This is a genomic window from Mesorhizobium sp. M1423 (genome assembly GCF_040317575.1).
In the GTDB taxonomy this organism is placed as follows: Bacteria; Pseudomonadota; Alphaproteobacteria; order Rhizobiales; family Rhizobiaceae; genus Mesorhizobium.
Map to the genome: position 1 here is coordinate 167,322 of NZ_JAMYKU010000002.1, position 57,671 is coordinate 224,992.

Annotated in this window: 41 protein-coding genes (2 of these 41 cut by a window edge); 17 read left to right on the plus strand and 24 right to left on the minus strand. The window is 63.4% G+C overall.

Going from position 1 to position 57,671, the window contains the following annotated elements; translation table 11 throughout:
- The 4 genes from NKG95_RS03690 to aptA form a co-directional block, all read right to left on the minus strand.
- Positions 1–276: the 5' portion of a hypothetical protein gene (locus NKG95_RS03690; protein ID WP_352814703.1), read on the minus strand. It extends 63 nt beyond the left edge of the window; 276 of the gene's 339 nt are visible here — the first part of the coding sequence; the start codon lies at positions 274–276; its stop codon lies off the left edge, out of view.
- 29 nt (positions 277–305) lie between these two features.
- Positions 306–1,757, minus strand: a complete 1,452-nt coding sequence (gene hydA, locus NKG95_RS03695) for a dihydropyrimidinase (RefSeq protein WP_353039986.1) — start codon at positions 1,755–1,757, stop codon at positions 306–308.
- Between the two features lie 64 nt (positions 1,758–1,821).
- Positions 1,822–3,072 (minus strand): Zn-dependent hydrolase, encoded by a 1,251-nt coding sequence (locus NKG95_RS03700; protein ID WP_352482945.1) that lies wholly within the window; start codon positions 3,070–3,072, stop codon positions 1,822–1,824.
- 68 nt (positions 3,073–3,140) lie between these two features.
- Positions 3,141–4,469, minus strand: a complete 1,329-nt coding sequence (gene aptA / locus NKG95_RS03705) for an omega-aminotransferase AptA (RefSeq protein ID WP_352465212.1) — start codon at positions 4,467–4,469, stop codon at positions 3,141–3,143.
- A 243-nt stretch (positions 4,470–4,712) separates the two neighbouring features.
- On the opposite strand from aptA, the gene NKG95_RS03710 reads away from it, so the two are divergent.
- Positions 4,713–5,354: a TetR family transcriptional regulator C-terminal domain-containing protein gene (locus tag NKG95_RS03710; protein WP_353039987.1), complete on the plus strand. Its 642-nt coding sequence runs from the start codon at positions 4,713–4,715 to the stop codon at positions 5,352–5,354.
- A 10-nt stretch (positions 5,355–5,364) separates the two neighbouring features.
- On the opposite strand, the gene NKG95_RS03715 is transcribed toward NKG95_RS03710, so the two are convergent.
- Complete coding sequence (locus NKG95_RS03715; RefSeq protein WP_023720857.1) at positions 5,365–6,237, minus strand: helix-turn-helix transcriptional regulator; 873 nt, start codon at positions 6,235–6,237, stop codon at positions 5,365–5,367.
- A gap of 105 nt (positions 6,238–6,342) precedes the next feature.
- Between NKG95_RS03715 and NKG95_RS03720 the strand changes: the two genes are divergently transcribed.
- Together NKG95_RS03720 and NKG95_RS03725 are read left to right on the plus strand one after the other, a co-directional pair.
- Positions 6,343–7,194 carry an SDR family NAD(P)-dependent oxidoreductase gene (locus NKG95_RS03720; protein ID WP_353039988.1) on the plus strand — a complete coding sequence of 284 codons (852 nt, stop codon included), beginning with the start codon at positions 6,343–6,345 and terminating at the stop codon, positions 7,192–7,194.
- Complete coding sequence (locus NKG95_RS03725; RefSeq protein ID WP_353039989.1) at positions 7,191–7,913, plus strand: SDR family oxidoreductase; 723 nt, start codon at positions 7,191–7,193, stop codon at positions 7,911–7,913. The genes NKG95_RS03720 and NKG95_RS03725 overlap by 4 nt, the downstream gene beginning before the upstream one ends.
- Before the next feature lie 11 nt (positions 7,914–7,924).
- On the opposite strand, the gene NKG95_RS03730 is transcribed toward NKG95_RS03725, so the two are convergent.
- The 5 genes from NKG95_RS03730 to NKG95_RS03750 all read right to left on the minus strand — a co-directional run bounded on the left by NKG95_RS03730 (position 7,925) and on the right by NKG95_RS03750 (position 12,148).
- Complete coding sequence (locus NKG95_RS03730) at positions 7,925–8,314, minus strand: DoxX family protein (RefSeq protein ID WP_353039990.1); 390 nt, start codon at positions 8,312–8,314, stop codon at positions 7,925–7,927.
- A 59-nt stretch (positions 8,315–8,373) separates the two neighbouring features.
- Complete coding sequence (locus NKG95_RS03735; protein WP_352547038.1) at positions 8,374–8,832, minus strand: carboxymuconolactone decarboxylase family protein; 459 nt, start codon at positions 8,830–8,832, stop codon at positions 8,374–8,376.
- Positions 8,833–8,845: 13 nt separating this feature from the next.
- Complete coding sequence (locus tag NKG95_RS03740; protein WP_023720862.1) at positions 8,846–9,364, minus strand: RrF2 family transcriptional regulator; 519 nt, start codon at positions 9,362–9,364, stop codon at positions 8,846–8,848.
- 103 nt (positions 9,365–9,467) lie between these two features.
- On the minus strand, positions 9,468–10,781 hold the full coding sequence (gene preA, locus NKG95_RS03745; protein ID WP_353039991.1) for an NAD-dependent dihydropyrimidine dehydrogenase subunit PreA: 1,314 nt from the start codon (positions 10,779–10,781) through the stop codon (positions 9,468–9,470).
- 2 nt (positions 10,782–10,783) lie between these two features.
- Complete coding sequence (locus tag NKG95_RS03750; RefSeq protein ID WP_353018407.1) at positions 10,784–12,148, minus strand: NAD(P)-dependent oxidoreductase; 1,365 nt, start codon at positions 12,146–12,148, stop codon at positions 10,784–10,786.
- A gap of 412 nt (positions 12,149–12,560) precedes the next feature.
- Here NKG95_RS03750 and NKG95_RS03755 point away from each other — a divergent pair, with 412 nt between their 5' ends.
- Positions 12,561–13,337, plus strand: coding sequence for a VOC family protein (locus NKG95_RS03755; RefSeq protein ID WP_023720865.1), 777 nt, complete (start codon positions 12,561–12,563; stop codon positions 13,335–13,337).
- Between the two features lie 117 nt (positions 13,338–13,454).
- On the opposite strand, the gene NKG95_RS03760 is transcribed toward NKG95_RS03755, so the two are convergent.
- Positions 13,455–13,961 (minus strand): hypothetical protein, encoded by a 507-nt coding sequence (locus tag NKG95_RS03760; RefSeq protein ID WP_031194518.1) that lies wholly within the window; start codon positions 13,959–13,961, stop codon positions 13,455–13,457.
- A gap of 181 nt (positions 13,962–14,142) precedes the next feature.
- On the opposite strand from NKG95_RS03760, the gene NKG95_RS03765 reads away from it, so the two are divergent.
- Positions 14,143–14,535 carry a DoxX family protein gene (locus tag NKG95_RS03765; RefSeq protein WP_023720867.1) on the plus strand — a complete coding sequence of 131 codons (393 nt, stop codon included), beginning with the start codon at positions 14,143–14,145 and terminating at the stop codon, positions 14,533–14,535.
- Positions 14,536–14,539: 4 nt separating this feature from the next.
- Here NKG95_RS03765 and NKG95_RS03770 read toward each other — a convergent pair whose 3' ends face one another.
- Both NKG95_RS03770 and NKG95_RS03775 read right to left on the minus strand, forming a co-directional pair.
- Positions 14,540–16,984 carry a GcvT family protein gene (locus NKG95_RS03770; RefSeq protein WP_353039992.1) on the minus strand — a complete coding sequence of 815 codons (2,445 nt, stop codon included), beginning with the start codon at positions 16,982–16,984 and terminating at the stop codon, positions 14,540–14,542.
- Positions 16,985–17,062: 78 nt separating this feature from the next.
- Positions 17,063–18,601, minus strand: coding sequence for a trimethylamine methyltransferase family protein (locus NKG95_RS03775; protein WP_353003401.1), 1,539 nt, complete (start codon positions 18,599–18,601; stop codon positions 17,063–17,065).
- 218 nt (positions 18,602–18,819) lie between these two features.
- Here NKG95_RS03775 and NKG95_RS03780 point away from each other — a divergent pair, with 218 nt between their 5' ends.
- Positions 18,820–19,410 carry a transglycosylase SLT domain-containing protein gene (locus NKG95_RS03780; protein WP_353039993.1) on the plus strand — a complete coding sequence of 197 codons (591 nt, stop codon included), beginning with the start codon at positions 18,820–18,822 and terminating at the stop codon, positions 19,408–19,410.
- A 15-nt stretch (positions 19,411–19,425) separates the two neighbouring features.
- On the opposite strand, the gene NKG95_RS03785 is transcribed toward NKG95_RS03780, so the two are convergent.
- The 6 genes from NKG95_RS03785 to NKG95_RS03810 form a co-directional block, all read right to left on the minus strand.
- The gene (locus NKG95_RS03785) at positions 19,426–21,837 is read right to left on the minus strand and encodes a dipeptide ABC transporter ATP-binding protein (RefSeq protein ID WP_023720871.1); all 2,412 of its coding nucleotides are present in this window, start codon (positions 21,835–21,837) and stop codon (positions 19,426–19,428) included.
- Positions 21,838–21,916: 79 nt separating this feature from the next.
- The gene (locus NKG95_RS03790; RefSeq protein WP_352482929.1) at positions 21,917–23,074 is read right to left on the minus strand and encodes an ABC transporter permease; all 1,158 of its coding nucleotides are present in this window, start codon (positions 23,072–23,074) and stop codon (positions 21,917–21,919) included.
- A gap of 12 nt (positions 23,075–23,086) precedes the next feature.
- The gene (locus NKG95_RS03795) at positions 23,087–24,121 is read right to left on the minus strand and encodes an ABC transporter permease (protein ID WP_023720873.1); all 1,035 of its coding nucleotides are present in this window, start codon (positions 24,119–24,121) and stop codon (positions 23,087–23,089) included.
- A gap of 221 nt (positions 24,122–24,342) precedes the next feature.
- Complete coding sequence (locus tag NKG95_RS03800; protein WP_023720874.1) at positions 24,343–25,995, minus strand: ABC transporter substrate-binding protein; 1,653 nt, start codon at positions 25,993–25,995, stop codon at positions 24,343–24,345.
- 260 nt (positions 25,996–26,255) lie between these two features.
- Positions 26,256–32,306, minus strand: a complete 6,051-nt coding sequence (locus NKG95_RS03805; RefSeq protein WP_353039994.1) for a translocation/assembly module TamB domain-containing protein — start codon at positions 32,304–32,306, stop codon at positions 26,256–26,258.
- Positions 32,306–34,234 (minus strand): autotransporter assembly complex protein TamA, encoded by a 1,929-nt coding sequence (locus NKG95_RS03810; protein WP_352844497.1) that lies wholly within the window; start codon positions 34,232–34,234, stop codon positions 32,306–32,308. The genes NKG95_RS03805 and NKG95_RS03810 overlap by 1 nt, the downstream gene beginning before the upstream one ends.
- 273 nt (positions 34,235–34,507) lie before the next feature.
- On the opposite strand from NKG95_RS03810, the gene NKG95_RS03815 reads away from it, so the two are divergent.
- The 7 genes from NKG95_RS03815 (at position 34,508) to NKG95_RS03845 (ending at position 47,098) form a co-directional block, all read left to right on the plus strand.
- Complete coding sequence (locus NKG95_RS03815; protein WP_353039995.1) at positions 34,508–39,988, plus strand: alpha-2-macroglobulin family protein; 5,481 nt, start codon at positions 34,508–34,510, stop codon at positions 39,986–39,988.
- A gap of 163 nt (positions 39,989–40,151) precedes the next feature.
- Positions 40,152–42,248, plus strand: a complete 2,097-nt coding sequence (pbpC, locus tag NKG95_RS03820) for a penicillin-binding protein 1C (protein ID WP_353039996.1) — start codon at positions 40,152–40,154, stop codon at positions 42,246–42,248.
- A 54-nt stretch (positions 42,249–42,302) separates the two neighbouring features.
- Positions 42,303–42,989 (plus strand): M15 family metallopeptidase, encoded by a 687-nt coding sequence (locus tag NKG95_RS03825; RefSeq protein ID WP_352788506.1) that lies wholly within the window; start codon positions 42,303–42,305, stop codon positions 42,987–42,989.
- 219 nt (positions 42,990–43,208) lie between these two features.
- Positions 43,209–44,237 carry a sulfate ABC transporter substrate-binding protein gene (locus tag NKG95_RS03830; RefSeq protein WP_023720879.1) on the plus strand — a complete coding sequence of 343 codons (1,029 nt, stop codon included), beginning with the start codon at positions 43,209–43,211 and terminating at the stop codon, positions 44,235–44,237.
- 18 nt (positions 44,238–44,255) lie between these two features.
- Positions 44,256–45,107 carry a sulfate ABC transporter permease subunit CysT gene (gene cysT, locus NKG95_RS03835; protein ID WP_023720880.1) on the plus strand — a complete coding sequence of 284 codons (852 nt, stop codon included), beginning with the start codon at positions 44,256–44,258 and terminating at the stop codon, positions 45,105–45,107.
- Entirely contained in the window at positions 45,100–45,984 is an 885-nt protein-coding gene (cysW, locus tag NKG95_RS03840) for a sulfate ABC transporter permease subunit CysW (protein ID WP_023720881.1), read from the plus strand. Before cysT ends, cysW begins: the two co-directional genes overlap by 8 nt.
- A gap of 73 nt (positions 45,985–46,057) precedes the next feature.
- Positions 46,058–47,098, plus strand: a complete 1,041-nt coding sequence (locus NKG95_RS03845; RefSeq protein ID WP_352482922.1) for a sulfate/molybdate ABC transporter ATP-binding protein — start codon at positions 46,058–46,060, stop codon at positions 47,096–47,098.
- Positions 47,099–47,112: 14 nt separating this feature from the next.
- Here the strand turns inward: NKG95_RS03845 and NKG95_RS03850 are convergent, their stop codons facing one another.
- Positions 47,113–47,511 (minus strand): type II toxin-antitoxin system VapC family toxin, encoded by a 399-nt coding sequence (locus tag NKG95_RS03850; RefSeq protein ID WP_502896288.1) that lies wholly within the window; start codon positions 47,509–47,511, stop codon positions 47,113–47,115.
- Complete coding sequence (locus tag NKG95_RS03855) at positions 47,511–47,783, minus strand: AbrB/MazE/SpoVT family DNA-binding domain-containing protein (protein WP_023721148.1); 273 nt, start codon at positions 47,781–47,783, stop codon at positions 47,511–47,513. Before NKG95_RS03855 ends, NKG95_RS03850 begins: the two co-directional genes overlap by 1 nt.
- Before the next feature lie 280 nt (positions 47,784–48,063).
- On the opposite strand from NKG95_RS03855, the gene NKG95_RS03860 reads away from it, so the two are divergent.
- Both NKG95_RS03860 and NKG95_RS03865 read left to right on the plus strand, forming a co-directional pair.
- Positions 48,064–49,050 carry a sulfate ABC transporter substrate-binding protein gene (locus NKG95_RS03860; RefSeq protein WP_353039997.1) on the plus strand — a complete coding sequence of 329 codons (987 nt, stop codon included), beginning with the start codon at positions 48,064–48,066 and terminating at the stop codon, positions 49,048–49,050.
- A 250-nt stretch (positions 49,051–49,300) separates the two neighbouring features.
- Entirely contained in the window at positions 49,301–49,750 is a 450-nt protein-coding gene (locus NKG95_RS03865) for an RrF2 family transcriptional regulator (protein WP_006202816.1), read from the plus strand.
- Between the two features lie 7 nt (positions 49,751–49,757).
- Here the strand turns inward: NKG95_RS03865 and NKG95_RS03870 are convergent, their stop codons facing one another.
- Positions 49,758–50,237: an Lrp/AsnC family transcriptional regulator gene (locus NKG95_RS03870; RefSeq protein WP_353040076.1), complete on the minus strand. Its 480-nt coding sequence runs from the start codon at positions 50,235–50,237 to the stop codon at positions 49,758–49,760.
- 90 nt (positions 50,238–50,327) lie between these two features.
- Here NKG95_RS03870 and NKG95_RS03875 point away from each other — a divergent pair, with 90 nt between their 5' ends.
- Positions 50,328–51,236, plus strand: a complete 909-nt coding sequence (locus NKG95_RS03875) for an EamA family transporter (protein WP_352844504.1) — start codon at positions 50,328–50,330, stop codon at positions 51,234–51,236.
- Here NKG95_RS03875 and NKG95_RS03880 read toward each other — a convergent pair whose 3' ends face one another.
- Positions 51,237–52,130 (minus strand): dienelactone hydrolase family protein, encoded by an 894-nt coding sequence (locus tag NKG95_RS03880; RefSeq protein WP_353039998.1) that lies wholly within the window; start codon positions 52,128–52,130, stop codon positions 51,237–51,239. It lies immediately after the preceding gene.
- Positions 52,131–52,347: 217 nt separating this feature from the next.
- On the minus strand, positions 52,348–54,660 hold the full coding sequence (locus NKG95_RS03885) for a glucose/quinate/shikimate family membrane-bound PQQ-dependent dehydrogenase (protein WP_352495137.1): 2,313 nt from the start codon (positions 54,658–54,660) through the stop codon (positions 52,348–52,350).
- A 252-nt stretch (positions 54,661–54,912) separates the two neighbouring features.
- On the opposite strand from NKG95_RS03885, the gene NKG95_RS03890 reads away from it, so the two are divergent.
- Positions 54,913–57,671: the 5' portion of an ATP-dependent helicase gene (locus NKG95_RS03890; protein WP_353039999.1), read on the plus strand. It continues 49 nt past the right edge of the window; only the first 2,759 of its 2,808 coding nucleotides appear in the window; the start codon lies at positions 54,913–54,915; its stop codon lies off the right edge, out of view.

Sequence of the window (57,671 nt, forward strand, 5' to 3'; positions counted from 1 at the left end):
CCCTCCTTTGTTGATGACCTTGACGACATCTGTGGTCGTCCCCTCCTCGCCCTCGGCGAAACAGGTGGAGCTCAACAACTGGGTGCCAGGCGTCGTCGTCAATGGCTGTGCGAACTCGCAGCCGCTGCCATAGGTTTCGACGCCCTCGGCGGTCAGCACGACATAATCGTCGCGGTCCTGATAACCGAGCCGTACACCAGCGCAACCGACCTCATTGCCAAAGGAGCCGGCAAGGACGTCCGCCGCCGGCCCGGCGGCAAGGATCACCGCGGCCATTGAGATGATCGCTCCGTGGCTCGCCAAGCTCAAACGCCCGTCGCCGGGATGCCTGTACGCTCCACCTTGCGCGGCGCGGAAATTTCCTTCCAGGTCGACAGTGCCCGGTTGACCGCCGCGTTCGGCTCGCGAGCGACGAACTCGCCATGGCCGGGCTTTGCCTTAACCTCGTTTTCCTCGATCGACAGTTCGCCGCGCGAGAAGACGTAGCGTGGCAGGCCGGTCACCTCGAAACCTTCGAAGACGTTGTAGTCGATGACCGACTGCTGCTTCTTGGCCGTGATTTTCTTCTTGCGCTTCGGGTCCCAGACAAGGATGTCGGCGTCCGCGCCTTCGACGATGGCGCCCTTCTTCGGGTACATGTTGAGGATCTTGGCGATGTTGGTCGAGGTCACCGCGACGAACTCGTTCATCGTCAGCCGGCCGGTGTTGACGCCGGTCGTCCACAGCACCGGCAAACGATCCTCGAGCCCGCCCGTGCCATTCGGGATCTTCGTGAAGTCGCCGACGCCGTTGCGCTTCTGCTTGGTGGTGAAGGCACAATGGTCGGTCGCCACCACTTGCAGTGACCCAGCCTGCAGGCCGGCCCACAGCGAATCCTGATGCCATTTGTTGCGGAAGGGCGGGCTCATAACGCGCCGCGCCGCATGGTCCCAGTCCTTGTTGAAATATTCGCTCTCGTCCAGCGTCAGGTGCTGGACCAGCGGCTCGCCGAATACCCGCATGCCTTTCTGGCGCGCCCGGCGGATGGCCTCGTGGGCCTGCTCGCAGGAGACATGCACGACATAGAGCGGCACGCCGGCCATGTCGGCGATCATGATGGCACGATTGGTCGCCTCGCCTTCGACTTCCGGCGGGCGCGAATAGGCGTGTCCCTCCGGACCACTATTGCCCGCCGCCAGCAGCTTCTGCGACAGTGCCGCTACCACGTCGCCATTCTCGGCATGGACCAGCGGCAGCGCGCCGAGATCGGCGCAGCGCTGGAACGACGAATATAGCTCGTCGTCATCGACCATCAGCGCGCCCTTGTAAGCCATGAAATGCTTGAACGAGGTGATGCCCCTGTCGACGACGGTGGCCATCTCGTCGAACACCTGCTTGCCCCACCAGGTGATCGCCATGTGGAAGGAATAGTCGCAGGACGCCTTCGAAGTCTTGTTGTCCCACATCTGCAGGGCCTCGAGCAGCGATTGCCGCGGCGCCGGCAGGCAGAAGTCGACGACCATCGTCGTCCCGCCGGCAAGGGCGGCGCGGGTGCCACTCTCGAAATCGTCGGCCGAATAGGTACCCATGAACGGCATTTCGAGATGGGTATGCGGGTCGATGCCGCCCGGCATCACATAACAGCCGGTGGCGTCGAACTCATGGTCGCCATGCAGATCCGGCCCGATGCCGACGATCTTGCCGTGCCTGAACAGCACATCGGCCTTCCATGTCCGGTCCGCGGTGACGATGGTGCCATTCTTGATGACTTTGGACATTTTCTTGTTCCCTTGTTCTTTTCGCGCTTCTTGCGAGCGGCGTTGCGAGGTGGCAGCTATCCCATCATTCGACAATCACTGCCGTATCGACCACCGCGTGGAACAGCACATCGGCGCCGGCCGTTGCCCATTCCTTGGTGATCTCCTCGGCCTCGTTGTGGCTGAGCCCGTCGACGCAGGGACACATCACCATCGCCGTCGGTGCGACGCGGTTGATCCAGCAGGCGTCGTGGCCGGCGCCGGAGACGATGTTGCGATGCGTATATCCCAGGCGCTCCGCCGCATCCCGCACAGCCTTGACGCAGCCCGCGTCGAAGGTGACCGGATCGAAATGACCGACCTGATCGATTTGATATTTGATGTCGAGCGCCTCGCAGATCGTGTCGATGCCTTCGCGGATGCGGCCGTCCATGGCGTCCAGCACCTCCTTTTCCGGCGAGCGGATGTCGATGGTGAAGACGGTGCGTCCGGCGATGATGTTGCGCGAGTTCGGATAGACCTCCATATGGCCGACCGCGCCGACGGCGTCCGGCTGGTAGTCCATGGCGATCTCGTGCACCAATTCGATCACCCGCGCCATGCCGAGCCCGGCATTGCGCCGCTTCGGCATCGGCGTAGAGCCGGTATGCGCCTCCCTGCCGGTCAGCGTCACCTGCAGCCATTTCAGTCCCTGGCCATGGGTGACGACGCCAATGTCGATGCCCTCGTCCTCGAGGATCGGGCCCTGCTCGATATGCAATTCGAAGAAGGCGTGGATCTTGCGCTCGCCGACCTTTTCGGTGCCCTTCCAGCCGATCCGTTCGAGCTCCTCGCCGAATTTCTTGCCGTCCTTGTCGACATGCGAATAGATTTCGGCCTGATCGAGCACGCCGGCGAATACCCCGGACGCCATCATCGCCGGCGCAAAGCGCGCGCCTTCCTCGTTGGTCCAGTTGGTGACGACGATCGGGTGCTTGGTCTTGATGCCGAGATCGTCGAGCGAGCGCACAACCTCCAGGCCGCCGAGCACGCCGAGCACGCCGTCGTACTTGCCGCCGGTCGGCTGCGTATCGAGATGGCTGCCGACATACACCGGCGGCAGGCTGGGGTCGGTGCCTTCGCGACGGGCAAACATCGTACCCATCTCGTCGACGCCCATTTCGAGCCCCGCCTCATCGCACCAGCGCTTGAACAGGTGCCGCCCTTCGCCATCCTCGTTGGTAACGGTCTGGCGATTATTGCCGCCGGCAATGCCGGGGCCGATCTTCGCCATCTCCATTATCGAATCCCACAAACGGTCTGAATTGATTCGCAGATTCTCGCCGGGGGCGGCCATTCAAGTTCCTCTCATTTACTCACATTAGGACGACGGTTCCCGTCGTCGCCCTACATGTTGGGGAGCATCTAGTCCACCGCCCTCAGCACTTCGCGCACATGGTCGATCAATTCGTTGATCTGGCCCTTGGTGATGATGAGCGGTGGCGACAGAGCGATGATGTCGCCGGTGGTGCGGATCAGCGCACCGCGCTCGAACGCCTTGACGAAAGCCGAGAAGGCGCGCTTCGTCGGCTGGCCTGCGATCGGCGCCAGCTCGATCGCGCCGATCAGGCCGATGTTGCGGATGTCGATGACGTTCGGTTCGCCCTTCAGCGAGTGCAGCGCGTCCTCCCAGTACGGCGCCAATTCCTCGCCGCGCGTCAGCAGCCCCTCTTCCTTGTAGGTGTCGAGTGTGCCCAGCGCCGCCGCGCAGGCGATCGGATTGCCCGAATAGGTGTAGCCGTGGAAGAACTCAATCATATGCTCGGGCCCGGTCATGAAGGCGTCGTGGATTTCCTTCTTGACGAACACCGCGCCCATCGGGATGACGCCATTGGAGACGCCCTTGGCCGTCGTCATGATATCCGGGGTGACACCGAAATAGTCGGCGGCAAACGGCGTGCCGAGGCGGCCAAAACCGGTGATGACCTCGTCGAAGATCAGCAAGATGCCGTGCTTGGTGCAGATCTCGCGCAGCTTCTGCAGATAGCCCTTCGGCGGCAGGATGACGCCGGTGGAACCGGCAACCGGTTCGACGATGACTGCGGCGATGGTCGACGCGTCGTGCAGGGCGACGATGCGTTCCAGCTCGTTGGCCAGTTCCGCGCCATGCTCGGGCACGCCTTTCGTGAAGGAGTTCTTTTCCGGCAAATGCGTGTGTGGCATGTGATCTACGCCGCCGAGCAGCGTGCCAAACATCTTGCGGTTGGTGACGATGCCGCCGACCGAGATGCCGCCGAAATTGACGCCGTGATAGCCGCGCTCGCGGCCGATCAGCCGGGTGCGCGAGCCCTCGCCTTTTACGCGGTGATAGGCGATCGCCATCTTCAGCGCCGTCTCGACTGATTCCGAGCCGGAATTGGTGAAGAACACATGGTCCATGCCCTTCGGGGCGATGTCGACCAGGCGATTGGCCAGCTCGAACACGATCGGGTGGCCCATCTGGAAGGCCGGCGCATAGTCGAGCTCTGCCGCTTGGCTCTGGATCGCCTCGGTGATCTTCGGGCGGCAGTGGCCGGCATTGACGCACCACAGGCCGGCGGTGCCGTCGAGAACCTTGCGCCCGTCGCTGGTCGTGTAATGCATGTCCTTGGCCGACACCATCATGCGCGGCGCCTGCTTGAACTGCCGGTTTGCCGTGAACGGCATCCAGAATGCGCTGAGATCGTTCGGCGTGACTTTCAGCCGGTTGGACATGACCAAGACTTCCCCTTGTAACCTGTTTCGGTGCGGCTAACGCTTGGTCTTTCCAACACTTGGTCTTTGCTGCGTTTTCGTGCTACGCAAATTTTTGACCGGTTGGACAAACGTTAGCACCGCCTTATCAGCGGTCAAGGGATTACTAGCGGAAATGCGGCTTTCGAAGTGCGCTCCACAGGGCGGGGAAAAACTGGTCCAGAGAATTGGTCCAGACGCTCCTCACAGCGAAGGTTGTTCGAGGTGACGGGGGCGGTCGAAAGCTCCGCTCCACGCCGCACCCGCATCCAGCTGGAAAAGCGCGAGCTCATTCTGGAGGCGGCGCTCGAAGTCTTCTCCACCAACGGTTTTCGCGGTTCGACCATCGACCAGATCGCCGAAGCCGCCGGCATGTCGAAGCCGAACCTGCTCTATTATTTCCGCCGCAAGGAGGACATCCACGAGACGCTGATGCAACGGCTTCTCGACACCTGGCTGGCGCCGCTGCGCGAACTCGACGACATTGGCGATCCGCTGACCGAACTGCGCAACTACATCGGGCGCAAGCTCGAAATGGCGCGCGATTTCCCGCGCGAGAGCCGGCTATTCGCTAATGAGATCCTGCAGGGCGCGCCGCGCATCATGCCGATGCTGGAAGGTGAGTTGAAGACGCTGGTCGACGAGAAAGCCAACGTCATCAAGGGCTGGATGCGCGCCGGCAAGATTGCCCGCACCGACCCCTGGCACCTGATCTTCTCGATCTGGGCGACGACGCAGCATTATGCCGATTTCGACGTCCAGGTCCGCGCCGTGCTCGGCCCCGACCGCGGCGGCGACGGCCGCTTCGAGGATGCCGCAAGGTTTCTCGAGCAACTGTTCATCGACGGGCTGAAGCCGAAAGACTAGCCTTGATGGTTCACGCGCTGCGCCGCGCGGCCGGCAGCGCATCGAGCAGCTTCTGCAGCTTGGCGATCGAGTTCTGCTCGGCGAGCGGCGTGTAGACGATCAGCTTCATGTCCGAGCCGTCGTCGATCGACAGGCTCATATGTTCGAACGCCATGGCGCCCGCTATCGGATGCCTGACATGCTTCACACCCGATAGGTTGCGGGCCACATCGCGCAGCGGCCACCAGGCGCGGAACTCCGGGCTTGAACGCGTCATCAGCGCAATCAACCGCTCGAAATCCGGATCGCCGACATACTTCGCGCTTTCCGCCCGGAATGACGCCAGCACGGCGCGCGCCAGTTCCTCCCAGTCGACGAGCAGGCGCCGATGCTGCGGGCTGGTGAAAACCATATGGACGATGTTGCGGGCATCGCCCTCCAGCAGGCCATAATCGCCGAACACGGCTGCCGCCGCCGGGTTCCAGGCCAGCACATCCCAGCGCCGCCCGACGACATAGGCCGGCTGCAGGACCAGGCTCTGCAGCATGTGCAGCAAGGGGCCGTCGATCTTTTCCGGCGCGTCGACGCGACGCTCCGGCTGCGGCCGGCCGGCGAGAATAAACAGATGCCGTTGCTCAGCCGCGTCCAGGCGCAGCGCCTGGCTGAGTGCGGTCAGCACTTCCACCGACGGCCGAACGTCGCGGCCCTGCTCCAGCCAGGTGTACCAGGTCGTGCCGACGCCGGCGATCATCGCCACCTCCTCGCGCCGCAGCCCGGGCGTGCGCCGGCGTAAGCCGGTCGAGATGCCGGTGGCCGAAGGCGTCAGCCTTTCGCGCCGCGAACGCAGGAAGGCGCCGAGCTCGCGGCGGCGGCTGTCTTCGGCGGAATGCGCGGTGGAATCCATGGCCACTATTATAGCAGTATCGATACCAGGATAAAGTTTGAACTGTTTGGCAAGTGGCTGGTGCCCCATCTTTCCATTCAGAGCGATGAGATGGAGGCTCTGAACATGGAACTGAAAGACAAGACAATCCTCATCACCGGTTCGACCGACGGCGTCGGCCGCGTCGTCGCGCAAAGGCTCGGCGCCGGCGGCGCCCGCATCCTGGTGCATGGCCGCGACGCGACGAGGGGCAAGGCGGTCGTGGCCGAGATCGAAGCCACCGGCGGCGAGGCCGAGCTGCTCGTCGCCGATCTCTCCTCCTTGGCGGAAGTCCGCCGCCTCGCCGAGGCCGTGCGCGCAAGGACCAAGCGGCTCGACGTCCTCATCAACAATGCCGGCGTCGGCACCGCCGGCCCCAACGCGAAACGGCAGGTCAGCGCCGACGGCTACGAACTGCGCTTTGCCGTAAACTATCTCGCCGGCTTCCTGCTCACCACGGAGCTGCTGCCGCTGCTCAAGGCCAGCGCGCCGGCGCGCATCGTCAACGTCGCCTCGGCAGGCCAGCAGGCGATCGATTTCGATGACGTCATGCTTACCCGCTCCTATGACGGCGTCCGTGCCTACTGCCAGAGCAAGCTGGCGCAGATCATGTTCACCATCGATCTGGCGGAGCAGCTGAACGGCACCGGCGTCACGGTCAACAGCCTGCATCCGGCAAGCTACATGAACACCACGATGGTGCGGCAGGCGGGCGTCACACCCTGGAGCTCGGTCCAAACCGGCGCCGAAGCCATCATCAATCTCGCCACATCGCCGGCGCTCGAAGGGCGGAGCGGCCTCTATTTCGACGGCCAGAGGGAATCCCGCGCCGATGCGCAAGCCTATGACGCTAAGGCACGACGTCGATTGCGGGAATTGAGCCTCGGTCTTGTCGGGCTCGCACCGGCTTCCGCAACATCGAAGAGAGAAAATTCATGATCGAGAAAGCGCAGCACACTGTGGTCGTCGGCGGCTCCTCCGGCATCGGCCTCGCCACCGCGAAAAAGCTGCTTGGTCCGGGCATGAAGGTGACGATCACCGGGCGCAACCGGGAAAGGCTCGACAACGCAGGGCAAAGCCTTGGCGGCGCGGTCGGAAAAGCTGCCTTCGATGCCGCGAAGCCGGACGAGGTTCGCCGGTTTTTCAGCGATCTCGGCCCTTTCGATCACCTGGTGCTGGCCGCGAGCGGCGGCAAGGGGCTCGGCCCGTTCGAAACGCTTGACCTGACCGACATCGGCGGCGGCGTCGACGAGAAGGTCCGGCCGCAGCTCTCCTGCCTGCAGGCCGCCTTGCCGACGCTGAACAAGAGCGGCTCGGTGACTTTCATCTCGGCGGTGTTGGCGCAATTGTCGGCGCCGGGTGTCGCCGGCATCGCCGCCGTCAACGGCATGCTGCTGACCGTGGTGCCGATCCTGGCAATGGAGCTGAAGCCGTTACGCGTCAATGTCGTGGCGCCGGGCGTCATTGACACGCCCTGGTGGGATTTTTTGCCTGATGAACAGCGTCATGCGGTGTTTGCCGATTATGCAGGCAAGACGCCGGTCGGCCGCATCGGCCGCGCCGAGGACGTTGCTGAGGCGATCGCGTTCCTGGTTTCGAACAGCTTCGTCACCGGCCAGATCCTGACCTGCGACGGCGGCTTGCGGTATGCGGCGTAACGCGGCTACATCTACGCGGTAATCGCTTTCGACTGCGCGATCAGCGCCAGAAATCCTCCGGTCAGCGCGACGTTGCCGACAAAGCCATTGATGCGGGACGCGCGCTCGGGACCCTGATGATCCCAGAAATTATGGAACATCGGCGTAGCAACGACAAGGAACAACACCAGGCACAGAGCGGCGGCAGCGGTCCAGATGCCCGCGATCACCAGTGCTCCGGTGACGGTCTGCAGGACGATCCCCAGCCAGAGCACCAGCCGCGCCTGCGGCACGCCGCGCGTCGTCATCAATTGGGTCAGGAACGCCGCGTTCTGGATGTTGCGCAGGCCGGCAAAGACAAAGGCGCCGCCGAGCAGCAGGCGGGCCGCGAATAGAATCTCACTATCAAAGCTTGAAAACATGCTGTTGGTCCTTGGGCAGAAAAGAGGCGCGCGACGCAGGCCGCGCGCCTGGTCCATGCTCAAGCGGCCATGACCGCCGGCATCGGATGGATTGCATGGAACGGAACGCAAAGTCGGTTCCAGGTGTTGATCATGCCGAGTGCAACCGACAGCTTGACCAACTCCTGCTCCGAAAAATGCTCGAGCGTCCTTGCGTAGAGTTCGTCCGAAACACCGTTGTCGGCGATCCTGGTCAGCGCGTCGGTCCAGGCAAAGGCTGCGCGTTCGCGCTCTGAAAATAGCGGCGATTCCTTCCAGGCGGAGACGAGATAGAGCCGCTGCTCGCTCTCGCCGTCGTGGCGCGCCTCGCGGCTGTGCATCTCGACGCAATACGAGCAGCCGTTGATCTGCGACGCCCTGAGCTTGATCAGATGCAACAGGCTTTTTTCGAGCCCGCATTCGTCGACTGCCTTGTTGAGCGCCGACACCGCCTTCATGATCTCCGGCGCCGCGCCGAAAAATTGCAGCCTCTCTTTCATCGTTTTTAGCCTTTCATGCTTGCTTGGTTGAACTTGATTTCTGCGGACGCTGATGGCGCTCGACGAAGGCGCAGTTGGCGGCGACCGAACGGGGATCGGCATCGGCCGTGTATTCTGCAACGATGTCGGACAGCCGGGCGTCGGCGAGCGCTGCGCGGTAGGCACGCTCGGCCTTCAGCATCGCCACCTTGATGCCGCAGGGTTTGACATAAACCGAGGCATCGAGCCTGGCGGGGCCGCGCTGGCGGATTTCGGCGCAGCGAAAGGCCGGTTCTCGCCCTTCGACGGCCAACACGATATCGAGCAGCGTAATGCGTTCCGCCGGCCGCGCCAGCCGGTAGCCGCCGGACGGCCCCGGAACCGATTCCAGAATGCCCGACACCGTCAGCATGTTGAGATGCTTGAGGAGATAGCTCGGCGACAGCCCGAACGCTTCCGCCATGGCAGCACCCGGCATGGTCGCGGCGCCATCAACGCCAGCAAGCATCGCGGCGCAGTGGATGGCCGCTTCGACGCCCTCACCCAGCTTCATTTCGCTCTCCTAGTCATGGATATAGATTATCGTGGATAATCTTTGTCCGCAATAGGGAAATTAAAAAAGCGGCGCCCGTGAACGCCGCTTTTTTTTCGCAATGCTATTCCGCCGCCACCTTGGCCATCGGGTTGTTCGGATGCGTCGTCCAGTTGGCGTAGATCGGTGACACCGGCTTGCCGGTGCGCTGGTCCATGACGCCGACCGCCAGCGGCTCCATGGTGATGCAGTTCTGGACCGGGCAGACATTGACGCAGAGATTGCAGCCGACGCATTCGGCCTCGATCACCTCGAAATGCCTGACGCCGTCCACCATGCTGGTGATCGCCTGGTGCGAGGTGTCCTCGCAGGCGATGTGGCAGCGGCCGCATTTGATGCAGGCGTCCTGGTCGATATGCGCCTTGGCGACGTAGTTGAGGTTGAGATATTGCCAGTCGGTGACGTTGGGCGTGGCGCGGCCGACGATGTCGTCGAGCGAGGCATGGCCCTTCTCGTCCATCCAGTTTTCCAGACCGGCGATCATCTCCTGCACGATCTTGAAGCCATAGGTCATGGCCGCCGTGCACACCTGCACATTGCCGGCGCCGAGCGCCATGAACTCGGCGGCGTCGCGCCAGGTGGTGATGCCGCCGATACCGGAGATCGGCAGGCCATGCGTTTCCGGGTCGCGCGCGATCTCGGCCACCATGTTCATGGCGATCGGCTTCACCGCCGGACCGCAATAGCCGCCATGCGAACCCTTGCCGTCGATCGTCGGCTCCGGTGCGAAATTGTCGAGATTGACGCCGGTGATCGAATTGATGGTGTTGATCAGCGACACCGCGTCGGTGCCGCCGGCAAGGGCAGCGCGCGCCGGCTTGCGTATGTCGGTAATGTTGGGCGTCAGCTTGGTGATCACCGGCATGCGGGTGTTGGCCTTGCACCAGCGCACCACCATTTCGATGTATTCCGGCACCTGGCCGACCGCCGCACCCATGCCGCGTTCCGACATGCCGTGCGGGCAGCCGAAATTGAGCTCGATACCATCGGCGCCGGTCTCCTCGACCACCGGCAGGATCGCCTTCCAGGCATGCTCCTCGCACGGCACCATCAGCGAGACGACGATTGCCCGGTCGGGCCAGTCCATCTTGACCTGCTTTATCTCGCGCAGGTTGATCTGCAGGTCGCGGTCGGTGATCAGCTCGATGTTGTTCAGGCCAAGCAGGCGGCGATCGGCGCCCCAGATCGCGCCGTAGCGCGGGCCGTTGACGTTGACCACCGGCGGACCCTCCTCGCCGAGCGTCTTCCAGACGACACCGCCCCAGCCGGCCTTGAAGGCGCGGATGACGTTATAGGCCTTGTCGGTCGGCGGCGCCGAGGCCAGCCAGAACGGGTTCGGGGATTTGATGCCGACGAAATTGTTGCGGATGTCTGCCATGCTCATGCCCTCCCGTTCGAGGCCAGTGCCCGATGAATGCTTTCCGCCGCGTCTCGGCCTTGCGCGACGGCCGAGACGGTCAGGTCGTCACCGCCAAAGATGCAGTCGCCGCCGGCCCAGACGTTTGGCAGCGAGGTGCGGCCTTCGGCGTCGACCTTGATGCGGCCGGCTTCCAGGTCAAGCAAAGCCCCGCTGCCGTTGAGCGCAGCCGGGACAAAACTCTGGCCGATCGCCTTGAACACCTGGTCGGCGGTCAGCGTCAGCCGCTCGCCGGTGCCGACGAGCCGGTCGCCGTCCATCGCGGTGTATTCGAGCTCGATCGCCGACACCTTGCCGCCATCGGCAATGACCCGCTTCGGCTGCAACCAGTGCCGGATGATGACGCCGTTGGCGGCAGCCAGGTCCTGCTCGAATTCGGAGGCGTTCATGTGCTCCGGGCCGCGCCGATAGCAGATCGTCACCTCTTCGGCGCCGAGCAGCTTCGATTGCACCGCCGCGTCGATCGCCGTCATGCCGCCGCCGATGACGACGACGCGCCGGCCGACCGCCAGGCTGGCCAGATCACTGGCCTGACGGAGCTCGGCAATGAACTCGACAGCATTGGTGACGCCTTGCGCCTCCTCGCCATCCGCTCGCAAGGCATTGACGCCGGCAAGCCCCATGCCGAGGAAAACCGCGTCGTAATTCCTAGTCAGGTCCGACAGCTGGTAATCACGGCCGAGCGCCTTGCCGTTCTGGATGTCGATCCCGCCGATCGACGTGACATAGTCGACCTCGGCCTGGGCGAAATTGTCGACGCTCTTATAGGCGGCGATACCGTACTCATTGAGGCCGCCGGCCTTCGGGCGGGCTTCCAGGATGGTCACGTCGTGGCCGTGGCGGGCAAGCCGATGCGCGGCCGCAAGCCCGGCCGGTCCGGCGCCGACCACAGCGACCGTCTTGCCGGTCGGTTCGGGGCGCTTGTAGAACTGCTTGTTTTCGGCCATGGCGACATCGGTGGCGTAGCGCTGCAGGCGACCGATCTGCACCGGCTTGCCTTCGGCCACCTCGCGCACGCAGACTTCTTCGCACAGCGTTTCGGTCGGGCAGACGCGGGCGCACATGCCGCCCAAAATGTTCTGGTCGAAAATCGTCTTGGCCGAGCCGATCGGATTGCCCGTCGAAATCTGGCGGATGAACAGCGGGATGTCGATCGAGGTCGGGCATGCATTCATGCACGGCGCGTCATAGCAGAAATAGCAGCGGTCGGATTCGACCAGCGCCTCGTGATGATCGAGCGGCGGATGCAGGTCGGCAAAATTGTCGGCATATTGTTCCGGCGAAAGCCGCCCGCCGGCAATGCCTTGCTTGAACTGGCCTTCTGCCATCGTCAGTTCCCCATGTTCTTGTTTTGGGGAAGGCTAGCACGTTTTATTTTTTTATCAATTGGTCAATTTTCGGCGCAAGCGACTGAAAAGCTTCAACAAACATGACTGTAATAATCATGTTTTTCCAAACGGCCATATACGTCACGAAGCAGGTACGGAGCCGCATTCAGGAGCGTTGCCATGGATCAACCTGATCTCGTCGCACAGCGCGACAAGTTCGGAAGTGAGCGACATCCGGCGCATGGATCAACAACCCCTCGTTGACTGCAAGCAAAGTCGAAAACCACAGGGCGCGCAACCCGGTAACATTTCCGGTTTGCCGTCATCTTTTTTGGTTGGCTGTCGGATTTTCGTCGTGAAGATCGTCCTAGAATGGATCGCGCATGATCGAAAAACCGCAAGGAGCACGACAATGCCACAGTCCCCCATGCCCTTCTTCTGGTACGAGCTGATGACCACCGATCTCGACGCCGCCGAGGCGTTCTACACCGCCGTGGTAGGCTGGCGGGGGCAGCCTTTCGACGGGGCGCCGGGCATGCCGCGCTATATCGTCATGAATGTCGGCGAGCGCGGTGTCGGCGGGCTGATGACGCTGCCCGATGACGCGCGCAAGATGGGAATGCCGCCGGCCTGGATCGGTTATATCCTCACCAGGGATGTCGATGCCGCAACGGCCTCCCTCAAGAAGGCTGGTGGCGCGGTTCACCGCGAGCCAGACGACATTCCGGGCGTTGGCCGCTTCGCCGTCGTTGCCGATCCGCAAGGCGCGATGTTCAACTTCCTGCAGCCCAGCGGTCCCGACCAGCCGCCGCTACCATTGGCGACACCCGGCAACATCGGCTGGCATGAGCTCTACACATCAGACTGGAAGGCGGCGTCCGATTTCTATTCCAGTCAGTTCGGCTGGGAGAAGGGCGACGCCATGGATATGGGTCCGATGGGCGTCTACCAGCTTTTCGCCTTCGGCGGCGAGCCCGTTGGCGGCATAATGAACAAGCCCGAGCAGATCCCGATGCCGGTCTGGCAGTTCTATTTCAACGTGCCCGGCATCGACGCGGCAGCCAAGCGCGTCACCGACAATGGCGGCAAGATCCTGATGGGTCCGATGGAGGTCCCCGGCGGCAGCTGGATCGTGCAGTGCACAGACCCGCAAGGCGCCCATTTCGCGCTAATGGCACCGGTGCGGTAGCAACGTCGCGTCGCGATTGGCGAAACCGGCAGCAAAAACCGATCTCCCCCCTCGTGGGGGAGATGTCCGGCAGGACAGAGAGGGGCGCTGTCCCTCCAACCTTACGCTCTTTGAGAACTATTCCGGCGTCAGCACGGAAACTTTGAGATCGGGCTTCTTGGCGCCGCTGAGCTGGATGGTCGCCGGGCCGGCGGCTAGCTTGAAGCGCACGCTCTTGCGGATCCCCGGACAGGTTTTTATACCACTGAAAGCCGCCGACTTCACGGCTTTACCGTCCTGAACGACATCGATCCAAGCCTCATCAGACAGGCTGATCTGGAGCTCTCCCTCCGGGGGCACGGCCACGCTCGCCATCGCGCCGAATGTACCGGCTGCCGGCGCGCGTTCCGGCGGAACGGTGAAGCTGATCGTGCCGACCGGCGCCAACGCCACATCTGCAGCCTCGCCGACCGAAAGGTCAGCGCCGGACTGCGCGGCGGGCGCCGCCGCAAACAGGGCCTCCTCGCGCGTCACCGGCCATTTGAAGGCAGCACAGCCGGCATCGTCGGCCGTGGCGACGCTGGTGCCTGCAAGGATGGCGAATAGGCTGACGACGACTTTTCTCATGGCAAACGGAACCCACATGGTTTGGAGTGTCTGGATATCACTACAACTATAGCATTTAAAATACAACCCTGGAGAGAAAAATATTAAAAGGACGAGGAACATTTCCAATCACTGATTGTGGCTGGCGGGCCATGCGAAGTGAATGGTCCCCTGTCGGGCGATGATCTATGGCCGGTTCGGGGGTAAAATGGAGTCTTAGATGAAGCTTTTCGACGGTCTTGTCAGATATCAGCTGCAGGCTCTGGCCGCATTGCGCTTCGTGACGGCACTGCAATTCATCGAACATGGTACGCAAAAGCTGTTCAATTTCCCCGTCGGCGACCATGCCGGCGCCCTGAGCGGGCTATCGCTGACCGCGGCCATCCTGGAATTCGCCGGTGGCATCCTGCTGGTATTGGGGCTTTTCACTAGGCCGGTGGCATTCCTTCTCAGCGGTGAGATGGCGATCGCCTATTTCATGGCGCACATGCCGCGCGACTTCTTCCCGGTCAACAATGGTGGCGATGCGGCAATATCGTTCTGCTTCATCTTCCTCTATCTGGTATTCGCCGGCGCCGGCGCATTGGCGCTGGATAACCGCCGCAGCGCCTGAAATCTCACCCACGCATCCGCTCGAAGTTCGCGTCGAACAGTGGGACCGGCTGCATGCGCGCAACATGGCGTTTGCCCAGAAGCTCGATCTCAAAACCGTCGACTTCGTCGGCAATCTCTTTCGGCACATAGCCGATAGCGACGGATTTTTTCGAATGATGCGCATAGCCGCCCGACGTGACCCAGCCGCGCACGGCGCCGCCATGCCAGATTGGTTCGTCGCCGATGACGTCGGCATCGACAGCATCGACGACGACAAAGGCCCGCAGCCGCAGTCTGCCGCCTTGCTTGCGCTCTGCCAGCGCCGCCTGCTTGCCGATGAAATCGGCCTCCTTGGCATAGGCGACGAAGCGATCGAGGCCGGCCTCCAGCGGCCCATAGATCGGCCGGTATTCGCGCGCCCATGAGCCGTAATTCTTTTCCAGCCGCAATGCGTTGAGCGCTCGCGAGCCGAGCAGGCCGATGCCGAATTCTTCGCCCGCCGCCATCAGCGCCTGATAGGCGGCGCGCTGATATTCCGGCGCCACCCAGATCTCGTAGCCGAGATCGCCGGTGTAGCTGACACGCCCGACCAGACACGGCGCCATGCCGATGTCCATCTTGCTGATGGCCATGAACGGAAAGGCCGTATTCGACACATCAGATCGTGTGACCTTTTCAAGAAGGTTCCGCGCGCTCGGCCCGGCGATCGATAAGCCGGTGAGTTTTGCTCCCAGCGCTTCGATACTGACCGAGCCGTCCTTCGGCAGATGCGCTTCGAACCAGCGCATATGGTACTGCTCGGCGACGCCGGAGCCGGCCAGGAACCAGCCGTCCCTTTCCGAATTTGGGCTGCTGAGATTGGCTAGCGTGAAATCGCCAATCAGCCTGCCGTCTTCCTTCAGCATCGGCGCCAGCGTCATGCGGCCGGGCCTTGGCAGCTTGCAGGCAAGCAGGCGGTCGAGCCAGGCTGCAGCGCCCTCGCCCGTCACCTTGTATTTGGCGAAGCTCGAAATCTCCGACAGGCCAACGCCTTCTCGAACGGTCTTGACCTCATTTGCGACATGCTCGAAATCGCTCGAGCGCCACCACGAGAACTCGTCCCTCACGCCTTCCGGCGCATACCACAGCGGCACTTCCAGCCCATAGGCGACGCCCCATTGCGCGCCTTTGTCCGACAGGAGATCATAGACCGGTGTGGTCTTGAGCGGCCGTCCGGCCGGTAGTTCCTCATTCGGGAAGCGGATCGAAAACCGCCGCGAATAATTCTCACGCACCTTGGCATTGGTGTAGGCCATCGTCGCCCAGTCGCCGTAGCGCGACACATCCATCGCCCAGATGTCGGCGCCGGGATCGCCCTCGATCATCCAGTTCGACAGCGCCAGCCCGACGCCGCCCCCCTGTGAGAACCCGGCCATGACACCACAGGCCACCCAGAACCCCGGCAGGCCGCGCACCGGCCCGACCAGCGGATTGCCGTCCGGCGCGAAGGTGAAGGGCCCGTTGATGATCTGCTTGATACCGGTGTTCTGGAAGGCCGGGAAATGCCGGAAGCCGACCTCCAGCGATGGCGCGATGCGGTCGATGTCGGGCTCGAGCAACTCGTGGCCGAAGTTCCACGGCGTCTGGAACTCGGACCATGGCTTGTTGGCCTTTTCGTAAGTACCCATCAGCATGCCGCCGCGCTCCTGACGCAGATAGAGCTCGCCATCAAAGTCGACTGCATGGATGATTTCCGTGCCGGTCTTCTGGTTCCAGGCGGCGACTTCCGGCATGTCCTCGGTGATCAGGTACATGTGCTCCATCGCCAGCACCGGCAGCTCCAGCCCGACCATGCGGCCGACCTCGCGCGCCCACAGGCCGCCGGCGTTGACGACATGCTCGGCCACCACCTCGCCCTTGTTGGTAATGACGCGCCACAGCCCGTCGGCGCGCCGCACGATGTCCTCGACCTTGGTGAAGCGCTCAACCTCGGCCCCAAGCTTCCTCGCGGCCTTGGCGTAGGCGTGGGTAACGCCGGATGGATCGAGATGGCCATCCTCCTTGTTGCGGACGGCACCGACGAACTGCTTGGGATCGAGCAGAGGCATCAGTTCGGCGGCTTCGGCCGGCGATATCTCCTCGAGCTCGATGCCGAGATAGCGGCCCTTGGCGACAACGCCGCGCAGCCAGTCGAGCCGCGCCTCGGTCGCCGCCAGCAGCACACCGCCGGTCAGATGCACGCCGGTCGCCTGGCCGGACAGTTCCTCAATCTCCTTGTAGAGCGAGATCGTGTATTTCTGCAGCTTGGCGACATTGGGATCGCCGTTGATCGTGTGCATGCCGCCGGCCGCGTGCCAGGTCGAGCCGGAGGTCAATTCATCGCGCTCCAGGAGCACGATGTCGGTCCAGCCGTGCCGGGCCAGATGGAACAGCACGGAGCACCCGACGACGCCACCGCCAATAACCACGACCTTTGCATGTGATTTCATGGGATTCTCGTCATTTCAAAGAGTTGGATGGGTTCATGATTCTGGAAGAGAAGAAAATGAATCCGAGAAGAGTGGTGCTTAAGGCTCGCTTTGCCCGATCGCTTCCTTGCGCTTGGCCAGGTACGCCTCCAGCGCCTCGCGCCTGGAGATTTCCATCACCGGCTCGATATAGTCCTCCAGCGCCTTCTTCCACAGCCTGGTCGCACGCGACGTGGCGTCGAGCCCACCGGCCTCCTGCCAGGCCTCGTAGTTCTGCCAGTTGGACAGTATCGGCTGGTAGAAGGCCGTGGCGTAGCGCTCCAGCGTGTGTGGCTCGCCGAAGAAGTGGCCGCCGGTCGGAACCGCACCCAGAGCCTCGACGGCAAGCTCGGCCTCGTTGACTTCGATCGGGCGCAAAAACTCCATCATGTGCTGGATCATCTCGACGTCGATGATGAACTTTTCGAACGATGCAGTCAGTCCGCCCTCCTGCCAGCCGGCGGCGTGATAGACGAGGTTGCCGTGGCCTAGCACCGCGCCCCACAGCGCCATCAGCGTCTCATAGGCGCCTTGCGCGTCGGCGGCATTGGAGGCTGAGCCCGGTGTCGTGCGATAAGGCAGCTTGTAACGCCGCGCCAACTGTCCGGACGCGATGTTCGCCTTGGTATTTTCAGGCGTGCCGAAGGCCGGCGCGCCCGATTTCATATCGACATTGGAGGTGAAGGCGCCATACATCACCGGCGCGCCGCGACGGACGAGCTGCGTCAGCACAACGCCAAACAGCGCCTCGGCATTCTGCTGGGCGAGCGCGCCGGCAAGCGTCACCGGGCTCATCGCTCCCATCAGCGTGAACGGCGTCACCGCCACCGACTGGCCGAACTCGGCCATCGTCATCAGCCCCTCGGCCATCATCTCGTCGAAGCGGCGCGGCGAGTTGACCGAAATGATCGTGGTGACCCCGGGATCGTCGCGCATCTCGTCAAGCGTCAGTCCGCGCGCGATTGCCATCATCTTGATGCCGTCGAGCGCCCTGCCACGGCCGATGGCCGAGACGTGAAAGCTTTTGTCCGTCAGCGTCAGATTGGCGAAATAGGTGTCGAGATGACGGGAATTCGCCGGCAATTCCACCGGCGCGCAGACCTGGTTGCCGAGCATGTGGATGCAGTTGAAATGCTGCGCCAGCCGGACGAGATCGGAATAATCGCGCAAATTGCCGGCACGGCGGCCGCGCTCCATGTCGTGCACATTGGGCGGCCCGGCGACGAGCGTGAAGTTGATGGTATTGCCGCCGAGGTGGACGGCATGGGCGGGATTGCGCGGCGTCAGCGTGTAGCTGGACCGCGTCGTCTTCAGCGCTTCCTCGATCATGCCGCGATCGATGCGGACGTTCATCGAGGCATGATCGACCTTGGCCCCGGCCTTCTCGAACAGTGACAGCGCCCGCGGGCTCATCACCTCAATGCCGAAATTCTCCAGGATATGTATCGACGCCTGGTGGATCGCCTCGATCTGGTCGGCCGACAGCATCGCCATCGGCGGATAAGGGTTTGTCACCCGCCTGAGCGGCAGTTGCGGGATGGCGGTGGGTCCCCTGTTGCTCGTTCGCTCGGCGCCGCGCTTGCGTCTTGGTTCGCTCATGCGGCGCATCAAAGCGCCGGCACAAAGATCGGGCTGTCAAGAATCCGCCACCTGCGGGCGTGATTTTAGCCAAGGCGCCATACCGGGAATTTCACATCGGTAAAAGCGACAACAAATGTCGGAAGGTTCATACTTGCTCAGCGCCAGCCAAAGCGGCCGATGAGCCGTTAAGGAACGCAGCAAGATTCCTTTTATGTTTTCGGCCTAATGCTCTTCCAATGCGTAGGTCGAGTTTTAGTAAAATTGTAGCGATTGCCGTGCCGCTGGCACTTTCGGCCTGCGCGACGCCGCCGAACCACATCAACGATGTCTGCGCCGTTTTCGACCAGAACGATGGCTGGTTCGACAACTGGCAGGCGGCCGCACAGCGCGCCGAGCAGAAATATGGGGTGCCAGTCCCAGTACTGATGGCGACGGTGCGCAAGGAATCCGGCTTTAAGAGCAATGCACGGCCGCCGCGCACCAAGCTGCTGGGTTTCATTCCCTGGAAACATATCTCCAGCGCCACCGGCTTCTCGCAGGCGCTCGACGGCACCTGGGCGCAATACCAGAACGAGACCGGCAGTTGGGCGGCGCGCCGCACCAGGTTTGCCGATGCCGTCGATTTTGTCGGCTGGTATCATTCCAAGACCGCCGACACACTCGGCGTCCCCCGCAACGACACCTACAATCTATATCTCGCCTACTATCTCGGCTGGAATGCCTATAAGCGCGGCAATCGCGGCGACGCCGACGTGCAGCGCTATGCGCACGCCACCGAACAGATGGCGCAGGACTACGCCGCGCAGCTACGGCAATGCGCGCCCTAGCACATCAGCGGCATTTTAGCCGCCCTTGGGTCTGCGCGGCTTGCGCGTGGCGTTCTCGGCCTGGCGGCCGTCGCCGACTGTCGGCGGCGTGATTGGTGCCACTGCGCTATCAGCAGAGCTTGAGATGCCGCCGGTCTCTGAAACCTCGTCGCGAACCTCGTGACGGCGGGCTTTGGCGACCGCTTCGGCATTCTCCGCTGCCTGACCCTCGGCATCGGCTTCAACGCTGCCAGTCTTGCCATGCGGGCGCTTGGGCGGATCTCCAGCAAAGCCCGGGCCAACACCGTGGTTTGCATCATCCGGCACGCCCTCATTCGCCGCGTGTTCCTTGTCGAATTTAATCACCGGCTCCATTTTTGCCAGCACGTCGTCGGCCAGCCAGCACAGGCTCATATGACCGTCGCCGAGATTTTTGACCGGCGGCACCGTAGTTTCGCAAAGATTGTCCGGCACAAGTTTCTTGTAGCCGCAGCGCGTCTGGAACGGGCAGCCCGAGGGCGGGTTCATCGCCGACGGAATGTCGCCTTCGAGCACGATATGCCTTTTCACCACGCTGGTATCGGCAATCGGGATCGCCGACAGCAGCGCCTCGGTATAGGGGTGATAGGGCGGCGAAAATATCTGGTCGGTCGTGCCTTGCTCGACGATATAGCCGAGATACATGACGACGACGCGGTCGGCGATGTAGCGCACCACCGACAGATCGTGGCTGATGAACAGCATCGTGGTCTTGTTCTTGCGCTGGATGTCCATCAAGAGTTCGGTCACCGCCGCCTGGACGGACACATCCAGCGCCGAGACCGGCTCGTCGGCCACCACCACCTTGGCGTCGCCGGCAAAGGCCCGCGCCACGCCGATGCGCTGTTTCTGGCCACCTGAAAGCTGGCGCGGCTTGCGCGTCTCGAATGCCCTTGGCAGCTTCACCAGATCGAGCAGTTCCAGCATCCGCTTGCGGCGGTCGGCCACCGTGTCGCCGACATTGAACTTTTCCAGCGTACGGATGATCTGCGAACCGACCGAATGGCTGGGATTGAGTGTGTCGAACGGATTTTGGAACACCATCTGGATCGACGACACGGTGTCGACGCTGCGCTTCTCGATCCCGGTCGACTGGATTTCCTTGTTGCCCAGCTTCACGCGGCCGGAGCTTGCCGTTTCGAGGCCGAGCAACACCTTGGCCAGGGTCGATTTTCCGCAGCCGGATTCGCCAACGATAGCGACGGTCTCGGATTCGCGCGCCATGAAAGAGATCGTCTCGTTGGCCTTGACGACACGTCCTTCGCTCGAGCCGAACACTTCGCTGCCGCCGACTTTGTAGTACTTCCTGAGGTCTTCGATCTGGAGCACCGGCGCACCGGGCACCACGCGCTCGTTGACTTTCTTGGCGCCAGGCGGCAGCGCCTCCCAGTCGATCTCGTTGAAGCGTACGCAGCGCGAGAAATGCCCGTCATGGCCTTCGACCGCGATCATCGGAATTTCGGCGGCGTTGCAGACGCCCTCGACGAAATGGTGGCAGCGCGGGCCGAAATTGCAGCCCTTCGGCCGCTCGTGCGGCAGCGGCAACTGCCCCGGAATGGATATCAGAGGCCGCGAATTCTTGTCGGCGCCCGGCAACGGGATCGAGCGGAACAGGCCTTGCGTGTAGGGATGGCGCATCCGGTCGAAGACGTCCTTGATCTTGCCCGTCTCCACCGCTTCGCCCGAATACATCACCGTGATGCGGTCGCAGGTCTCCAGGATCAGGCCGAGATTGTGCGACACGAAGATCATCGAGGTCCCGAACTTCTCGCCCAGCCCCTTGACCAGATCGACGATACCGGCCTCAACCGTCACGTCGAGCGCTGTCGTCGGCTCGTCGAGCAGAAGCAGCGCAGGCTTCGACAGCAGCGCCATGGCAATGACGATGCGCTGCTGCTGGCCGCCGGAAAGCTGGTGTGGGTAGGAACGCATCATGCGCTCGGGATCCGGCAGCTTCACCGCGCGCACCATTTCCAACGCGCGTTTATAGGCTTCATCCTTCGATACCTTGTCGTGGATCAGTGGCACTTCCATCAGCTGCTGGCCGACCTTCATCGCCGGGTTGAGACTGGCCATCGGCTCCTGGTAGATCATGGCGATCTTGTTGCCGCGGATGGCGCGCAGTTCCTCGTCGGACAGTTCTCCCATGTCCTTGCCTTGGAACTTGATCTTTCCGCCGACGATCTTTCCGATGTTCGAGAGGTCGCGCATGATGCCGAGCGACACGGTCGACTTGCCGCAGCCGGATTCGCCGACGATGCCCATCGCCTCGCCGGGCATGACCGTGCAGGAAAAATCCATGACGGCCGGGATCTCTCCCTTGCGGGTGAAGAAGGAGATCGACAGGTTCTCGATCTCGATGATCGGCCCATTGGTCGGCTTGGCGGGATTTCGAACTGCCTCATTCATGGGTCGCTCCAATCCTTGTTCTGCAGGCATGTCGGGCCGAACCCGGCATCGATCTTTCCCGGTTCAATCTTTCCCGGCATCAATCCTTCATCGACTGTTCGCGCAACGAATCCGCCAGGAGGTTGAGGCCGAGCACGAACGACATCAATGCGATCGTCGGCGGCAGCGCCGGGTGGATGAAAGAGCGCAGCAGCCGGCTGGCATCCTTGATCGCCGTGCCCCAGTCCGGGCTTTCCGGCGCCAGCCCCAGCCCGAAATAGCCGAGCGTGCCGAGCAGGATCGTAGTGTAGCCGATGCGCAGGCAGGCGTCGACGATCAGCGGCCCGCGCGCATTGGGCAATATCTCCCACAGCATGATGTACCAGGGCGATTCACCGCGCGTCTGCGCCGCCGCAACATAGTCGCGCGTTTTGATATCCATGACCAGGCCGCGCACGATGCGGAACACGCCCGGGCTGGAGGCGAACACCACTGCCACGAAGATGTTGAGCTGGTTGGGATCGATGTGGATGATCTTGAACGGATCGGCGTCGAAGACAAGGCCGGCATAGATCCAGCCGCCAACGACCAACGTCAGGCCAAGCAGGATATAGAGGCGGTCGGGCCGGTTCTTGTAGCGCGTCCAGAACAGCACGCTGAAGAAGATGATCGGGAACAGGAAGAACAGCCCGGCCATCGCGTAGGGGATCGGCGTGTCCATGATGCCTGGCGTCACCAGGAGGTAGAACAGCAGGATCACCGGGAAGGCCAGCACCAAATTGGCGAGGAAGGAGAGCACCGTATCGATCCTGCCGCCGTAATAGCCAGCCGGCAGGCCGAGCGTGATGCCGACCATCAGTGCAAAGCCGGTTGCCGCCGGCGCGATGATCAGCACGATCTGGCTGCCATAGACCATGCGGGAGAACACGTCGCGGGCGAGCTTGTCGCCGCCGAAATAGTATACAAGCTTCGACGCCGGCTCGATCGCGCCCGGCAGCGCGTCCTTCATGATCGGCACCTGGGCGAGCGGATCGAAGGGCGCGACGGTCGATGCGAAGATCGCCGTGAACAGCCAGAACAGGCAGATGCCGACGCCGACGATGCCGACGCCGCTGTCGAAAAGCTGGCCGTAAAGGCCAAGCTTCTTCTTGTAGCCGAAGCTCGCCCCCATCACCAGGGCGAGAGCGATCCAGACCGGCCAGAAGCGGGTAAGCACGCCGAGTACGACGTTGAAGGCGCTGAGATATTCGACCTGCATCCGCCCGGTCTCCTATTGAACTCTGATGCGCGGATTGAGGAACGCGTAGCCGACATCGGAGATGAGCTGTGTGATCAGGACGATAAACACCGAGACCAGCGAGCAGCCGAGCAGAAGATCGATGTCGTTGTTGCCGGCCGCCTCGACCAGCGTGTAGCCGAACCCCTGGTAGCGGAACATCACCTCGACGATGACGACGCCGGTGAGCAGCCAGGGGAACTGCAGCATGATGACCGTGAACGGTGCGATCAGCGCGTTGCGCAGAGCGTGCTTTACCACCACGCTGCCGAAGGAGAGGCCCTTCAGCCGGGCGGTTCGGATATATTGCTGCGTCATCACCTCGACCATCGAGGCGCGGGTCATGCGGGCGATGTAGCCGATGCCGTAGATCGCCAGCGTCATCACCGGCAAGGTGAAATTGTAGAAGGTGATGCCCTGGCTGGCCGAGGCCGCCGAGCCGTTCAGCACGCCGAGCCAGGAGGCGAAGATGACGGTGAAGATGACGCCCGAAACATATTCGGGCGTCGCCGTCGAGGCGATCGAAGCCACCGACAATGTGCGGTCGGTGCGTGAGCCCTCGCGCATGCCGGCAAGAATGCCGATCAGGAGCGAGACCGGCACCATAACCGCAAGCACGCAGAGCATCAGGATGCCGGTGGCGCTGAGCGCCGGAAAGAGTTTCGAGGCGACCGTCGTCTTGAATTTGGTCGAGCAGCCGAAATCGCCTTGCAGGATGCCGGAAAATGTCGGCACGACCGGATCGTTGCAGAAGGAGAAACGCTGCGCTGGCTTGCCTGTCGCCGGGTCGGTCACCGGCTGCTTGGGCACGACGCCCAGCCATTGTCCGTAGCGGACAAAGAAATTCTGCCGATAGCCATGATTGACCAGCCAAGCCTCGAGCTGCTCGGCCGATGTGTGCATTTCGGTTTGGCTGATCGCGAGCTTCTTCAGATTGGGCCCGAGATTGACCAGGAAGAAGACGATCATCGTCAGGCACAGCATCGTCAATGCCATGGTGCCGAGACGCCTGATAACGAAAGAAAGCATGGCGGTCCCCTGCCGGTCGGGTTGGGGGGTGGAACCGGTTTGCAAGCCGTGCCCTGCCGCCAGCGGCAGAACAAGCCTTCAGACCAGTCCCAGATGCAATACCCTTTTTATTGCAGACCCCGGCCGAAGAGTCCGCAACTTTTTGCTGCGCCGACTTCCGGTCCAAGGACCATGCAACCAGCGAGAGAAAGGGGCCAGACGCCCCTTTCCGGATCGTCCGGTCAGGCCTGGTCGAGCCAGACCTTACCGTAGTCGCGCTCGAAGGTCGGGTGCATCTTGTAGTTCTGCACCGCCTTGACCGAATGGCTGTAGAGCTTGCGCCAATAAGGCTGGATGATAATGCCGGAATCCTGCAGGATCTGCTCGATATCCTTCATCATTTCCTTGCGCTTGGCGGCGTCGGCAACTGCCAGCGCAGCGTTGAGCTTGGCATCCCACTCGGGATTCGACCAAGCCGTCTCGTTCCAGGCTTCACCTGTACGATAGCCGATCGCCAGAACCTGGACGCCGAGCGGCCGCATGTTCCAGTTGGTCATCGACAGCGGATACTTCGTCCAGTCGTTCCAGAAGGTCGAACCCGGCAGCACCGTACGCTTTACCTTGATGCCGGCGTCGCGCATCTGCGCGGCGATCGCATCGCCGGTGTTCTTGTGCCAGTCTTCGTCGACCGTGATCAGCTCGTGCTCGAAATCGGCTTGGCCGGCTTCCGCCATCAGCGCCTTTGCCTTGGCCGGGTCGCGAGCAACCTTCGGCAATTCGTAGTATTCCGGATGGATCGGGGCGACATGGTGGTTCTCGGCAACCGTGCCGGCATTGCCGTAGCCGAGCTGGAGGACGACAGCGTTGTCGACCGCGAGCTGCAGGGCGTTGCGAACCTTCTGGTCGCCGTAAGGCTTGTTGGTCACATTGGTGCGGCAGACGATCGTCGAGGCGGTGACGACCTCGGACTTCGCCAGGTCCATGCCGTCGAGGATCGACACATAGTCGGCCGAGGTTTCGAAATTGGTGTGCACTTCGCCAGCTTCGAAAGCGCTGACCATCGCCGCCGGATCGGTGCCGTAGTCGATGAACTCGATGCCGTCGAGGAAGACCTCGCCATCCCACCACTTGTTGTCTTCACGACGCTTGTAGACCACTTTCTGGCCGACATCGTAAGAGACCAGCTCGAACGGCCCAGTGCCGATCGGGCAGGACTTGAAGTCGCCGCCTTTTTCGTCGAACGTCTTGTGGACGATGAGGCCGGGATAGTCGCACACGTTGGGAATGAGGGCGATATCGGGCTTGCTGAGCGTCAGCTTGATCGTGTGGTCGTCGACTTTGGTCACCGCGCTCTCATCCAGCTTGTCGTCCTTGACCAGCGAACCGAGGCGACCGGGCATAGAATTGCCTTCGGCCTTCTTGTCGGCCCAACGCTTGAGGTTGAAGATGACGTCGTCTGCGGTGAACGGATCGCCGTTGTTCCAGGTGACGCCTTTGCGCACATGCAGCGTGTATTCGGTAGCGTCGTCATTCACGTCCCAGCTCTCCAGCAGATAGGGGCGGAATGTGTATTCGGTGGTATATTTGACCAGCGGCTCGAGCGCCTGACGCTCGGCATTGGCGATTTCCGACCAGTCGGACTTGCGCGGATCCTTCGGATCCTTGATCCACTGCGCGACCTTCAATACGCCGCCTTTCTTGCCCTGGACCTCTTCCGCCTTGGCTGGCGTCGGGTCTGCAAGGCCAAGCATGCCATATGCCATCGCCGTCGACGCACCGAAGACGCTGGCGAGAGCCAGAAATTCGCGACGATCCATCTTGCCTGCCTTGGCGTCTTCGGCCATGGCCAGGATGTGATCGGGAACGCGGTCGCCGTTACTCTTGTAGATCGTCATGACTAACTCCCATTGTTGGCTTTCTGCCTTTTAACATTCCGCATTCGCGCCATGATGTCAAAGACGGCACGGATTGGGAACATGCCAAGGAATGTGCAACTTTGAAAGCAGGGCGGTTCGCGCGATAACGACAGTCTTGGCGCAAATTTGCTACTGCGCCAGGGATTTCGCGCGAAATCTCCACGGACAATTAAACCGGGACATTTGCTGCTGCGCCGCTCGTTCTTCGGGCAACCAACTGTTCTGCGCGAACAGCCGTTTCAATATTCCCGTTCATAGAAAACACCGCCTTTGGCTTCGCCGGCGTCGGTTGCCTCACCACGCAGCTTGACGCCGCGCCCGACGTCGAGATCGACGGTTGCCTTGCCCGAGCCGGGCCTATCGCCCTTCTGGATCGTCACGTAAGTGCGGTCGTTGAGATACTTGCCCGCCGAGACGGCGGTGCCGCCCTCTTCGTCGGTGATTACGTCGAGATCGTCGACGCCGATCGCGCTGCGCAGGTTCTGCAGCAGGGAGGTCGAGCCGCCGACGCCGGCCAGTTGTCCGGCAGCCTCGGCAAGCTGCGCGATCTGCAGCGGCGACAGGTTCGACATCGAACGGCCGAAGATCAGCTGCGCCAGCACCTCGTCCTCCGGCAGCGCGGGTACCGAGGAGAAGGTGAATTTCGGGTTGGTCGCCTCGCCCGACACCACGATGGTCACGGTGGCGCTGGTTGTCTTGGATTGCGCCGTAAGGTTGAGGTAGGGCACCAGAGAGCCCGAGAAGCCGACCGTGCCTTCGGTGAAGGTCAGCCGCTTGGCAAGGATCGTCAGCCGCCCGCGCCGCAAGGTGAAGGTGCCGACCGCCTGGGGTGACGATGCCGGACCGGTCAGCCGCAGCGAACCGCCGAGCTCGGCGTCGACGCCCCTGCCCTGGATGAAGATCTGGCTCGGCGCATTGATCGTGACGTCGAGGTTGAGGCCACTGCCGCCGCCACCGCTGCTTGCAGCGGCCGGGCGCAACGCCTTGTCCTGCGCACGCACGGCTGCCGGCGCATTCTTGTGCTTGACGTTGAGCTCGGCCAGCGAGCCGGGCAGCTTTTCGGGTACGGTGATGACGGTCTTGGCCAGGTTGACGGTACCGGAAATCACCGGCCCGGAGGTGAGCGGTCCCTTGATGGTCAGGTCGCCGCCGAGGTTAGCAGTGACCACCTTGCCGTCGGTATAACGGCCGTCGACCAGTTTGACCGACAGGTCGGCTGGGAAACCCTTAGCCGGATCGATGCCGACGGTGCCGCTGGCCGAAAGGCTGCCACGCGTCGACAGCGTGCCGGTCAGGCGGTTGATCCTGGCCACGCCACCACCGATAGCGACATCGGCGGTGATGTCGTTGATCGCAAGCCCCGAGCGCGCGTCGACCAGGCGGGCGCCTGACGTACGGACCGTGCCTGAGATCACCGGCGACGTCGCCGGGCCGCGCACCTGCACATCGACGTCGGCCGTGCCGCTCAAGGACAGGCCTTGCGCGGCGAGTGTCCTGGTGAGGAAGGCGAACGGCACCTTGCCGGAAAAGTTGAGATCAAGGGTGGGCGCGCCTGATGTCGTCATCGTGCCGCCGCCCTTGAGGCCAAGGCCGGCGGCATCGCTCATGTTGGCGTCGAAGGTCAGTCTGTTGCCCGAATACGTACCTGAAGACGAAACGCCCATGCCGCCGAAACCTGCACCGCGGGTCTGCGACGTCTGAACGCCTGTGGCGTCGATCTTGAAGGCGACGGCCGGATTGGCCGGCGCGCCCGTGATCTTCACCGTGCCCGAGACGGAGCCGGCGGCATCGAGGCCAGGCGAAAAACTGTTGGCTATCGAGATCGGGACGCGGGCCAGCGTCGCGTTGAGGTCGAGCGCCTGCCCAGCCTTGCCCGTGACCGTCGCCGTTCCGCCGCCGAGGTTGAGCACCAGCCTGTCGAGGCTGGTCACTCCATTGGCGATGTTGATGGTCGAGGCCTGGGCGATAGCCGCCTTGATGCCGCGAATGGTCGCCTCGCCGGAGGCAAGTTCGACCGTCGTCGTGCCCTTGACCGCCCTGACCCGGCCGCCGGCCTTCAGCGGAATATCCTTCACGGTGGCGCCACCGGAGAAACCGGTCCATTCGCCGTCGCGCTTGAGATCGACGTCGACACCACGGATAACCGTGCCGCCGGAAGTGACGCTGTCGGCACGGATTTTTCCGGAGATCACCGGTGCCGCCAGGTAGTTGGCGATCAGCGCATCGATGGTCACGGCCTTGGCCGAGACATCGCCGCGCGAGATCGAGCCCGTCGTCGCCTTGATGGCGACCTGCGGCACGGCGCCAGCCTTGGAGAAGGCGATCGTGCCGCGCACATCGCCATCGGCCTTTTCCAGTGCCAGGGCAGCAAGCGGACCGATATCGGGCAGGTCCAGTGCTACCGTACCGACCGGCACGAAGGCATCGTCGAGCGCCAGGTCGCCGGAAATACGGTTCTTGCCCAGCGACAGCAAAAGCCCGTTGATGGCGCGTTTGCCGTCCGATGTCGCCAGCACGGCACTACCCTGCAGCGACTGGCCCGCGACATTTCCGGTGAGTTGTACATTCGCCGCCGGGTTGGCGGCATCAGCCTTGCCGGTGGCGGTGAGCTTCAGTCCGGTGATCTCACGCGCCGCCACCGAAAGCCTATCGCTGTTGACAGTCAGCGACAGATCCGGCGCGGTGCTGGCGCCTTGCGCATTCAGCGCGAAAGAAATAGCGCCTTTGGCATCCTTGGATAGCAGCGAGACGTCGCCCAGCGCGCCTTTGACGTCGGCGCTCAGCTTGTTATCGGCAAGGCTCGCCTGCCCGTCTGCGGTCAGCGCGCCTGATGACAGCCTGATCGCGTTGGCGGTGACATTGCCGTTGGCGTCCCGCTTCAGCGCGGCACTGAGTTGCGTCCGCTCGGCGAGCATGCCACGCGCCGCTACCGGCAGCGCCGCCGACGCGGCATCCGCCTTGAGATTTAGATCGATGGCGCCGTCGGCCAGCGAGACCCGCCCGTTGAAGCCGCTGTTCAACGCGTCGCTGGTCACGGTGCCGCTATCGATGATGACAGCGTCGGCGGCAAGGCTGCCGGCGACTTTGGCAGTGACCTTGCCGGCGATCAGCGGCGCGACGGTCGGATTGTCGAGGCCGATTTTTTCGGCGGTCACCGAGCCGGAGATCGGCCCGCTCCGGGCTTTCACGTCGAAGCGGTCGGAGTGCAGCGCAAGCGTGATGCCCTCGATCTTAGCTAGATTGGTGGCGGCCGATGGCAGCGTCGCGGAGATGTCGAGCTTCGGCTGGGTGCCCTGCCCGGCCGCCTTTAGCGACAGCGTCTGCAGCTCGAGCTTGATCGGGCTCTCCTTGCTGCCGAGCGAAAGCGGCAGGCTCGGGCCGGTGGATGCGAGGTCGAGCGAGAAATCGCTGGCACCGTTCGGATTGATGGTGCCGGCTGCCTTGCCGGAGATTTTCTCGCCGGCAAGCGTCGCATGCTCGATGGCGACGCCGCTGGCCGACGAGAAACGGCCAGCCGCATCGAGATTGAGCGGCCCGAGCCCGGCCCGCCGGGTCTGGCTGGTTTCGCCGCCGCTGAGCCGGGCGTTGAAGCGAATGTCTGGGGCAGCCGACGATCCCGTGACTTGCGCGGTGCCGCTGAGCGTGCCCGCGGCATCGAGGCCCGGTGAAAAATCATTGGCAAGTGCTGCCGGCACCGCCGACAAGGTGGCAGCGAGATCGAGCGTCTGGCCAGCCGTACCCGACACGGCAACCGAACCACCGCCGACACCGAGCGCCAGTTTCTCTATGCTCACCATGCCATTGGCGATTGTCAGCGCCGATGGCTGCGCGACCGCTGCCTTGATGCCGCGGATGGTCGCCTCGCCGGAGGCAAGCTCGATGCTGGTGATGCCGTTCGCAACCCTGACCCGCCCGGCCGCGCTGGCCGGAATGCCGGCGACCGTGGCGCCGCCGCTAAAGCCGGTCCAGTCGCCATCGCGCTTCAGGTCGACGTCGATGCCGCTGATCACCGTGGTTCCGGAGGTGATCGTGTCGGCCTTGATCTTGCCGGAGATCGCCGGGGCTTTGAGATAATTGGCGACCAGAGCGTTGACGGCGATTGTCTTCGCCGCCAGTTCGCCGCGCGAAATCGCGGCGCTCGTCGCATCGATCGCGACCGTCGGCGCACCATTGTCATTCGCGAAACGGATCGTGCCACGCACGTCGCCGGCTACCGTTTGGCCGGCAAGTCTGGCCAGCGGAGCAATATCCGCGGCATCGAGGTTCAACGTGCCGAGCGGCAGCAGGTTGTCGTCGAGCCCGAGGTCGCCGGAGACCTTGTTGTCGGCCAGTGAGACGGCAAGTCCATTGATGGAGCGCTTGCCGTCGGTGGTGACCAGCGATGCCTTGAGGTCGAGCGGCTGGTCGTCGACCGAGCCGGTCAGCGAGACATCGGCGGCAGGGCTGGCAATGTCGGCCTTGCCGCTCGCGCTCAACTTGATCTGCTTCACCGCATGGCCGGACGCCGTCAGGCTGTCGCTGTTGGCCGAAACCGAGAAATCCGGTGCGCTGCGCGCGCCGCTTGCCGTCAGCGCGAAACCGACGGCGCCGCCGACCTTCGCGCCGACCAGCGGCGACAGTACCGACACGTCGCCGAGCGTGCCCTTGATATCGGCCCGGATATCGGTGCCTTGCGCACTGACGGTGCCGCTGGCACTAAGCGTACCGGAGGTGAGCTGCAATGCGTTGGCGGCGAACGCACCGTCCGGGTCGCGTGTCGCGGTTGCGGAAAACTGCACACGCTCGCCGAGAACCGAGCTGATCTGCGGCGGCAGCGCCGCCGAAGCCGCGTCGGCATTCATCTTGAGCGTCATCGACAGATCGGCCAGCGCCACAGTGGCCGTCACGGACGCATTGAGCGCGTCGCTGCGCAGCGTGCCTTGGTCGACAACGACCTGTTCCTTGCTGACCGAGCCGGCGAGACCGGCGCTGACCCTTCCCGTTATCAGCGGCGCCAATGTCGCAACGTCGGTGTTCAGGCCGGCCGCCGTCAGCTTGATGGTGACGGGCCCGCTACGGTTCTGGATGTCGAAGCCATCAGAATGCACTTGCCCGATCAGGTCGTCCACCCGCGTGCCGCCCGCCACCACGGAGACCAGCGACGCGCCGATATCCACCATCGGCGCCTTGCCATCGCCGAAAGCGCGGGCCGTGGCGTCCTTGATCGCCACGGTTATCGGCTGTGCCTCGCTGCCGAGGCTAAGCACGATCGGCGGTCCTTTCGCGGCGAGTTTCACAAAAAGATCGCTGACGCCGTTCGGATCGACAATGCCGGCGGCGGTCGCGTGCACGGCGCCGCTGTCGATATTGGCGCGCTCGACATCGACGCCGCCGGCCGCGGTCGCTGTGCCGGCAAGGTCGAAGGTGGTCTTGCCGGCAAACAGCGGTTTCAGGGTTTCGGGCAGGAAGCGCTCGAATTCGCCATCGCCGTTGGCCTCGACATAATGGCCCTTATCGGTGAGCTGATGGCGACCGGTGAGTTGGGTGACGATCCGGCCGTCGACAACGAAAGTCCCAATACCATTCCAGTTGGCGAGCGGTCCTGTGCCGGAAACGACAATGTCGACTGGCGGCGCGCCCGGCAGCTTGAGCAGGTTGGCGATGATGCCGCCGGCCGGCTCGGATGCCTTAAGGTCTAAGTCGAGCTTGTTGTCAGCCGGCGCGAAATGGGCTTTGGCGTCGACCGTGCCTTGCTTGCCGTCATGGCGAACGATGTTGAGGCTGCTCTCGATGGCCAATGGCGAGGCGTCCGCCTTGAGCGCTCCCTTGGCTGCAAGTTCGGCGACACCGCTGCCGGCCAGAGCCTGCCCGAGCGCGATTTCGGGAAGGTCGAGCTGCTTGACGTCGATGGAAACCGGCAGCGTGGTCGCTCCGCTTTGGCTCGGCTGTGTGCTGGCCACCGGCAGCCTTGCCAACTCGATACGCTCGGCCCCAATACGATCGGCGCTGAAGCTCTTCGACAGGAGTGCCAGCGGCGACCAGTCGACAGCCACCTTGCGCGCCACCATCCAGGCGCCTTCGCGATCCTCCAGAACGAGATGATCGACCCTCAGCGCGCCCGACCAGATACCGTCGATGCCGACGACAGTGACCTTGCGATCGCCGGTCGAGGCCATGGTCGAGATGATGCCGGCAAGGTTTTCGCGGCCGCGCTCGGTTTTGGTCAGCACGACGAGTGCCCCCACCGCCGCTGCCACCACGATGAGCAGCGTGTAGAAAAGGATACGGAGGATGCGCCTGAATATTGCCATCAGAATGCCTGGCCGATGCCGGCATAAATGCCGAAATGAGGATCGTCGGGGCCGCGGTTGAGCGGCACTGCCGCGTCGATGCGCAGCGGCCCGAACGCCGTCAGATAGCGCAAGCCTACACCCGCGCCGACCTTCATGTCCGAAAAATCGGGGACCTGCCTGGTGGACACCGTGCCGGCATCGACGAACGGCACGACGCCGATCTTGTCGGTGACAGCGATGCGCATCTCGACCGAGGTCTCGAAGAAGGAAAGCCCGCCGATCGGCTCTCCGTTGCTGTCCTTCGGGCCGATGCCCTGATAGGCATAACCGCGCACCGAGCCGCCGCCGCCGGAGTAGAAGCGCCGGTCGGCCGGAACATCCTGAAGACCGGCGCCGATGATCGAGCCGATGGCGACACGTTCGGCAAAAACGAATTTCGAGGCCGAATCGAGCGACTGGTAGGCCGACCCCTCGCCTTTCAGCTTGACGAACGCAGCCCCGCTCAAAATGTCGTAGCTCGGCTCGGCATAGGCCAGCACCCTGAAGCCCCTGGTCGGATTGAGCTTGCTGTCGCGATTATCGTAGACATATTGCAGCGGAATGCTGGCGATCAGATAGGTGTGTTTGCCGAAAGTGTCGTGGATCCTGGAATAGTCGAGCGCGACTTGCGCGGAAACCGTCTGCTTCTTGTCGAGTTCGTAGGACAGGCCGGTGCTGCCCTTGACCGAGAAATGGTCGTAGGCGTCGGGGTGCTCCAGCACGGTGTTGACACTGGCAATGAATTTCGACGCCGGCCCGACCACGCCCGGCTTTTCGAACATGACGCCGGCATTGTAATTGAGCTGGGTCAAGTCGTTGCTGCCGATGCCGCTAATCTTGCCGTCGATGCGCAGCTTTTCGGCGCGGCCAAACAGATTGCGGTGGCCCCAATAGCCTTCGAGGCCCAGCCCTTCGGTGTTTGAGAAACTGCCGCCAATGCCGAAATAGCGCGGCTTGCGTTCGCTTACCTGGACACCGATCGGGATGTTGCCGTCGGCGTCGAGGGCGTCGGCTTCCTTCACCGTCACGCTGTTGAAGACCTCGAGCCCGAGCAGCCGGTCGCGCGCATCGTCGATCTCATCGGGCGAATATTGGCGGCCGCGCTTCAGGCCGGTCATATATTCGGTGAAGTCGCGGTCGACCTTTTCGGTGCCCTCGACAGTGGTGTCGCCATAGCCGGCGACCGGCCCGGCCGCGACGGTGAGCGTCACGTCGAGCGTCGACCCGGCGTGCTCGGCGACGATCTCGCGGCCCGTCACCTTGGCCAGCGGCCTGCCTTCTTGCTTGAGTGCCCGCACGATCGCCGCCTCGGCTTTGAGCACCGCGCCCGAACTGGCGTCACCGCCGGCGATCAGGCCGAAATCGGCACTTGCCAGCCCCGCTGCATCGCCTTTCAGTCTGATGTTGCCAAGCGTGAATTTCGGCCCGGCTGCTATGCTTATCACCACCGGAATCGGCTGCGGGCCGGAAAACTCGGCATCGGGCGGCAGATCGTCGAGCGGCTTGCCCTGAATAGTGATGGTGACGACACCCTCGTAGCGCGCGTCCGCGTAGAGCGCGGCGACAAGTTGCTCACGGTCGCTGCGCGCCTTGGCCAAAAGACCCAGCGAACCTGATACCGGGTGTTCCTCGTCGGCTTTCAGCGCCGAGGCGTTTTCGAGCTTCTCGGCAAGATCCTCGTCGGCGTCGGGCGCTTCTATCGTCACCGCATAGCGCAGTGGGTCGACGATGTCGGCATCTTCGTCCTTTGACGACCCCCACAGCTTGATGCCGAAAATCTCGAAGGCTGCCGCACTTCCGGTTTCGGCAACAAGTGCCGTCGAGCACAACAAAGCGAAAAGCAGGGCGCGCGAAAGCGCGCGCTGTGGCGCGGTTCCTCCCGACATCTGCCTTTCATACGCCGGCATTATGCTCCTAGCCTAGCTCGCAAACCTAAAATTGGAATGAAGTTCTGAAGCACTCGTAAAGGGGCCACAATCCAATTGCTGAAATAGACAGGGCTTGGAACTCACACCTTCTGCGTCGCCGCAAGAAAGCGTGATCCCCTGTCCTATGGAGCTACTACCGGTCACCGACCGGAAAGCAAACCGTTGGCAGGCGGATCCTGCCGCGTCCTGATGTTGACAAGCGCGACTGAAGCTTGAAGATTTCTGGACGTAAGCACTTGTCTGGAGGGGTTTATGGCAATGCGCGCGGCTCGTGGTCTATCGATTCTTTTCCTTCTCTTTTTCGCCTGGAGCGGTGTCGCGCAAGCGGCCGAAGCCCGGCGGGTGGTGACATCGGATAATTCCGACTATTTTGGTTTCGATCTCAGATCCGACCAGAATGTCAGCCTCGATCAGTGCAAGACCACCTGCCTCGGCGACCCGGCCTGCCGTGCCTTCACCTACAACCTCAAGGCCAAATGGTGCTTCCTTAAATCCGATTACAACTCGTTGAAACCCTTCGGCGGCGCCGTCGCCGGCAAGGTCGTCAACATCGATGGCGATCCCGACATCGGCGCGCCACCCGAACTCGCCTTCTTCCCCAACTGGATGGCCGACCAGGCCCAGCAATACCGCAACAAGCTCACCGGCCCGACCTACACCAAGCCGACAGAGGGGCTGACGGCGCTGAGGGCCGCCGCCGAACAGTCGGCGCTGACGGGCGATCATCGCTCGGCCATGCACAAATACGAAGCGGCGGTTTCGGTGCTGCCGGACGATGGCCAGCTCTGGCTCGAGCTGGCGCGCGAAACGCTTGCCGTCCATCCGACCGCCAACAGTTCGGAGCCGTCGACCCTACCGGCGAACGCCACTTCCGCCGCCTTCAACGCCTACAAATTGCTGCGCACCACCAAGACGCGCGCCGACGTGCTGGCGCTGCTCGGCGACGGCCTTGACCGCCGCGACCTCTACAGGCCGGCCCTGCAGGCCTACGAGGCGAGCCTCGCTTTGGTCAATTCGCCGGCGGTCAGGGCCGCTTATCAGGATCTCAAGGCCCGCAAGGGCTTCCGCGTCATCGATCATACCGTCGATGCCGACACCAGCGCGCCGCGTATCTGCGCGCAGTTCTCCGAGGAGTTGGTCAAGACCGGCGTCGATTATTCCCAGTTCGTCACCGTCGACAACGCCGCTCCCAAGGGCGTCGAAGCCAAGGACAAGCAGATCTGCGTCGAAGGGCTCGAGCACGGCCAGCATTATGACGTGACCTTCCGCGCCGGCCTGCCGGCCGCCATTGGCGAGGTCACCGCGGCACCGGTGGTACTGTCGATCTACGTGCAGGACCGCGCGCCTTCGGCCCGCTTCACCGGCGACAGCTTCGTGCTGCCCGCCGGCGCACGCCGCGGCATACCGGTCGTCACCGTCAACATGAATGCCGCCGAAATGAAGCTCTTCCGCATCGGCGACCGCTCGCTGGCCCAGCTTCTGTCGGGGTATCAGTTCCTGCGCCAACTTGACGGCTACGACATTTCGAACATCTCCGAACAGATGGGCGAGCCGGTCTGGCAAGGCCAGCTCGACATCGCCAACGACCTCAACAAGGAAGTCACCACCTCCTTCCCCATCGACGAGGCGTTGCCGAAGCGCAAGCCCGGCGTCTATGTGCTGACCGCACAAGCCGTCAACGATCGCAGCGACGACTATGATTCGCACGCCACGCAATGGTTCGTCGTCTCCGACATCGGCCTGTCGACCTATACCGGACAGGATGGGCTGAACGTCTTTGCCCGTTCGCTTGCAACCGCCGAGCCGATCGCCGGCGCCGAGCTGACGCTGCTGGCCAGGAACAACGAAATCCTCGGCACCGCGACCACCGACGCGGAAGGGCGGGCGGTGTTCAATCCCGGCCTGACGCGCGGCGACAGCGGCATGGCGCCGGCGGTGCTGATGGCCAAGCAGGGCGACGACGACTTCGTCTTCCTCGATATGGGCCGCGCCGGCTTCGACCTGTCCGATCGCGGCGTCGCCGGACGCGCGGCGCCGGGCGCGCTCGACGTCTATGCCTGGACCGAGCGCGGCATCTACCGCGCCGGCGAGGACGTCCATGTCTCGGCTCTTGCCCGCGACAGTGCCGCCAAGGCGGTCGAGAACCTGCCGCTCACCTTCATCTTCTCGCGGCCCGACGGCGTCGAGGACCGCCGCATCGTCAGCGACGGAGCATCGGCCGGCGGCCACGCCGTCGACCTGCCGCTGGAACCCAACGCCATGCGCGGCACCTGGACAGTGGCGATCCACACCGATCCCAAGCAGGCGGCGGTCGCCAGCCAGATGTTCCTGGTCGAGGACTTCGTCCCGGATCGCATCGAGTTCGACCTGTCCGCCGACAAGCAGGAGATCGCCCAGGGCGAGACCGCCAACATCACCGTCGACGGCCGCTTTCTCTATGGCGCGCCGGCCGCGGGCCTCGCGCTCGAAGGCGAATTGACGCTGTCGACCGGCCGCGACTGGGACCGCTTCAAAGGCTATTCCTTCGGTCTGGCCGACGAACAGTCGGCCGAACCAACGGTGACGCCCTTCACCGGCCTGCCGGTGGTCGGCGACGACGGCAAGGCGACCTTCCCGGTTTCCGTCGATCAATTGCCATCCACCACCAAGCTGGTCGATGCCAAGGTCACGGTCCGGTTGCGCGAGACCGGCGGCCGTGCGATCGAGCGCTCGCTGAATATCGGCATCCGCCCGCAGGGCCACATGATCGGCATCCGCCCCGATTTCGACGGCGACGAGGTACCGCAAGGCGGCACGGCCAAGTTCAGCCTGATCGCCGTCGACCCAGACGGCAAGCGTGAAGCGCTGAAGGGCGCGCAGTGGTCACTGGTCAAGGTCGAGCGCAGCTACCAGTGGTACCGCTCGAGCAATTCCTGGAACTATGAGCCGGTCATCTTCACCAAGGCGGTGGCCAACGGCAGGGTCGACCTGAGCGCCGATGGCGAGGCTACCATGTCGCTGCCGGTCGACTGGGGCCGCTACCGGCTCGAGATCGAGACATCGGATCCGGAAGGCCCGGCGACCAGCTACGAGTTCGACGCCGGCTGGTATGTCAGTTCCACCACGACCGAAACGCCCGACGGGCTCGAGATCGCCCTCGACAAGGAAACCTATGCGGCGGGCGAAGTAGCCAAGCTCAAAGTATCGCCGCACTTTGCCGGCGAATTGCTCGTCACCATCGGCGCCGACAAGCTCTTGAGGACGGTCACGGCCAGCGTGCCGGCCGGCGGCAGCACTGTCGACATCACGGTCGGCGACGATTGGGGTGCCGGCGCCTACGTCACGGCAACGCTGTTCAGGCCGGGCGATGCGCAAGAGACGCGCATGCCGGCGCGCGCCATCGGCGTCAAATGGCTGAAGCTCGATCCCGGCTCGCGTAAGCTTGCCGTCAGCTTGGCGCCGCCGGACAAGACCATGCCGCGCCAGCAGCTGTCGATCCCGGTCGCCGTTGCCGGCGTGCAGCCCGGCACCAACGCCTATGTCATGGTCGCGGCCGTTGACGTCGGCATCCTCAACCTGACCAACTACAAGGTACCGGATCCGGAGAACTGGTTCTTCGGCCAGCGCATGCTCGGTCTCGAGGTTCGCGACATCTATGGCCGGCTGATCGACGGCTCGCTGGGCACGACCGGCAAGCTGCGCACTGGCGGCGATGGCGCCAACATGCAGTCGCAAGGCAGTCCGCCGACCGAAAAGCTGGTCGCCTTCTTCTCCGGCCCGGTCCAGCTCGACGCCGACGGCAAGGCGCGGATCGACTTCGACATACCACAGTTCAACGGCACCGTGCGCGTCATGGCCGTCGCCTGGACCAAGGAAGCGGTCGGCCATGCCCAGTCAGACGTCATCGTGCGCGATCCGGTGGTGATCACCGCCGGCCTGCCGCGCTTCCTGGCGCCCGGCGATTCCGCCGTCATGCGGCTCGACGTCGCCGACACCGATGGCCCCGCTGGCGACTACAAGCTGACCATCGACACGACGGGCGACCTGTCTACCGGCAGTGCCGCCTTGCCTGAAAAGCTGACGCTGGCCAAAGGCAAGCGGCAGACACTGACCGTGCCGTTGATTGCGCAGACCGCGGGCAACGCCTCGATCACCATCAAGCTTGCGCATGCCGATGGCACCGCCGTCGAGCAGACGCTCTATGTGCCGGTGCGCCCGGCGCAACTGCCGGTGACCACCCGCATGGTCGTCGACCTCAAGGGCAATGGCGGCGCGCTGCGCGTCGACAAGGAACTGTTGGCGGCAAGCCTGCTCGATGGCGCTTCGGTGAGCGTCGGCGTTTCGCAATCAGCTGCCTTCGATGTGCCGTCGCTGCTGATGACGCTCGACCGCTATCCCTATGGTTGCGCCGAGCAGACCACCAGCCGCGCCATGCCGCTTCTCTACGTCAACGAGATGGCTTCCGGCATCGGCATGGCCAGCGACCCCGATCTGCATGGCCGCGTCCAGGACGCCATCTACAAGGTGCTGAGCTACCAAGCCTCGGCCGGCAGCTTCGGCCTGTGGGGTCCGGGTTCCGGCGATCTGTGGCTCGACGCCTATGTCACCGATTTCCTGACCCGGGCGCGCGAGCAGAAATACGACGTGCCGGCCCTGGCGATGAACCAGGCGCTGAGCAATCTGCAGAACGCGATCGGCTACGACCAGGACGTCCAGGATCGCGGCAGTGAGATCGCTTATGCGCTCTATGTGCTTGCCCGCAACAAGAAGGCCTCGGTCGGCGATCTGCGTTATTACGCCGACACCCAGCTCGAAGCCTTTACCAGCCCGATGGCCGTCGCCCAACTGGCGGCCTCTCTCGCGCTCTACGGTGACACGCAGCGCTCGGAGGCAACCTTCCAGGCCGCGTTGCAACTGGCCAAGTCGACGCCGGAATATGACTATTACCGGTCCGACTATGGCTCGCCGCTGCGTGACGGTGCGGCGATCCTGGCGCTTGCCGCGGAAAGCAAGCCGGTGCCGACCATCGTGCCGGCGCTGATCCAGCTGGTGACCAGGGAACGCGCCGACGCCAGGTGGACCAGCACCCAGGACGAGTCCTGGATGCTGCTGGCGGCCCGCGCGCTGAAGGCCGGCAATGATTCGATCGCGCTGACCGTCAACGGCGCACCGCATGCCGGCGGCTATTCGGACCAGATCGCCGGTGGCGAACTGGCCGACAGTCCGCTGACCATCGTCAACACCGGCAGAAATCCGCTGCAGGCGGTCGTCACCACCGTGGCCTCGCCGATCCAGCCTCTGCCGGCCGGCGGCAACGGCTTTACCATCAGCCGTACCTACTACAAGCTCGACGGCACAGAGGCCAACGTGACGGAGGTCAAGCAGAACGAACGCTATGTCGTCGTGCTCAAGGTTTACGAGCAGAACACCTGGCCTTCGCGGCTGCTGATCACCGACCTGTTGCCGGCCGGCTTCGAGATCGACAATCCGGGCCTGGTCTCCAGCGCCCAATTGACGAACTTCTCCTGGCTGGCGCAGACCGATGCTGCCCATCTCGAATTCCGCAACGACCGTTTCGTCGCGGCCTTCAATCCGAACGACGGCGACGGCGACCGCAACATCACGCTCGCCTACGTCGTGCGCGCGGTGACGCCGGGCATCTACGCCCACCCGGCGGCAACGATCGAGGACATGTACCGGCCGCAATATTCGGCCCGCACCGCCACCGGCATGATGGAGGTCATGGCGCCGTAACGATGGAGAGGGACGCAGACCGGTTGACTGCAGGTAACGACGTGATGCCGCGCCGCCCCTCACCCTTACCCTCTCCCCGTGAAGGACGGGGAGAGGGGGTCGCCAGCGTTGCGGCCATTCACCTTCTCCCCGTCCTCCACGGGAAGAAGGTGCCGGCAGGCGGATGAGGGGCGGCGCCGTGCTCTCCAAAAGATTCCTCCGCCGAGCGGCCATTGCGGGCATTTCCTTCGCCGCAATCACCGCTGTCGCCCTCTGGCAGCTCGACCGCGCTTTTCCGCCGCCGCTGCCGGCTGCGCTGACGGTCTCGACCGAGGTGCAGGACCGTGACGGCCAGCTGTTGCGGGCCTTCGCCACGCCGGATGGCTATTGGCGGCTTGCGACCAACCTGGACCAGGTTGACAACCAGTTCGTCGACATGCTGGTCACCTATGAGGACAAGCGCTTCTGGGATCATCAAGGCGTCGACGTGCTGGCACTGGCGCGTGCCGCCGGCCAGTTCGTGACCAGCGGCCATATCGTCTCCGGTGGTTCGACGCTCTCGATGCAACTCGCCCGGCTGATCGAACCGCGCGACAGCCGCAGCCTCGGCTCGAAGATCAAACAGATGCTGCGCGCCGTCCAGATAGAACGGCGGCTGTCCAAGCGCGAGATCCTCGAACGCTACCTGACGCTGGCGCCCTATGGCGGCAATCTCGAAGGCGTGCGCGCCGCTTCGCTCGCCTATTTCGGCAAGGAGCCGAAGCCGCTGACGGTCTCTGAGGCGGCCCTGCTCGTCGCTTTGCCGCAATTGCCGGAAAAGCGACGCCCTGACCGCAACCTCGAAGTCGCTCATGCCGCCCGCGACCGCGTGCTGACCCGCATGGTGTCGGCAGGCCTGCTCGGCGAACGCGAGGCCGCGCGAGCCGCGCTCGACGATGTGTCGGGGCTGCGGCGGACCTTGCCGGCGCTCGCTGCTCATGCTGCCTATGCAATGCTGCCCAAGGCCATTCCCGGCCAGAAGCTGCAACTGACGATCCGCAAGAGTGTCCAGGAAGGGCTGGAGCAGGTGGCCAAGGATGCCGCCGCCAAGCTCGGCCCTCGCCTCTCGGTGGCCATGGTGCTGGCCGATGCCCGCACCGGCGATATTCTTGGCGAGGTCGGCTCTGCCGATTTCTTCGATGCCAGCCGTTCGGGCTGGATCGACATGACCAAGGTCGTTCGCTCGCCTGGCTCGACGCTGAAGCCGTTCATCTACGGCCTCGCCTTCGAGCAAGGCCTGGTGGCGCAGGAGATGCTGATCGAGGACAGCCCGGCCGATTTCTCCGGTTACCGGCCGAAGAACTTCGACATGGGCTATCAGGGCGATGTCAGCATCAGGCAGGCGCTGCAATTGTCGCTCAACGTGCCGGCGATCCGCGTGCTCGACGCGGTCGGCCCGGCCCGGCTGATGGCGCGCTTTCGCCAGGCAGGCGTGATGCCGATACTGCCCGTCAACGAAGCGCCTGGCCTGGCGATCGGCCTCGGTGGCGTCGGAGTGACGCTGCGCGACCTCGTCCAACTCTATGCCGGCCTTGCCAATGGCGGCAAGGCACACACGCTGCATGACGGCACCGAGCCGGCGAACACCGAACGCTCGACCACCACCATCCTCGATGGTCAGGCGAATTGGCAGATCACCGACATCCTGTCGGGCGTCAAGCCGCCCCAGGGTGCCGCCCAACGCGGCATCGCCTACAAGACCGGCACCTCCTACGGCTATCGCGACGCCTGGTCGGTCGGCTTCGACGGCCGTTATGTGCTCGGCGTCTGGGTCGGCCGCCCCGATGCCGGCGCGGTGCCCGGTCTGTCCGGCTATGTCTCGGCCGCGCCCATTCTGTTCGAAGGCTTTGTCCGTTCCAGCCTAGCCGCCGTGCCGCTGCCAAGCCAACCGTCCGGCGTCCGCCGGCCAAAGCGCGAAGAATTGCCGGTGACGCTGACGCGCTTCGGCGCCGGCGTCGACGGGCTGGTGCAGGCGACGCCGACCGAACCTGCACCAACCATCGTCTTTCCGCCTGACGGCGCCCGTGTCGATCTCGGCACTTCCTCGGCCGACGCCTCGCCGCTGGTGCTCAAGCTGCAAGGCGGCCGCGCACCGTTCCGCTGGCTGGCCAACGGCAAGCCGCTGGTCGGCATCGACCGGCGGCGCACCGCGACCTGGCAGCCGGACGGCGCCGGCTATTCCACCCTGACCGTAATCGATGCGGCGGGGCGCGCGGCCAGTGTGAAGGTTTTTGTCGAGTGAAAGTTTCCCTTGAATAGTTTCCGGCAGGTGATTCAGCGGATTGGGTTTTACGCCTTGCTTTCGGCCGCCGGTATTTCCTCGGCCTCTGCTGACGCCCTCCCCGCCGGCTTTGTTCGGCTGGCCGACATCGATCCCAGTATCCGGCAGGATATCCGCTATGCCGGCCTCGAAAACTTCCTGCATCGCAAGGTAAGCGGTTACGATGCGCCGGTATGCGTCCTCACCAGCCAAGCGGCGCAAGCGCTTTCCGCAGTGCAGAAAGCGATTGCTGCCGGAGGGCTGACGCTGGTCGTGTTCGACTGCTACCGCCCTGCGCGTGCTGTCTCCGACATGGGTGACTGGACAAAAACGAGCGGACCACCGGACCCGCAATGGTACCCAAAGGTCAAGCGCAAGGATCTCATCGCCAAGGGCTATATCGGCGAACTGTCCACCCATTCGCGCGGATCGACGGTCGATGTCGCCATCACGCGAGCGGACCGCAAGAGCGCTCCGAAACCGGCCTGCGGCGCGACCGATGCCGACACGCTGGATTTCGGCACCGGTTTCGACTGTTTCGATCCGACGAGCGAAACGGCTCACCGACCGATCGCCAGTGAAGCGGCGGCAAACCGCAAAAAACTTGTCGAGGCGATGCGCGCCGGCGGCTTCAAGAATTACGCACGCGAATGGTGGCACTTCACGCTGGAAAACGAGCCGTTTCCAAGAGAGCGCTTCAACTTTCCCGTCACCGCCGAATAGTCCGCCAAAACCTCGTTCGGACGCGACGCCGCCATTGCCGAAGAGCTAGCCGTCTCTAGATAATCGCGTCGGGAGCGTAGGTCCCGCGCAAGGGAAAATAGTTCCTCCCATCGCCGAAAGTAGGCGAAAAATTGCTTCAATAGGCCAAAAAAGGCAACATTGAATGCATCTAAATTCTATCAATTCGGTAGATTTGGCGCGAGTTCAACGGAGGCGGAAATGACCAAACCTCATTTCAGGAAACTGCTCGGCGCACTGGTCGCCACATCGGTCCAGTTCGGCACGCTCGGTTTCGCGTTTGCCGACACCACCATTCTCAACGTGTCCTATGACCCGACGCGTGAGCTCTACAAGCAATTCGATGAGGCCTTTGTCGCCCACTGGAAGGCCGAGACAGGCGAGACGGTGACCATCCAGCAGTCGCATGGCGGATCCGGCGCCCAGGCGCGCGCCGTGATCGACGGGCTCGACGCCGACGTGGTGACGCTGGCGCTCGAAGGCGATATCAACGCCATTGTCTCGAAAACGAAGAAGATCAATCCCGACTGGCGGACGAAATTCGAAAACAATTCGGCGCCTTACACCTCGACCATCATCTTCCTCGTCCGCAAGGGAAACCCCAAGGGCATTCATGATTGGGGCGATCTGGTCAAGGATGACGTCCAGGTGATCACGCCCAATCCGAAGACCTCCGGCGGCGCGCGCTGGAACTATCTTGCCGCCTGGGCCTATGCCAGCGCCAAGGATGGCGGCGACGAGGCCAAGACCAAGGGATTCGTTGGCAATCTCTATGCGCATGTCCCGGTTCTCGACACCGGTGCGCGCGGCGCCACCGTGACCTTTGCGCAAAAAGGGCTAGGCGACGTGCTGCTCGCCTGGGAAAACGAGGCCTATCTGGCGCTCGACGAGTTCGGCGCTGACAATTTCGATATCGTCTACCCGCCGACCTCGATCCTGGCCGAGCCGCCGGTCGCAGTGGTCGACGCCAATGTCGACGCCAAAGGCACACGCAAAGTTGCCGAAGCCTATCTGAGCTACCTCTATTCCAAGGAAGGCCAGACGATCATCGCCAAGAACCATTATCGCCCTTCGAAGCCCGACCTGGTGCCGGCGGAGGACCTGGCCAAGCAGCCTGAGATCAAGCTGGTCACCATCGACGACCCACTTTTTGGCGGCTGGAAGAAGGCACAGCCTTATCATTTCGGCGACGGTGGTATATTCGACCAGATCTATAAGCCGGCCCAGTAGCATTTAGATCAGGACGACATGACCACAGCACCCGCCAAGGCGGGGTGGCGGTTCAGGCAGCCGAGCGTCATTCCGGGTTTCGGATTGACGCTCGGCTTCTCGCTTGCCTACCTCACCCTCATCATCCTCATTCCCCTGTCCGGGTTGATCTGGCGCTCGGCGGCGCTCGGCTGGACCGACTTCTGGGCGATCGTCACCGACCGCCGCACCATCAACGCGCTTGAAATCAGCTTCGGCACCGCCTTCATTGCCGCCGCCGTCAACGTCGTCTTCGGCACGATCGTCGCCTGGGTGCTGGTGCGCTACAGCTTTCCCGGCCGCCGCATCGTCGATGCCATGGTCGACCTGCCCTTTGCGCTGCCGACGGCGGTTGCCGGCATCGCGCTGACCACGCTTTACGCACCGAACGGCTGGATCGGCAGCCTGCTGACGCCGCTCGGCATCAAAGTCGCTTATACGCCACTCGGCATTGTCATTGCGCTGATCTTCATCGGGCTGCCCTTCGTCGTGCGCACCGTGCAGCCGATCATGGAGGAGATCGACAAGGAGGTCGAGGAAGTGGCCGCAACGCTCGGCGCCAATCGCTTCCAGATCATCAGCCGCGTCCTGCTTCCCGGACTGGCGCCGGCCATCGTCACCGGTTTCGCGCTGGCCTTCGCGCGCGGCGTCGGCGAGTACGGCTCAGTCATCTTCATCGCCGGCAACCTGCCCTATAAATCCGAGATCGCACCGCTTCTGATTGTCATCAGGCTCGAGGAATATAATTACGCTGCGGCGACCGCGATCGCGGCGATCATGCTGGCGCTGTCCTTCGTGATGCTGCTGGTCATCAACCTGGTGCAGACGTGGAGCCGCAAGCGCTATGGCTGACCCGGAGATCAAATCCTACGCGCCGCACCACGAAAGCCAGTCGCCGGCGGTGACCGAAAGCCGCACGGCGAGAACCGTGCTGATGATCGTGACCTTTGCCTTCCTCGGCATTTTCCTGCTCTTGCCGCTGATCATCGTCTTCAAGGAAGCTTTCGCCAAAGGCATCGAGGCCTACACACAGGCGCTGTCGGAACCGGATACGCGCTCGGCGATCCGCCTGACGCTTCTAGTCGCGGCGATCTCGGTGCCGCTCAACGTCGTCTTCGGCATTTCCGCCGCCTGGGCGATTGCCAAGTTCGAGTTCAAGGGCAAGGCGTTCCTGACCACGCTGATCGACCTGCCGTTTTCGGTCTCCCCGGTCATCTCCGGCCTGGTCTATGTACTCCTCTTCGGCGCGCAAGGCCTGCTCGGTGCCTGGCTCAAGGCGCATGGCATCGTCATCCTGTTTGCCGTGCCGGGCATCGTGCTGGCCACCATCTTCGTCACCTTCCCCTTCGTCGCCCGCGAATTGATCCCGCTGATGCAGGAGCAGGGCAATGGCGACGAGGAGGCGGCCCTGTCGCTCGGCGCCAATGGCTGGCAGGCGTTCTGGTACGTGACGTTGCCTAACGTCAAATGGGGATTGCTCTACGGCGTACTGTTGTGCAATGCCCGCGCCATGGGTGAGTTCGGCGCGGTCTCGGTGGTGTCGGGTCACATACGCGGGCTGACCAACACCATGCCGCTGCATGTCGAAATCCTTTATAACGAGTACAATGCCGCCGCCGCCTTTGCCGTCGCTTCGCTGCTTGCCGGCCTGGCGCTCGTCACACTGGTCTTGAAAACACTTCTCGAGATGCGCTACGGCGCCGAGATCGCCGCGACGCGCGGCCACTGACAAAATGCATGTCGCCCAAAAGTGGGAACCGGTTTTGGGATAACGACATGCATCAACTACAAAAGGGATTTGTATGGAAGTTCGCGTTGCCAACGTGCGCAAGGAGTTTGAGCGGTTTCCGGCCCTTCACGACGTTTCGCTCGACATCAAGTCGGGTGAGTTGATCGCGTTGCTGGGGCCATCCGGTTCCGGCAAGACGACGCTGCTCAGGCTGATTGCCGGGTTGGAGCGGCCGACCCGCGGAAAGATCTTCTTCGGCGAAGAGGATGCCTCGCAAAAGTCGATCCAGGAGCGCAATGTCGGCTTCGTCTTTCAGCATTACGCGCTGTTTCGCCATATGACGGTCGCCGACAATATCGGCTTCGGACTCAAGGTCCGGCACGGGCCGTCACGCCCGTCGGCGAAGGAAATCCGCCGCCGCGCCTCGGAACTCCTCAACCTCGTTCAGCTTTCCGGTCTGGAAAAACGCTATCCGGCGCAGCTTTCGGGCGGCCAGCGCCAGCGCGTGGCGCTGGCCCGCGCCATGGCGATCGAACCGGCCGTGCTTTTGCTCGACGAGCCGTTCGGCGCGCTCGATGCCCAGGTGCGCCGCGAACTGCGCCGCTGGCTGCGCGACATCCACGACGCCACCGGCCACACCACGGTCTTCGTCACCCATGACCAGGAAGAGGCGCTGGAGCTTGCCGACCGCGTCGTGGTGATGAGCCAGGGCCGCATCGAGCAGGTTGGCACCGCCGACGAGATCTACGACACGCCGAACTCGCCCTTCGTCTATGGCTTCATCGGCGAATCGAGCTCGATCCCGGTCAAGGTCGAGGACGGCCAGGTCTGGATCGCCGACCGGCCGATCGGGCTTTCCGCGCCGCACGCACCGCAAGGTGAAGCGACGCTGTTCTTCCGCCCGCACGACGTCGATCTGGTGGAAGAATGCAACGGCTGCATCGCCGGCACGGTTGTCGCCAGCCGCCGCGTCGCCGGCACCAGGCGGGTCGAGCTCGAAATCGGCGGCGAACGCCAGCGGGTCGAGATCGAGTTGCCAGTCGACCATCCGGCGGCGCAGAAAAGCCGGGTGGCTTTCAGGCCGCGGCGCTGGAAGCTTTTTCCGGCTGCTTGATCATCTTTTAGGCGCTACACCAGCCAGTTCTCGACCTTCAGGCCTTTGATCCGGTTGAACTCGCCGGTGTTGGCGATCACCAGGGTAGTTCCCAGTGCATAGGCGTGGGCAGCAATAAAAAGGTCGTTTTGGCCGATGGTCTGGCCCCTTCCTTCCAGCTCTGCGCGAATCGCGCCGTACTCGGCATCTACCGGCACATCGAGCGGCAAGACAGGAATCTCAGCCAGCAATTCCTCGACCTTCTTGAGCAACTTGGCCGACTCTTTCCTGGCGCAGCCATATCGCAGTTCCGAGGCGACCACGATGCTGGTACACACGGCGGCGTCTCCCACGCGCAGGACGGCGGCGGCGGCTTTCCCGGCCGGATTTCGGATCATGTCGCTGATAATGTTCGTGTCCAGCATGAACCGCATCAAAAAAATTCCTCTGATTTGACAGGCATATCCTCGACTTCGGGAAAGTCCTCCTCGGAACCGGGGGGCGGCTCTTTCGCCCATTGCGCGAGCAGCGCCGTGAGGCCGGGTTTGCGAACCGGCTCGATGATCAGGCGGTCGCCTTCACGACTGATCAAGACCTTTTCGCCGGGAAGTTCGAACTCGACAGGAATGCGCACCGCCTGACTGCGATTGTTACGAAACAGCTTCGCCTCTTTCGGCGGGGTTGTTGAATGGCGGCGTTGAGGCATGACGATAGCTCCTTGTATATACCATTTGTATATGCCAGACCGCGCGGCGATGCAATCGCCATCGCGTTGGCCGGCCGGGAACCATCGTGCACGCCGACGGCATCGGCACCGCTGCCAAGCTGCCCGGAAGACTCTGCCTGAAAGAAAAAACTAGAAATCCTCCACAGCGGGAATATTTCTTCTATCGACAACGTGGAGCGGCCGCTCTGCGTGCCTCGTCGCGCACAATGCCTTGCCGCTATGGTCCGGCAATAAGCGCACGCATTGGAGCCTTGTTTTCATGAAGCGATTTTTGCTTGGCGTCGCCACATTGGCCGGCCTGTTCCTCGCATCCTCCCAAGCCTGGTCGGCCGACAAATTGCTGAACGCTTCTTACGATGTCGGCCGCGAGCTGTTTGCGCAGGTCAACAAGGCGTTCGTCGCCGGCCACCCAGGCGTCACCATCGATCAGTCGCATGCCGGGACGTCTGCGCAGGCACGTGCCATCGCCGAGGGCCTCGGCGCCGATGTGGTCACCTTCAACCAGGTCCTCGACATCGACTTCCTGGTCAGGAAGGGTCTCATCTCCGCGGATTGGCAGAAAGATTTTCCCGACAACGCCTCGCCCTTCTATTCGCTGCCCTCCTTCCTGGTGCGCGCCGGCAATCCGAAGCACATCAAGGATTGGAACGATCTCGTGCGCGACGACGTCCAGGTGATCTTCCCCAATCCGAAAACCTCCGGCAATGCCCGGTACACCTACCTTGCGGCCACCGCCTACGCCAAGGAAGCCTTCAAGGGCGACGACGCCAAGGTGAAGGAATTCGTCACCAAGCTGTTCAACAGCGTACCGATCTTCGACAGCGGCGGACGCGCCGCGACCACCACTTTCGTGCAGCGCGAGATCGGCGACGTGCTGATCACCTTTGAGTCGGAAACGCGCGGCGTCCGCAAGGAGTATGGCGAGGACAAATTCGAGCAGGTGACGCCCTCGGTCAGCCTTTTGGCCGAGTTTCCGGTGGCGATCGTCGACACGATCGCCGACGAGCATGGCACGCGCGACCTCGCCAAGACCTATCTCGACTTCCTTTATACGCTGGAGGGCCAGGACATCGCCGCCCGCAACGGCCTGCGGACCCGCGACGCGACGGTCGCCGCCAAATACAAGGCTGAGTTTCCCGATGTCCGCCTATTGACGGTGGAGGATGTCTTCGGCGGCTGGGCCAAGGTCCAGGCCGAGCATTTCGCCGCTGGCGGCCTGCTCGACCAGACTTACGGCAGCCGCTGACGTCTGCAACCTCGTGAACTGATTGAAAGCGGGCGTTTGCCGGCTTTCTTCATTTGCTCGCCGAAAACGTGGCCTCCGCCCGTTCCGGACGCCCGCCCTCCAAAACGTTACGAAGAATCAACGCGTTTGCGCGCAATATGTCTTCGGGCGGCCTGTCTGCGCGAACGGCATCGCACGGCCAAACCGTCATTATTTGCACACAAACAGCCGCCAGATGCGGGTGGTTGGGGCTTAATGGGTTGACTCGGGCATGCTTACCAAAAAAGGCAAATACGGCCTCAAGGCTCTCGTGCATCTGTCCGGCCTGCCGGTCGGCCAGCTCGCATTCGTCAACGACATTGCGGTCGCCAACAACATCCCCAAGAAATTCCTGGATGCCATCCTGGGCGAGTTGCGCAATGCCGGCTTCGTCCAGAGCCGCAAGGGCAAGGAAGGCGGTTACCGCCTCGCCCGTCCCGCTTCCGAAATCAAGATCGGCCATGTCGTGCGTGTCCTCGACGGGCCGCTGGCGCCGATCCCTTGCGCCAGCCGCACACAATACCAGCGCTGCGAGGATTGCGACGAGGCGACCTGCCAGGTCCGGCACATGATGCTGGAGGTGCGTCAGGCGATCGCAGAGGTGCTGGACAACCGCAGCCTCGCCGCCATGCGCGACGCCGACAATGACGATTTCCCGGTCGAGCTGACGTCGCAGATTTAATCTAGCTTCAGGCCGGGCGCTTCACCGCCCCTAGCGGCGAGCGTGCCACTACCGGCGTCGACTGGATGATCGCCGTGTTGGTCATCGCATGGGGAATGATCCGGTCGATCACCCGCTCGAGCTCGGCGACCGAGCCGACATGCGCCAGCGCGATGAAACAGTCTTCGCCGGTGACCCGGTCTCGTTGGGCGATTTCCGGCAGGTCGCGGATGATTTCGGCCACGACGGCGAGTTGCCCCGGCACCGGCCTGATGCGCAGCCATGCCGACAGCTTCATGCCGAGCGCGGCCGGATTAATCCGCACCGTATAGGCCTCGATCACGCCGCTTTCCTGCAGCCGCTTGATGCGCTCGGCGACGCTCGGCGCCGACAGGCCGACTGAGCGCGCCAGTTCGGCAATACTGGTGCGCGCATCCTCCTCCAGCAGGCGCAGGATTTTTAGATCCGCCGGATCCAGATCGGTATTTTCATTTCGAAGGCGTTTCAGCGGAATACTCCTTGCTTTCGAAAAGGGAATAGCCGCAATGCCCGGCCATCATCCATATCAACGGCAAAAATCGCCTGCGATACTGACCCCATGGAAGATCGGACGCAAGCCCCAGCAGCAAGTCCGGCACTCGCCGGCCCGGCTTTTACCTTGGCAAGCTCGGTGCCGCCCCATCTGTGGTTCGGCGTCAGCGCCGTGTTCCACTATCTCGGCCCCGCTTTCGCAGTCCTGCTTTTCTCGCATGTCGGCGTGCTCGGCATGGCGTGGCTGCGCATCGCCACCGCGGCACTGGTCTTTGCCCCGCTGACCCGACCATGGGCGGTCTTCGCCCGCGCCGATCGCTCGACGCGGTTGTTGCTTGTGGGTTTCGGCGTCTGCCTTGGGGTGATGAATTGCTCGTTTTACCTGGCGCTCGACCGGCTGCCGATCTCGCTGGTAGCGGCGATCGAATTCGTCGGCACCATCGGCGTCGCGCTTGTCGGCCTCAGAAGCCCGCGCAATCTCGCCGCCCTTGCAATCGCCGTCGCCGGCACCTTGCTGCTCATCGACGTCAAATGGTCGAGCGATCCTGTCGGCCTGTTCTGGGCCTTCCTCAATGGCGCGCTGTTCGTCTTCTATATCGTGCTCGGCCACCGCGTCGCGCGCGCCGACGCCGGCGATGGCATCGCCGGGCTGGGTGCCGCCATGGCGGTCGCCCTTCTCGTCGTTCTGCCGATCGGTCTTGCCGATGCGCTGCCGGCGTTCTCGACGCCGCCGCTGCTGCTTGCGGCGGTCGGTGTCGGCATCTGCTCGTCGGTCATTCCCTATATTTGCGACCAGCTTGCCATGTCGCGGCTGCCGCGCTCCAGTTTCGCGCTGATGCTGTCATTGCTTCCGGTTACCGCGACGTTGATCGGCGTCATCGTGCTGCGGCAGGTGCCGAGCCTCACCGACTGCCTCGGCATCGCGCTGGTGGTGGCCGGCGTCGCCCTTCACAAACCGGCGCTGGCGCCCGCCTGATCAGGCCAACTTCTCCTTGAGGAAAGCGATCGTCCGCCCCCAGGCGAGGTCAGCCGCCTTCTTGTCGTAACGGGCCGCCGATGTGTCGTTGTTGAAGGCATGGTTGGCGCCTTCATAGACATAGACCGAATATTCGATATGGGCCGCGTCGAGTTCCTTCTTGAAGGCCTCGATGCCGGCATTGGTGCGGGTGTCGAGCCCGGCATAATGCAGCATGAGCGGCGCCTTGATCTTCGGCACGTCCTCGGCCTTCGGCTGCATGCCGTAATAGGCAACGGCGGCTGCAAGATCCGGCGCGTTGACGGCCAGCATGTTCACCGTGCCGCCGCCCCAGCAGAAGCCGACGGCGCCGACCTTGCCGTTGCCGTCCTTGTGGCCTTTGAGGTAGGCGACCGTTGCGACGGCATTGGTGGCGACCTGTGCTGGATCGAGCTGGGAAAACAGGTCACGTGCCCTGTTTTCATCGGCCGGCGTGCCGCCGAGCGGTGTCATGAAGTCCGGGGCAAGCGCCACGAACCCCTCCAGCGCCACGCGCCGCGCCACGTCGCGAATATGCGGGTTGAGCCCCCGGTTTTCGTGCACGACGATGACCGTGCCCAGCCTGCCGGTCTGACCCGCCGGCTTGACCAGATAACCCTTCATCTCGCCGCCGCTGCCTGGATAGCTGATGTCCTCGCCTTTCACGCGCGGATCGTTTTCCGCGACGATTGCCGCCTGGGCCGAATTCGCCGCCAGCAGCGGCGCGATCGCGGCCGCTGCCGCACCCGACCCGGCAAGCCTGGTCAACTGCTCCATGAAGCGCCGCCGGTCGAGCGTCAGATGCGTGTATTCATCATAGGCATCGATCATCGCCTGGGTAATGACAGGCTTGGCGGGGCCGGCAGGTGTTGTCATGGCGCGCTCCTAGGTCTTCGGCCCCCGGCAGCAACATAGGGTCGAAGCCTGGCTGGTCCAGTCACGGCTGAGTGAGGGCTGCCATAAGTCTCTGCACGATGGCCTTGATGCCGCGTTGGTCCAGCAGGCCGAGACAGCCGCCGGCCCGCAGCTGACCAACGAGGTACTTGCATCGGTACCCGACCTGAAAGGGCATCTCGGGCTCTGAGGAACTTCTCTATTTCGGCAGCGTATAGGCCATCACATAATCGCCCGGCTTGGTGCCGACCGAGCCGTGGCCGCCGGCAACGATGACGACGAACTGGCGTCCGTCGGCTACCGTGTAGGTCATCGGTGTCGACTGCCCGCCGGCAGGCAGCCGCGCCTGCCAGAGCTGTTTGCCGGTCGTCAGGTCATAAGCGCGCACATAGTCGTCGACCGCCGCACCGAGAAAGGCGACGCCGCCGGCAGTGATCATCGGCCCGCCAATGCCTGGCACGCCGACCTTGAACGGCAGCGGCAGCGGCGTCATGTCGTAGACGGTGCCGTTGCGATGCTTGTAGACGATCTTGCCGGTCCGAAGGTCGGCGCCGGCCACATAGCCCCACGGAGGCGCCTGGCAGGGAATGCCGAGCGGCGACAGGAATGGCTTCAATATCACTGCGTAAGGCGCACCGTCATTGCGGTTCAGGCCTTGTTCGCTGCCCTTGGTATCGCCCGGCGGCGGCACGTCGGCGCGCGGCACCAATTTGGAGATGAACGCCAGGTATGTCGGCATGCCGAACATCACCTGCCGGACCGGATCGACTGCCACGCCGCCCCAGTTGAAGGTGCCGAAATTGCCGGGATAGATCAGCGAGCCTTGCAGCGACGGCGGCGTATAGCGGCCCTCATACCGCAGCTTCCGAAGCTCGATCCGGCAGGCCAGCTGGTCGAACATGGTGATGCCCCACATATCCGCGCCGGTCAGTGGCTTCGGACTGAAGCTGAGGTCCGAGACCGGCTGCGTCGGCGAGGTATGGTCGCCTTCGATCGCGCCGCCCGGCGCCGGCACTTCCTTGACCGGAACGATCGGCTCGCCGCTGCGCCGGTCGAGCACATAGAGGTCGCCCTGCTTGGTCGGCCCGACCAGCGCCGGCACCACACCACTGGCCGTGGTTATGTCGACCAGCGTCGGCTGCGCCGGCACGTCCATGTCCCAGAGATCGTGATGCACGGTCTGCCGCACCCAGCGCAATTGTCCGGTGTTGAGATCGAGCGCGGTGATCGAGGAAGAGAATTTCTCGTCATTGGCGCTGCGTCCGGCGCCGAGCTGGTCCGGCGTCTTGTTGCCGAGCGGCACATACAGCAGGCCGAGCTTCTCGTCGGCGCTCGCCGTCGACCACATATTGGGCGAGTTGTTGGTGTAGGTCTGGCCCGGCGGCAGCGGCGTCGTCTGGTCCGGATTGCCGGAATCCCAATTCCATAACAGCGCGCCGGTGTCGGCATCGTAGGCACGGATGACCCCGGACGGCTCCTGCGTCGAATAATTGTCGTTGACCGCGCCGCCGACGATGATCTTGTTGGCGACGATCAGCGGCGCGGAAGTCGAATAGTAATAGCCCGGCTTCGGATATGGCATGTTGGCGAGCAGGTTCAGCGTGCCGCCCTCGGCAAATGTCGGACAGACCTGGCCATTCGCCGCGTCGAGCGCGATCAGCCGGGCGTCCGATGTCGGCAGATAGATGCGCGTGGCGCAGGGCTGGCCGGCGGCGATCTTGGCATCGGCATAGTAAGCCACGCCGCGGCAGGTCTGGTGCTGGCGGTCCTTGTTGAGCTTGACCTGCGGATCGAAGCGCCATTTCTCCTTGCCGCTCGCGGCATCGATGGCGATGGCGAAATTATGTGGCGTGCAGATGTAGAGCGTGTCGGCGATTTTCAGCGGCGTCACCTGATAGGTCGTCTCGCCGATGTCGTCGGGCCCTTTCACGTCGCCGGTGCGATAGGTCCAGGCCGGCTGCAGATTGGCAACGTTTTCGGGGGTGATCTGGTCGAGCGGCGAATAGCGCTGGCCATATTGCGTGCGACCGTAATAGTGCCATTCGCCGGCCGGCACATTGCCGCCGAGTTCGGCCGTCGGCGTCACCTTGTCGGTGTTGAGTTGGCCGGCAATATCCTTTGGGTCCGTCGTCATCGAATAACCGGCGACGCCGAGCGATGCCAGCACCGCGAGGATCAGCGGCGCTCGTCCGTCGGGACCGGTAAGCCCGCGCCGCGCCCATGGCGTCAATAGCCACAGCGCGACAAGCACGATGATGCCGCCGCGCGGGCCGAGCTCCCACCAGTCGAAGCCGGTTTCCCAGACAGCCCAGGCGAGCGTGCCGAGCACGATCGCCGCGTAGAGCCACAGCGCCGTGGATCTGCGCCTGTAGAGCAGCCAGGCAGCGATCAGGAAAGCTATGCCGGCGATGACGTAATACCAGCTGCCGCCCAGCGTCACGAGCCAGATGCCGCCGCCGCCAAGCGCCAGACCGATGAGGAAAAGGATCAGGGAGGTGATGACCACAGCCAAGACGGTGCTCCTTCGACTGGTGCGCTCCGCGACGCGTCCATGGGCAACCCCGCATTGCGTGCCTGCCCCCACGCAACTTTCTCCGGCCCGCTTCCCCTGTCAAGCAAGCTCGGCGTTTTACGGCGTCGACCCACGGCAAGCTCGGCGTTTTGGTTAGCGGACCCATTCAGATTGTGAGTCTACCGACTGGACAGAGAACAAAACGGAGACACTTCTGGCCTTTCGCTGCCGAATCACTACATTCGGGGAGAGATGTCCGGCTTTTCGGAAGACATGCCCTTTTTTGACGAACCGAACGCGCGGCCCGTGGCCCCGTCGGGCATCGCCGCGCGCGCCATGGCTGCCCGCAGCAATCAAAACAACGCGCCCGATTATCTCAACGGCCTCAACCCCGAGCAGCGGCTGGCGGTGGAAACCACCGAAGGCCCGGTGCTGGTGCTGGCCGGCGCCGGCACCGGCAAGACGCGCGTCTTGACCACCCGCATCGCCCACATCCTTGCCACCGGCAAGGCCTTCCCTTCGCAGATCCTCGCCGTCACCTTCACCAACAAGGCGGCGCGCGAGATGAAGCAGCGCATCGGCCTGTTGATCGGCGAAGGCAATGTCGAGGGCATGCCGTGGCTCGGCACCTTCCACTCGATTGGCGTGAAGCTGCTGCGCCGACATGCCGAGCTGGCCGGGCTCAAATCCGACTTCACCATTCTCGACACCGACGATGTCGTGCGGCTGATCAAACAGCTCATCCAGGCGGAAGGGCTGGACGACAAGCGCTGGCCGGCCAAGCAGTTCGCCCAGATGATCGACGGCTGGAAGAACAAGGGCCTCGGTCCCGCCGACATCCCCGAGGGCGATGCCCGTGCCTTCGCCAACGGCAAGGGCCGCGAACTCTACAAGGCCTATCAGGAGCGGCTGCAGACGCTGAATGCCTGTGACTTCGGCGATCTCCTATGTCACCCGATCCGCATCTTCCGCGCCAATCCGGACGTGCTGAAGGAATACCACAAGCGCTTCCGCTACATCCTCGTCGACGAGTACCAGGACACCAACACCGCACAGTACATGTGGCTGCGCCTGCTGGCCCAGCGGCCTCAAGGCAAGCCAATCTCCCCCCTCGCGGGGGAGATGTCCGGCAGGACAGAGGGGGGCGCGAAGGATCGCGACGCTTCCAATGGTCCTGGCGGAAGCGCTGGCGGGACAGCGCCCCCCTCTGTCGGCTCCGCCGACATCTCCCCCACGAGGGGGGAGATTGGGCGCTCTTCGGCCGAAGGCCGCAAGCCCGACCGGGCGTCGGCCGGCCAGGCCGCCCCCGCGGAGGCCAGCGAGCGAAGCTCGCGCGCGGCCGTGAGCGAAAGCAAAGTTAACATCTGCTGCGTCGGCGACGACGACCAGTCGATCTATGGCTGGCGCGGCGCCGAAGTCGACAACATCCTGCGCTTCGACAAGGATTTCCCCGGCGCCACCATCATCCGGCTGGAGCGCAACTACCGCTCGACCGCGCACATCCTCGGCACCGCCTCGCATCTCATCGCCCACAATGAGGGCCGCTTCGGCAAGACGCTGTTTACCGAGAAGATCGCCGAGGACGACGAGAAGGTGCATGTCCACGCCGCCTGGGATTCCGAGGAGGAGGCCCGCGCCGTCGGCGAGACCATCGAGGCCTACCAGCGCCAGAAGCACAATTTGAACGATATGGCGATTCTCGTCCGCGCGTCTTTCCAGATGCGCGAATTCGAGGACCGCTTCGTCACGCTCGGGCTCAATTACCGCGTCATCGGCGGCCCGCGCTTCTATGAGCGGCTCGAGATTCGCGACGCATTGGCCTTCTTCCGCGTCGTCGCACAAGGCGCCGACGACCTCGCCTTCGAGCGCATCGTCAACGTGCCGAAACGCGGGTTGGGCGAGGCCACCATCCGCCAGGTCCACGACACCGCACGCGCGCTGCGCATCCCGATGCTGGAGGCGGCGGCAAAACTGGCCGAAAGCGACGAGCTGAAGCCGAAGCCGCGTGCCGCACTTCGCGAGGTATCAGCCAATTTCGAGCGCTGGCAAAAGGCTCTCGAAACCACCCCGCACACCGAACTCGCCGAGACCATTTTGGAGGAGAGCGGCTACACCGACATGTGGAAGAACGACCGCTCGGTCGAAGCGCCCGGCCGGCTGGAGAACCTAAAGGAGCTGATACGCTCCATGGAGGAGTATGAATCGCTGCGCTCCTTCCTCGAACATGTCGCGCTGGTGATGGACGCCGAGCAGAACGCTGAGCTCGACGCCGTCAACATCATGACGCTGCATTCGGCCAAGGGCCTCGAATTCGAAACCGTGTTCCTGCCCGGCTGGGAGGAAGGCCTGTTCCCGCACCAGCGTTCCCTCGACGAGGGTGGCCGGTCCGGGCTCGAGGAGGAGCGCCGCCTTGCCTATGTCGGCCTGACCCGCGCCAAGAAGAACCTGCATCTCTGGTTTGTCTCCAACCGCCGCATCCACGGCCTCTGGCAATCGACCATCCCGTCGCGCTTCCTCGACGAGCTGCCGGAAGCCCATGTCGAGGTCGCCGAGAGCGGCAACTCCTATGGCGGCTACGGCAATGCCTATGGTGGCGGCTCGTTCGCTCCCGGTCGTGGCGGCCAGGGGGCTGGACGACAGAATCCTTATGGGGCGTCGCGCTTCGATAACATCGGTGGCAACAACGGCGCCGAGAAATCCGGCGCCTTCTCCAGCACCTATGCGACACCGGGCTGGCAACGTGCTCAGGCCAACCGCACCGAAGCGACCGACCGCAATTGGGGCACGCGCTCCGGCCACCAGGTCGAGCGCATCGGCTATGGCGAAACCGACTCGGGCTACGGTGCCGGCCGCACCTCGATCAAGGGCCGCACCATCGACGGCGAGCTGGTCGCCAAATCCGTCGCCGACACGCCCTCCCCCTTCAGCGTTGGCGACCGCGTCTTCCACCAGAAATTCGGCAACGGCAACATCTCGGCCATCGAAGGCAACAAGCTGACCATCGACTTCGA

Bases quoted from the DNA above. Each gene is read 5' to 3' on its own strand.
- hydA (WP_353039986.1), bottom strand. From the start codon at position 1,757: ATGTCCAAAGTCATCAAGAATGGCACCATCGTCACCGCGGACCGGACA.
- NKG95_RS03700 (WP_352482945.1), bottom strand. From the start codon at position 3,072: ATGGCCGCCCCCGGCGAGAATCTGCGAATCAATTCAGACCGTTTGTGG.
- aptA (WP_352465212.1), bottom strand. From the start codon at position 4,469: ATGTCCAACCGGCTGAAAGTCACGCCGAACGATCTCAGCGCATTCTGG.
- NKG95_RS03715 (WP_023720857.1), bottom strand. From the start codon at position 6,237: ATGGATTCCACCGCGCATTCCGCCGAAGACAGCCGCCGCCGCGAGCTC.
- NKG95_RS03720 (WP_353039988.1), top strand. From the start codon at position 6,343: ATGGAACTGAAAGACAAGACAATCCTCATCACCGGTTCGACCGACGGC.
- NKG95_RS03725 (WP_353039989.1), top strand. From the start codon at position 7,191: ATGATCGAGAAAGCGCAGCACACTGTGGTCGTCGGCGGCTCCTCCGGC.
- NKG95_RS03730 (WP_353039990.1), bottom strand. From the start codon at position 8,314: ATGTTTTCAAGCTTTGATAGTGAGATTCTATTCGCGGCCCGCCTGCTG.
- NKG95_RS03735 (WP_352547038.1), bottom strand. From the start codon at position 8,832: ATGAAAGAGAGGCTGCAATTTTTCGGCGCGGCGCCGGAGATCATGAAG.
- NKG95_RS03740 (WP_023720862.1), bottom strand. From the start codon at position 9,364: ATGAAGCTGGGTGAGGGCGTCGAAGCGGCCATCCACTGCGCCGCGATG.
- preA (WP_353039991.1), bottom strand. From the start codon at position 10,781: ATGGCAGACATCCGCAACAATTTCGTCGGCATCAAATCCCCGAACCCG.
- NKG95_RS03750 (WP_353018407.1), bottom strand. From the start codon at position 12,148: ATGGCAGAAGGCCAGTTCAAGCAAGGCATTGCCGGCGGGCGGCTTTCG.
- NKG95_RS03755 (WP_023720865.1), top strand. From the start codon at position 12,561: ATGCCACAGTCCCCCATGCCCTTCTTCTGGTACGAGCTGATGACCACC.
- NKG95_RS03760 (WP_031194518.1), bottom strand. From the start codon at position 13,961: ATGTGGGTTCCGTTTGCCATGAGAAAAGTCGTCGTCAGCCTATTCGCC.
- NKG95_RS03765 (WP_023720867.1), top strand. From the start codon at position 14,143: ATGAAGCTTTTCGACGGTCTTGTCAGATATCAGCTGCAGGCTCTGGCC.
- NKG95_RS03770 (WP_353039992.1), bottom strand. From the start codon at position 16,984: ATGAAATCACATGCAAAGGTCGTGGTTATTGGCGGTGGCGTCGTCGGG.
- NKG95_RS03775 (WP_353003401.1), bottom strand. From the start codon at position 18,601: ATGAGCGAACCAAGACGCAAGCGCGGCGCCGAGCGAACGAGCAACAGG.
- NKG95_RS03780 (WP_353039993.1), top strand. From the start codon at position 18,820: ATGCGTAGGTCGAGTTTTAGTAAAATTGTAGCGATTGCCGTGCCGCTG.
- NKG95_RS03785 (WP_023720871.1), bottom strand. From the start codon at position 21,837: ATGAATGAGGCAGTTCGAAATCCCGCCAAGCCGACCAATGGGCCGATC.
- NKG95_RS03790 (WP_352482929.1), bottom strand. From the start codon at position 23,074: ATGCAGGTCGAATATCTCAGCGCCTTCAACGTCGTACTCGGCGTGCTT.
- NKG95_RS03795 (WP_023720873.1), bottom strand. From the start codon at position 24,121: ATGCTTTCTTTCGTTATCAGGCGTCTCGGCACCATGGCATTGACGATG.
- NKG95_RS03800 (WP_023720874.1), bottom strand. From the start codon at position 25,995: ATGACGATCTACAAGAGTAACGGCGACCGCGTTCCCGATCACATCCTG.
- NKG95_RS03805 (WP_353039994.1), bottom strand. From the start codon at position 32,306: ATGGCAATATTCAGGCGCATCCTCCGTATCCTTTTCTACACGCTGCTC.
- NKG95_RS03810 (WP_352844497.1), bottom strand. From the start codon at position 34,234: ATGCCGGCGTATGAAAGGCAGATGTCGGGAGGAACCGCGCCACAGCGC.
- NKG95_RS03815 (WP_353039995.1), top strand. From the start codon at position 34,508: ATGGCAATGCGCGCGGCTCGTGGTCTATCGATTCTTTTCCTTCTCTTT.
- pbpC (WP_353039996.1), top strand. From the start codon at position 40,152: ATGAGGGGCGGCGCCGTGCTCTCCAAAAGATTCCTCCGCCGAGCGGCC.
- NKG95_RS03830 (WP_023720879.1), top strand. From the start codon at position 43,209: ATGACCAAACCTCATTTCAGGAAACTGCTCGGCGCACTGGTCGCCACA.
- cysT (WP_023720880.1), top strand. From the start codon at position 44,256: ATGACCACAGCACCCGCCAAGGCGGGGTGGCGGTTCAGGCAGCCGAGC.
- cysW (WP_023720881.1), top strand. From the start codon at position 45,100: ATGGCTGACCCGGAGATCAAATCCTACGCGCCGCACCACGAAAGCCAG.
- NKG95_RS03845 (WP_352482922.1), top strand. From the start codon at position 46,058: ATGGAAGTTCGCGTTGCCAACGTGCGCAAGGAGTTTGAGCGGTTTCCG.
- NKG95_RS03850 (WP_502896288.1), bottom strand. From the start codon at position 47,511: ATGCGGTTCATGCTGGACACGAACATTATCAGCGACATGATCCGAAAT.
- NKG95_RS03855 (WP_023721148.1), bottom strand. From the start codon at position 47,783: ATGCCTCAACGCCGCCATTCAACAACCCCGCCGAAAGAGGCGAAGCTG.
- NKG95_RS03860 (WP_353039997.1), top strand. From the start codon at position 48,064: ATGAAGCGATTTTTGCTTGGCGTCGCCACATTGGCCGGCCTGTTCCTC.
- NKG95_RS03865 (WP_006202816.1), top strand. From the start codon at position 49,301: ATGCTTACCAAAAAAGGCAAATACGGCCTCAAGGCTCTCGTGCATCTG.
- NKG95_RS03875 (WP_352844504.1), top strand. From the start codon at position 50,328: ATGGAAGATCGGACGCAAGCCCCAGCAGCAAGTCCGGCACTCGCCGGC.
- NKG95_RS03880 (WP_353039998.1), bottom strand. From the start codon at position 52,130: ATGACAACACCTGCCGGCCCCGCCAAGCCTGTCATTACCCAGGCGATG.